This is a genomic window from Streptomyces sp. NPDC057271, assembly GCF_042668715.1.
In the GTDB taxonomy this organism is placed as follows: domain Bacteria; phylum Actinomycetota; class Actinomycetes; order Streptomycetales; family Streptomycetaceae; genus Streptomyces.
Genome location: NZ_JBHUYJ010000005.1, coordinates 1 through 55,277, shown reverse-complemented (window position 1 = coordinate 55,277; position 55,277 = coordinate 1). Strand labels below are relative to the sequence as shown.

The window sequence follows — 55,277 nt, the reverse complement described above, 5'->3', positions numbered from 1 at the left end:
CAGCGCCGCGGCACCCATCGAACCGTCGAAGTACGTGCCGAAGCGGTCACGCAGCTCGCGGTAGAGGAGCTCGTCGCCCTCCAGGTCCTGGACCTTGAGGTTCTTGAAGCGGTTCCAGACCTCGTCGAGACGGTCGATCTCGCGCTGCGCGCGGTCGCGCAGCTGCTTCATCTCACGCTCGGCGCCCTCGCGCACCTTGCGGCGCACGTCGGCCTTGGCACCCTCGGCCTCGAGCTCGGCCAGGTCGGTCTCGAGCTTCTTGGCGCGGGCCTCCAGGTCGGAGTCGCGACGGTTCTCGATCTGCTGACGCTCGACGGAGACGTGCGCCTCCAGCGAGGGCAGGTCACGCGTACGACGCTCGTCGTCCACGAACGTGATCATGTACGCGGCGAAGTAGATGACCTTCTCGAGGTCCTTCGGCGCGAGGTCCAGCAGGTATCCGAGGCGCGACGGGACGCCCTTGAAGTACCAGATGTGGGTGACGGGCGCGGCGAGTTCGATGTGGCCCATCCGCTCACGGCGCACCTTGGCGCGGGTGACCTCGACGCCACACCGCTCACAGATGATGCCCTTGAAGCGGACACGCTTGTACTTGCCGCAGTAGCACTCCCAGTCCCGGGTAGGACCGAAGATCTTCTCGCAGAAGAGTCCGTCCTTCTCGGGCTTCAGGGTGCGGTAGTTGATGGTCTCGGGCTTCTTGACCTCGCCGTGGCTCCACTGACGGATGTCGTCAGCGGTGGCCAGACCGATCCGGAGCTCATCGAAGAAGTTGACGTCGAGCACTATGCGTCAATCCCTCTCAGGGTTGTAAGTCTTGGGGTCTGAAACGGGGGTCCTGGGGCCGGCCGGGGACTCAGTGGACTGCACCGAGTCCCCGTACCGGACTCCCGTCAGACCTCTTCGACGCTGCTCGGCTCGCGCCGGGACAGGTCGATACCGAGCTCCTCCGCTGCGCGGAAGACGTCCTCGTCGGTGTCGCGCATCTCGATGGACATGCCGTCCGAGGACAGCACCTCCACGTTGAGGCACAGGGACTGCATCTCCTTGATGAGCACCTTGAAGGACTCGGGGATGCCGGGCTCAGGGATGTTCTCGCCCTTGACGATGGCCTCGTAGACCTTCACGCGGCCGGTCACGTCGTCGGACTTGATCGTCAGCAGCTCCTGGAGGGCGTACGCGGCGCCATAAGCCTCCAGCGCCCACACCTCCATCTCACCGAAGCGCTGGCCACCGAACTGGGCCTTACCACCCAGCGGCTGCTGGGTGATCATCGAGTACGGACCGGTCGACCGGGCGTGCAGCTTGTCGTCGACCAGGTGGTGGAGCTTGAGGATGTACATGTACCCGACCGAGATCGGGTCCGGGAACGGCTCGCCGGAGCGGCCGTCGAACAGACGCGCCTTGCCGGAGGGGAGCACCATGCGCTCGCCGTCGCGGTTCGGGATCGTGTGCTGGAGCAGACCCGCGAGCTCGTCCTCACGCGCACCGTCGAAGACGGGGGTGGCGACGTTGGTGCCCGGGGCGACCTGGTCGGCGCCGATGGCCTGCAGGCGCTTCGCCCAGTCGTCCGCGAGACCGGAGACGTCCCAGCCGCGGCTGGCGAGCCAGCCGAGGTGGATCTCCAGGACCTGTCCCGGGTTCATTCGGGACGGGACACCCAGCGGGTTGAGGATGATGTCGACCGGGGTGCCGTCCTCGAGGAAGGGCATGTCCTCGATCGGAAGGATCTTGGAGATGACACCCTTGTTGCCGTGACGGCCGGCGAGCTTGTCACCGTCGGTGATCTTGCGCTTCTGGGCGACGTAGACGCGGACCAGCTGGTTCACGCCCGGGGGAAGCTCGTCGCCCTCCTCGCGGTCGAAGACGCGGACGCCGATGACCTTGCCGGTCTCGCCGTGCGGCACCTTCAGCGAGGTGTCACGGACCTCACGCGCCTTCTCACCGAAGATCGCGCGGAGCAGACGCTCCTCCGGGGTCAGCTCGGTCTCACCCTTGGGCGTGACCTTGCCGACGAGGATGTCGCCGGCGACGACCTCGGCACCGATACGGATGATGCCGCGCTCGTCGAGGTCGGCGAGGACCTCCTCGGAGACGTTCGGGATGTCCCGGGTGATCTCCTCCGGGCCGAGCTTGGTGTCACGGGCGTCGACCTCGTGCTCCTCGATGTGGATCGAGGAGAGGACGTCGTCCTGCACGAGGCGCTGCGACAGGATGATCGCGTCCTCGTAGTTGTGACCCTCCCACGGCATGAACGCCACGAGCAGGTTCTTGCCGAGCGCCATCTCACCGTTCTCGGTGGCCGGACCGTCGGCGAGGACCTGGCCCTCGATGACCCGGTCGCCCTCGGAGACGACGACCTTCTGGTTGACCGAGGTGCCCTGGTTCGAGCGGGAGAACTTGGCCATCCGGTACGTGGTGTACGTGCCGTCGTCGTTGGCGACGGTGATGTAGTCGGCCGAGACCTCCTGGACGACACCGTCCTTGTCGGCCTTCGGCACGTCACCGGCGTCGGTGGCGCAGCGGTACTCCATGCCGGTACCGACGAGCGGGGCCTCGGACTTAATCAGCGGCACCGCCTGACGCATCATGTTCGCGCCCATGAGGGCACGGTTGGCGTCGTCGTGCTCGAGGAAGGGGATCATGGCCGTCGCGACCGACACCATCTGGCGCGGCGAGACGTCCATGTAGTCGACCTCGGTCGGCGGGACGTAGTCGACCTCGCCACCACGGCGGCGGACCAGAACGCGCGGCTCGGTGAAGCGGAGCTCGTCGTTCAGGGTCGCGTTCGCCTGGGCGATGACGTAGCGGTCCTCTTCGTCGGCCGTGATGTAGTCGACCTCGTCGGTGACCTGGCCGTCGACGACCTTGCGGTACGGCGTCTCGATGAAGCCGAACGCGTTGACGCGGCCGTACGAGGCGAGCGAACCGATCAGACCGATGTTCGGGCCTTCGGGGGTCTCGATCGGGCACATGCGTCCGTAGTGGGACGGGTGCACGTCTCGGACCTCGAAGCCGGCCCGCTCACGGGACAGACCACCGGGACCCAGCGCCGAGAGACGACGCTTGTGCGTCAGACCCGACAGCGGGTTGTTCTGGTCCATGAACTGCGACAGCTGGCTGGTGCCGAAGAACTCCTTGATGGAGGCGACGACCGGCCGGATGTTGATCAGGGTCTGCGGCGTGATCGCCTCGACGTCCTGGGTGGTCATGCGCTCACGCACGACGCGCTCCATACGAGCCAGACCCGTACGGACCTGGTTCTGGATGAGCTCGCCGACGTTCCGCAGACGACGGTTGCCGAAGTGGTCGATGTCGTCGGTCTCGACGACGATCTCCCGGCCCGACTCGCCGATCGTCTCGGTCTCGCCCGCGTGGAGCTTCACCAGGTACTTGATCGTGGCGATGATGTCGTCGGTGGTCAGGACACCGGCGTCCAGCGGCTCGTCCGCGCCGAGCTTCTTGTTCACCTTGTAGCGGCCGACCTTCGCGAGGTCGTAGCGCTTCGGGTTGAAGTAGAGGTTCTCGAGCAGCGTCTGAGCGGCCTCGCGGGTCGGCGGCTCGCCCGGACGGAGCTTGCGGTAGATGTCGAGCAGCGCGTCGTCCTGGCCCTGGGTGTGGTCCTTCTCCAGGGTGGCGCGCATGGACTCGTACTCGCCGAACTCCTGCAGGATCTGCTCGGTGGTCCAGCCGAGCGCCTTCAGGAGGACGGTGACGGACTGCTTGCGCTTGCGGTCGATGCGGACACCGACCATGTCACGCTTGTCGATCTCCATCTCCAGCCAGGCACCCCGGGACGGGATGATCTTGGCGGAGAAGATGTCCTTGTCGGACGTCTTGTCGATCGAGGAGTCGAAGTAGACGCCCGGCGAACGGACCAGCTGCGAGACCACGACACGCTCGGTGCCGTTGATGACGAAGGTGCCCTTGTTCGTCATGAGCGGGAAGTCGCCCATGAAGACCGTCTGGGACTTGATCTCGCCGGTCTCGTTGTTGGTGAACTCGGCCGTGACGAAGAGCGGGGCGCCGTACGTGAAGTCACGGTCCTTGCACTCGTCGATCGAGTTCTTCGGGGGCTCGAAGCGGTGGTCGCGGAAGGTCAGCGACATCGACCCGGAGAAGTCCTCGATCGGAGAGATCTCCTCGAAGATCTCCTCCAGACCCGACTTCCTGGGGACGTCCTGTCCCGACTCGAGAGCTGCCTCGACGCGAGCCTTCCAGGCGGCGTTTCCGAGCAGCCAGTCAAAGCTCTCGGTCTGCAGCGCGAGGAGGTTCGGAACCTCGAGGGGCTCCTTGATCTTTGCAAAGGAGATGCGCAGCGGGGCGGTGCTGGCGCCGTTGTTCGTATTGGTCGAGGCGTTGCGCGAGGCGGCCAAGAGGGGGTCCTTCCGAGGGCTCGGACTCACTACGCGCGTACCGGTCCCCAGCGACGCAGAGGGACAGACATTTCCCGATATGGCCAAAAGCCCAGCTCAGGTCAGGTCTGCCGACAATGCTCTCGCGAGGGTATGCCCCGGGTGACGGGCAGGGGGCAGCTAACAGGCAGCGCAAAGGGTCAGTGTAGCCACTTGGCCCACTGATGTCCAGGGCGAGTAATTCGCAACCCTCGTTGTTCTCAACTCCGCGGTACCTCGCGCCGTGCGGCGCACCTCGATACTGCCCGTTCCGCCGTCGATCCATGCCTCGGATACGGATCGTTGTGACGACGCGTCCTGAGAATTGCGCGCTGCGTGCGGTTCGTCAAGGCCCCCCGGCCAGCGGGGCGCACGGCGAAGATCACCATACTCCGCTCCCCCGGGCTCGCACGACCCCCGCCACGCCCGTCCCGGGGTACGCCGAAGGGCGACCACCCGGATGGGTGATCGCCCTTGGCGAGGCGCCTGAGAGGCGCCAGAACGAGTCAGGAGACTCGCAGGGTCTTACTTGACCGTGACGGAGGCGCCGGCGGCCTTGAGGGACTCGGCAGCCTTCTCCGCGGCCTCCTTGGCGACCTTCTCGAGGACCGGCTTCGGGGTGCCGTCGACGAGGTCCTTGGCCTCCTTCAGGCCCAGGGAGGTGAGCTCACGCACGACCTTGATGACCTGGATCTTCTTGTCGCCCGCACCCTCGAGGATGACGTCGAACTCGTCCTGCTCCTCGGCGACCTCGGCGGCGGGGCCACCCTGCGCCGGGCCGGCGACGGCGACGGCCGCGGCGGCGGTGACGTCGAACTTCTCCTCGAAGGCCTTCACGAACTCGGAGAGCTCGATGAGGGTCATCTCCTCGAACTGCGCGAGCAGGTCGTCCTGGGACAGCTTCGCCATGATGGCGTCCTTCCACTAATTCGGCAGGTGCCGGATGTACATGTAGGCGGGCGTACGTTCGGCCCGCTGCGACCGTCGCCCTAGTGGACGGCGATCATTGCGCGAGCCGAGTTACTCGGCACCGCCCTGCTCGGCGAGCTTGACGCGAAGCGCCTCCGCGGTGCGGACGAACTTCGACGGCAGCGCCTGCAGGAGCGAGGCAGTCTGGGACTGCTTGCCCTTGAACGCGCCGGCCAGCTTGCTGAGCAGAACCTCGCGGGACTCGAGGTCCGCAAGCTTCTTGAACTCGTCGGCGGTCAGCGCCTTGCCATCAAGGACACCGCCCTTGATGACGAGGTTCGGGTTGTCCTTGGCGAAGTCACGCAGAGCCTTCGCCGACTCCACCGGGTCACCGGTGACGAAGGCGGCCGCGGTCGAACCAGCGAGCTGGTCGTCGAGCGACGCGATCCCGGCCTGGTTGGCCGCAATCTTGGTCAGCGTGTTCTTCACCACGGCGTACTGGGCGTTCTCACCGAGCGAACGACGCAGCGTCTTGAGCTGCGCCACGGTGAGCCCCGTGTACGAGGTCAGCACGACGGCGTTCGAGCTGCGGAACTTGTCCTCCAGCTCGGCTACCGCGGCAGCCTTGTCGGGCCTTGCCATAGAGCGTCGGCCTCCTTCCGGGTGATGAGGACCGCTCAGAAGGGGCTGAACAAAGAGAAACGCCCCGGCGCAGGCGCACGGGGCTCAGCTCGACCGGATCAAGATCCGGGAACTCTTCCACGATCACCTGCGCGGGCCGTTCGCGTCTCAGCGAACCTTCGGCCACCGGATCTCTTACGAGAGCACGGCAACGACCAGCGGTCTTTGGCTTCTGTGGAAGAGTACGCGACGCCTGCCGCGAGGAGCAAATCCGCCCGTACGGCTCAGCTCTCGCCGAGCCCGGCGGGGGCCCGGCGGTCGCCTCACGGGGGCGTCCGGGGCCTTCCGAGTCCCCTGGCGGCCCCTGAGAGCCCGCGCCACCGGCCGGGGGCGGTCGTACGAGAAAGCCGGCCCCTCAGCCGCTCCGAGGAGGGCTGAGGGGCCGGCTGACCACTCAGTGAGCCGTGTGGGCTCAGACCGCGGCCGGGTCCTCCTCGACGAGGAGGTTGCGGGTGCGGTTGGAGTCCAGCGGGATGCCGGGGCCCATCGTCGTCGTCAGGGTCGCCTTCTTGATGTAGCGGCCCTTGGCGGCGGACGGCTTCAGACGGAGGATCTCCTCCAGAGCCGCGGCGTAGTTCTCGACCAGCTTCGTCTCGTCGAAGGAGACCTTGCCGATGATGAAGTGCAGGTTCGAGTGCTTGTCGACGCGGAACTCGATCTTGCCGCCCTTGATGTCGTTGACAGCCTTGGCGACATCGGGGGTGACGGTGCCGGTCTTCGGGTTCGGCATGAGACCACGCGGGCCGAGGACGCGGCCGAGGCGGCCGACCTTGCCCATGAGGTCCGGGGTGGCCACAACGGCGTCGAACTCGTTCAGGCGGTTGCCCTTGGAGATCTCGTCGATGAGCTCGTCGGAGCCGACGATGTCGGCGCCCGCGGCGATCGCGGCCTCGGCACGGTCACCGGTCGCGAAGACCAGGACCCGGGCGGTCTTACCGGTGCCGTGCGGGAGGTTCACGGTGCCACGGACCATCTGGTCGGCCTTGCGCGGGTCGACGCCCAGGCGGAAGGCGACCTCGACGGTGCCGTCGAACTTGGTGGCGGCGGTGTCCTTGGCCAGACGGACGGCCTCGAGGGGGGCGTAGTTGCGCTCCCGGTCGATCTTGGCGTCCGCGGCGCGGAGTGCCTTGCTGCGCTTCACTGCTTCTCCTGTTTGTTCAGGTGTGGAGTCGTGGTGCGGGCCGGCGCTGGCCCTACCACTGAGGTCACAAGGGGGCTGATCAGCCCTCGACCGTGATGCCCATGGAACGGGCGGTGCCGGCGATGATCTTCGACGCGGCGTCCAGGTCGTTGGCGTTCAGGTCGGGGAGCTTGACCGTGGCGATCTCGCGGACCTGGGCGGCCGTGAGCTTCGCGACCTTGGTCTTGTGCGGCTCGCCGGAGCCCTTGTCCACACCCGCGGCCTTGAGGATCAGCTTGGCGGCCGGCGGAGTCTTGGTGATGAAGGTGAAGGTACGGTCCTCGTAGACCGTGATCTCCACCGGCACGACCATGCCACGCTGCGACTCGGTCGCGGCGTTGTAGGCCTTGCAGAACTCCATGATGTTGACGCCGTGCTGGCCCAGCGCGGGACCGACCGGCGGGGCCGGGTTGGCCGCACCAGCGTTGATCTGGAGCTTGATAAGCCCCGTGACCTTCTTCTTCTTGGGAGGCATTGCTCTCTCCGGGTCCTAGTGAGAGTGTTCAGCCGCCGATCCGGTCATCCGGATGGAGGCATACCGCACAACGATAACGGGTATAGACGTGCGGCTAAAAACCGAGCAGGTCAGAGCGGCTACGAGAGCCACTCTGACCTGGTCGGAAACCTGTGAGGGTCAGTTCTTCTGGATCTGGTCGAAGCTGAGCTCGACCGGGGTCTCGCGACCGAAGATCTCGACGAGGCCCTTGACCTTCTTCGAGTCGGCGTTGATCTCGTTGATCGTGGCCTGGAGGGTGGCGAAGGGGCCGTCGGTGACGGTGACCGAGTCGCCGACCTCGAAGTCCAGGACCTGGACCTCGACCTTGCGGGCCGGAGCCGGCTTGCCCTCGGCCTCGGCGGCCTCGCGGGCGGCCTTCTCCTCGGCCTCCGGGGCGAGCATCTTGACGATCTCGTCCAGGGTCAGCGGGTACGGGTCGTAGGCGTTGCCCACGAAGCCGGTGACGCCGGGGGTGTTGCGGACGACGCCCCAGGACTCGTTCGTCAGATCCATGCGGACGAGCACGTAGCCGGGCAGCTTGTTCTGCCGGACGTTCTTGCGCTCGCCGTTCTTGATCTGGACGATCTCTTCCTCGGGCACCTCGGCCTGGTAGATGAACTCCTCGACGTTCAGCGAGACGGCACGCTGCTCGAGGTTGGCCTTCACGCGCTTCTCGTAGCCCGCGTAGGTGTGGATCACGTACCACTCGCCGGGCAGGCCGCGCAGCTCGTCGCGGAGGGCCTGGATCGGGTCGACGGGAGCGGCGGGCTCCTCCTCGGCCTCCTCGGCCTCTTCCAGCCCGGCCTCGGCCTCGACGTCGGCGTCGTCAGCGGACTCGTCCTCGACGTCGGACTCGTCCTCGACGTCGGCGGCGTCCTCGACGTCGGTGTCCGACTCCTCGGAGTCGTCCTCGACGGAGAGGGCGGCCTCTTCGGCAGCCTCGCCCGCAGCGGCGTCAGCAGCCTCAGCCTGGTCCTCGTCGGCCGCCTCGAGGATGTCGAGCTCGTCCTCGGAAACAGACTCGTTCAGGTTCGGGTCAGACACGGTGGCTGCTTCTTCCTGGATACAGATGGGGTGGAACAAGAAGTCAGCCGAAGACGTACTTGACTGCTTCCTGGAAGCCATAGTCAATCACGGTCACGAGACCGATCATGATGACAACGAAGACAATCACTACCGTGGTGTACGTCGTCAGCTGGCTGCGAGTGGGCCAGACGACCTTGCGAAGCTCCGCCACGATCTGGCGGTAGAAGAGCGCGAGACGGCCCAGGGGGCCCTTCTTGCCGCGCTTGCCGCCCTTGCGGGCCTTCTTCTTCGAGTCCGGAGCCTCGTCCTCGGCATCAGGCATGTCGATGGAGCCCACGGCGTCCGTCACGCTTCTCACCTGATCCCGGGTCATGGCAGTGCCGTGCCGGGTGGATCCGCACGGCGGTGCATCGAAGTACGTACATGCGCACACATCCTGGCGGTGTGTGTAGCAGGGCCGGAGGGACTTGAACCCCCAACCGCCGGTTTTGGAGACCGGTGCTCTACCAATTGAGCTACGACCCTTTGTGGCTTCCCCAACCTACCGCATCGTGAGACGTGGTCGGTGAGGGCCAACGAGCAGTGAGTGTACGTGTTCATGAGCGCCGCGTCGAACAGAAAGCACGTCGGAGCCCTCACGGGCCGTCGTACGACCGAGAATGACCGGTCCTGTCCGCACCCTGAAACCTGTGTGCCGGACGGAAACGCGGTCTGGGAGCATGGCCGTATGAGCGCTGCTACCCCTCCGACCGAGCGCCGGGTCTCCGCCCGCGTCGGTGCGATCTCCGAGTCCGCCACCCTCGCCGTCGACGCCAAGGCCAAGGCCCTCAAGGCCGCCGGGCGCCCTGTGATCGGGTTCGGCGCGGGTGAGCCCGACTTCCCGACGCCTGACTACATCGTCGAAGCCGCCGTCGAGGCGTGCAAGAACCCGAAGTACCACCGCTACACGCCGGCCGGCGGTCTGCCCGAGCTGAAGGCCGCCATCGCCGCGAAGACCCTGCGCGACTCCGGCTACGAGGTCGACGCCTCCCAGGTCCTGGTGACCAACGGCGGCAAGCAGGCGATCTACGAGGCGTTCGCCGCGATCCTCGACCCGGGCGACGAGGTCATCGTCCCGGCCCCGTACTGGACGACGTACCCGGAGTCGATCCGGCTCGCGGGTGGTGTCCCGGTCGAGGTCGTCGCCGACGAGACCACCGGCTACCGCGTCTCGGTGGAGCAGCTCGAGGCGGCGCGCACGGAGAAGACCAAGGTCGTCCTCTTCGTCTCCCCGTCGAACCCCACCGGCGCCGTCTACAGCGAGGCCGAGACCGAGGCGATCGGCCGCTGGGCCGTCGAGCACGGCCTGTGGGTGCTGACGGACGAGATCTACGAGCACCTGGTGTACGGCGACGCGTCCGCCGTCTCCCTGCCGTCGGTCATGCCCGAGCTGCGCGACAAGTGCATCGTCGTCAACGGTGTCGCCAAGACGTACGCGATGACCGGCTGGCGCGTGGGGTGGATCATCGGGCCGAAGGACGTCGTGAAGGCCGCGACGAACCTGCAGTCGCACGCCACGTCCAACGTGAGCAACGTGGCACAGGTGGCCGCGCTCGCCGCCGTCTCGGGCAACCTGGACGCCGTCGCCGAGATGGGCCGCGCCTTCGACCGGCGCCGCCAGACCATCGTGCGGATGCTCAACGAGATCGAGGGCGTCCTCTGCCCGACCCCCGAGGGCGCGTTCTACGTGTACCCGTCGGTGAAGGGGCTGCTCGGCAAGGAGATCCGCGGCAAGCGCCCGCAGGACTCGGTCGAGCTGGCCGCGCTGATCCTGGACGAGGCCGAGGTCGCGGTCGTCCCGGGCGAGGCCTTCGGCACCCCCGGCTACCTGCGGCTCTCGTACGCGCTGGGGGACGAGGACCTGGTGGAGGGCGTGTCCCGGATCCAGAAGCTGCTGGCGGAGGCGCGCGACTAGTCCCGCGCTCCCGTACGGGCCCCTGGTTCTCCGGAACCGGGGGCCCGTTTTTACGTTCTAGCAAGGTCCCGATCGGGGAAAGGGGCTGTGTTCGGCCATTCGGGTGCGGCAGGATCCTTCAATGCTGGCCTCTTCAGGGGGACGCCCCTCGCACCCCCCATACGTTTCCGAGCACCTCTCCGAGCACCTCTCCGAGCATCCTGCCGGTCAGGCCTTCCGCGACATCAGCCTGCTGCCGAAGGCGCATCTGCATCTGCACTTCACCGGCTCGATGCGGCCCACCACGCTCATCGAGCTGGCGGACAAGTACGGCGTCCATCTCCCGGAGGCGCTGAGCAGCGGCACACCCCCCAAGCTGCGGGCCACCGACGAGCGCGGCTGGTTCCGTTTCCAGCGGCTGTACGACATCGCCCGCTCCTGTCTGCGGGAGCCCGAGGACATCCACCGCCTGGTGCGCGAGGCGGCCCAGGAGGACGTACGGGACGGCTCGGGGTGGCTGGAGATCCAGGTCGACCCGACCTCGTACGCCCCGCTGCTCGGCGGGCTGATCCCGGCGATGGAGATCATCCTCGACGCGGTCGACTCGGCCGTGCGCGAGACGGGGCTCGGGATGCGGGTCCTGGTGGCGGCGAACCGGATGAAGCACCCGCTGGAGGCCCGTACGCTCGCCCGGCTCGCGGTGCGGTACGCGGACCGGGGCGTGGTCGGCTTCGGGCTCTCCAACGACGAGCGCCGTGGCATGGCCCGCGACTTCGACCGGGCCTTCGCCATCGCCCGCGAGGGCGGTCTGCTCGCGGCCCCGCACGGCGGTGAGCTGACGGGCCCCTCGTCGGTACGGGACTGCCTGGACGACCTCCGGGCGGCGCGGATCGGCCACGGGGTGCGGGCGGCGGAGGACTCCCGGGTGCTGCGCAAGCTCGCCGAGAAGGGCGTGACCTGCGAGGTCTGCCCGGCGTCCAACGTGGCGCTGGGGGTCTACGAGAAGCACGAGGACGTTCCGCTGCGCGCGCTCTTCGAGGCCGGCGTCCCGATGGCCCTGGGCGCGGACGACCCGCTGCTCTTCGGGTCGCGCCTTGCGGCCCAGTACGAGATCGCCCGCCGGTACCACGCCTTCACGGACGTGGAGTTGGCCGAGCTGGCCCGCCAGTCGATCCGCGGCTCGGCGGCTCCCGAAGACGTCCGGCAGAAGCTTCTCTCGGGCGTCGACGACTGGCTGACGGCTCCGACGGCGGGCTAGGGCCTCTCGATCGCGATGCCCGCCATGAGGGTGCGGGCGACGGAGGCCGCGAAGGTGTCGACATCCTGCGGGGGGCGGCCGTCGGCGGTCATCTCCCAGGCGAAGGCGCGCTGGGCACAGGCGCCCAGGAGCAGTGAGGCGGCGGCGAGCGGGTCGGCGGCGGGGCCGACGCGGCCGTGCTGCTGTTCGGCGCGGAGGTAGGCGGCGACGCCCTCGATCGGCCGGTGCGGGCCGACGCCGAGTTCGCGCAGGATGTCGTCGTGGCGTCGCTTGAGGCTCGGCTCGGCGTAGAGCGAGGCGACGATCGGGAAGGTCTGCTCGTAGAAGAGCGCGGCCTGCCGGGCGATCTCGGTGAGGTTCTCCTCGACGCCGCGGCCGCCGGGGTCGGTGACGAGGGTGCCGAGAAGTCCCCCGAGCTGGGGCAGTCGTTCGTTGAGGACGGTCACGAACAGGTCTTCCTTGCTCGGGAAGTACTTGTAGAGCGCCGCCTCCGAGCAGCCCGCCTCCTTGGCGATCTCCTTCGTCGTGGTCCGGGCCAGGCCCGCGGTGCGCATGAGGCGGTGGGCCGCGTCGATGATCCGGACGCGGGTCGGCTTCTGTTCCATGCACGCTCCGAACGCACTTGACGGGTGAGTGAGTACCCACCCACCCTAGGGGTGAGTGAACACTCACCCACCCCTCTTCAGGAAGGCGTGCCATGAAGCTCACCGTCTTTGGAGCCACCGGCGGAGTCGGCCGGGAGATCGTCCGCCAGGGCCTGGCCGACGGCCACGACGTGACGGCCGTCGTACGGGACCCGGCGCGGTTCACCGTCACGGGCGAGCGCCTGGAGGTCTACCGTGCGGACCTGGCGGACCCCGAAGCGCTGCGCGGAGCGGTGGCCGGCAAGGACGCGGTCCTCTCCGGCCTGGGTGCCCGCACCCGCGCGGACGCCGGCGTCGCCGCGAAGCTCACGCGCTCGGTCCTCGCCGCCATGGACTCCGCGGGCGTCCGGCGTCTCGTCGTGGTCAGCGCCGCCCCGCTGGGCCCCGTACCGGACGGCCAGTCGATCATCGAGAAGGCCGTGCTCCCGATCATCAACACCCTCTACAAGGACATCTACGCGGATCTGCGCGTGATGGAGGGCGAGCTGGCGGCGAGCGCCACGGAGTGGACGTCCGTACGCCCGCCCAAGCTCACGAACAAGCCCGTCACCGGCCGCTACCGCACGGTCGTCGGCGGTACTCCTCCCCGGGGCCGCACCCTCGCCCGCGCGGACGTCGCGCACGCCATGCTGGCGGCGCTGACCGACCGGGCCACGGTCAGGCAGGCCGTGGGGGTGGCGTACTGAAGGACGACGGGCACGCGGCGGCGCCTTGCCCCCAGCCGTCGCCCCGGGCCTCCACCGGGCGGCACGTGGTCGTCCTCGGGGTCTCCGCGGCACCGGCGGGCCACTCCGGCACCGCCGCCCACCCGCTTCCCGGGAGCCTGTCACCCACGCGACGACCCGGGGCCCCCGGAGGGTTCCACGGACTTGGTCAGACGCTGACGCCCACGGTGACGGGCTCGTTGACGAGCGTGATCCCGAAGGCGTCCCGTACACCGGCGACGACCTCGCGGGCGAGCGCCAGGAGGTCCTCGGTGGTGGCCTCGCCGCGGTTGGTGAGGGCGAGGGTGTGCTTGGTGGAGATACGGGCGGGGCCGGCGCCGTAGCCCTTGGTGAAACCGGCCTTGTCGATGAGCCAGGCGGCCGAGGTCTTGACGTCGCCGTCCGCGCCCGCGGGGAAGGCCGGCGGGGTCACGTCGGAGCCGAGCCGCTCGGCGACGCGGGCCAGGAAGGTCTCGTACTCGGCCGTCGTGAGGATCGGGTTGGTGAAGAAGGAGCCCGCCGACCAGGTGTCGTGGTCGTCGGGGTCCAGGACCATGCCCTTCCCGGCGCGCAGCTTCAGGACCGTCTCCCGGGCCCGCGCGAGCGGGACACGGTCGCCGGCCTCGACGCCGAGGGCACGGGCGGTCTCCGCGTACTTGATCGGCGCGGAGAGCCCCGCCGCGTCCTCCAGCTCGAAGCGGACGCGCAGCACGACGTAGCGGTCCGGGGCGGCCTTGAAGCGGCTGTGGCGGTAGGAGAAGTCGCAGTCGGCGTTGGCGAGGGTGACGGTCTCGTCGGCCCGGCGGTCGTAGGCGACGACCTCGGTGATGGTGGCGGAGACCTCCTGGCCGTACGCGCCGACGTTCTGGATCGGGGTCGCTCCGGCCGATCCGGGGATCCCGGCGAGGCACTCGATCCCGGCGAGCCCGGCCTCGACGGTCCGCGCGACGGCGTCGGTCCAGACCTCACCGGCGGCGAGCTCCAGCGTGGCACCGTCGAGCGCGAAGCCCTTGGTCGCGATGCGCAGGGCGGTCCCGTCGAACCCCTTGTCGCCGATGACCAGGTTGGACCCGCCACCGACGACGAGCAGCGGCGTCCCGGCGGCGTCCGCCTCACGGACGACGGCGATCACCTCGTCATCGGTGGTGGCCGTGACGAGCCGGGCCGCGGGCCCGCCGAGCCGGAAGGTGGTCAGGGGGGCGAGGGGAGCGTCGTGGAGTTCCTGCACGCGCTCAAGAGTACGGGCTCGCCCCGCCCCGACCACCTGACGGGCCGGACCCCCGGCCGGGGGGCGGTACACGCCCGGCAGGGGGCGGTGCGGCCCGTCAGGGGGCGATGCCCGCCCGTCAGGGGGCGATGCGGCAGGGGCGCGCCGGCCGGGCGGTCGCTCTCCGCGGCCACCCGCCCCCGGAACCGGCGGGTTACGCGAGCCTGACGACGGCCCGGGACACGCCCAGGACCTTCTGCCCGGCCGACTTCGCGAGCAGGTCCACCCGGACCAGCCCGTCGTCCAGCTTCGCCGCGACCTTGGCGCCGACCTCGATCACCGCGCCCTCGTCGTCGTTCGGCACGACCACCGGCTTGGTGAACCGCACGCCGTACTCGACGACGGCCGCCGGGTCGCCGACCCAGTCGGTCACGACCCGGATCGCCTCGGCCATGGTGAACATGCCGTGCGCGATGACGTCCGGCAGGCCGACCTCGCGGGCGAACTTCTCGTTCCAGTGGATCGGGTTGAAGTCCCCGGAGGCGCCCGCGTACTGCACCAGCGTGGCGCGCGTCACGGGGAAGGACTGCGCCGGCAGCTCGGTGCCGACCTCGACCTCGTCGTAAGCGATCTTCGCTGCCATGGCTCAGGCCTCCTCGGGCGCGCGCGAGACGAGCTTGGTCCAGGCGGTCACGACGTGCTCGCCGGTCTCGTCGTGGACCTCACCGCGGATGTCCAGGATGTCGTTGCCGGCCATCGTCCTGATCGCCTCGATGGTCGAGACGACCGAGAGCCGGTCCCCCGCCCGCACCGGTCGGGTGTACGCGAACCTCTGGTCGCCGTGCACGACACGGTCGTAGTCCAGGCCCAGCTGCGGGTCCTCGACGACCTGCCCGGCCGCCTTGAACGTGATCGCGAACACGAAAGTCGGCGGAGCGATCACATCGGGGTGACCGAGCGCCTTCGCCGCTTCCTGATCGACATAGGCGGGATTCGCGTCGCCGATCGCCTCGGCGAACTCGCGGATCTTTTCGCGTCCGACCTCGTAGGGCGCGGTGGGCGGATAGGTCCGGCCCACGAAGGACTGGTCGAGCGCCATGGACTCGATACCTCCTGGATTTGTTGCCGACAAACGACACGAGGCCGCCCCCTGGCGGGGACGGCCTCGTGTACGAGCCTGATTAACGCGTCTCGCGGTGTGCAGTGTGCGAGTTGCAGCGGGGGCAGTGCTTCTTCATCTCAAGACGGTCCGGGTTGTTACGCCGGTTCTTCTTGGTGATGTAGTTCCGCTCCTTGCACTCCACGCAGGCCAGCGTGATCTTCGGGCGGACGTCGGTGGCAGCCACGTGAGTGCTCCTTGACGGACGGATGGACGGATGAACGCATAGAAGAGTAGCCGATCGAAGGACCGACCCCACAATCGGCTACCGTGTGTAGCGGTGACCGGACTTGAACCGGTGACACAGCGATTATGAGCCGCTTGCTCTACCGACTGAGCTACACCGCTTTGATGATCCGGATCCCGTCCGAAGACGGGTTCCTTCTCACCAGAGCCCCAATACGGAATCGAACCGTAGACCTTCTCCTTACCATGGAGACGCTCTACCGACTGAGCTATTGGGGCGAGCGATGAAGACATTACACGGTCCTCCGCCGATCGCCCAAATCCGTTTCGTGGCCCCCGCCGGCGGGCACGCGCGCGGACCCGTCACCCCCACCCCGTGAGCCACTCGCACGCCACACGTACGCCACTCGTGGCCTCATCAGTACGACTATTGCGCTCCTCCTCGAAGGGCGGCCGGACCGCCCCTAGGCTCGGCCCCACGCTGCGTGATCTTGATCTTGAGCTTGAACTTGAGGAGCCTTGAGGAGCCCGATGTCAGCCGACAGCAAGCAGCCCCAGCCGCCCGACGACCGGTCCGCTGCCACCGCCGACTCCACCTCGCTCCTGCTCTCCAACGCCCGCCTCACCGACGGCCGGACGGTGGACGTCCGGCTCGTCGGGGGCCGGATCGAGGCCGTCGGAACGGCGGGCAGCCTCACGGCCGTCGGCGCCCGCGTCGATCTGGCCGGCTATCTGCTGCTCCCCGCGCCCGCCGAGCCGCACGCCCACGCGGACACCGCCCTCAGCGCCGACACCCCGGGCCCCGTCTCGTACACCCCCGAGGAGGTGCAGCGGCGGGCCACCGAGGCCGCGCTGCTCCAGCTCGGCCACGGCTCCACCGCACAGCGCGCGCACGTCCGGATCGGCGACGTCCACGGGCTCGGCCCCCTCGAAGCCGTGCTCCAGGCCCGGCGCTCGCTGCGCGGCCTGGTGGACCTGACGACGGTCGCGGTGCCCCGGCTGCTGACCGGCTCGGCGGGCGCGGACGGGCTCGCGATGCTGCGGGACGCGGTGAAGATGGGCGCGAGCGTGGTGGGGGGCTGCCCGGACCTCGACCCCGACCCGACCGGGTACGTGGAGGCGGTCCTCGAAGTGGCGGCCGAGCAGGGCTGCCCGGTGGACCTGCACACGGACGCGGACGACCCGGCGCGGCTCGCCCGGTTCGCCGCCATGGCGGGCGGGCTGCGGCCGGGGGTGGCGATCGGCCCGTGCGCGGGGCTGTCCCGGATCCCCTCGGACGCGGCGCGGCGGGCCGCGGACCAGTTGGCGGCCGCCGGCGTGACGGTGGTCTGCCTGCCGCAGGGCGGCTGCGAGGCGACGGAGCGGCGCGGGGCGGCACCGGTCCGGCTGTTGCGGGCAGCGGGGGTGCGGCTCGCGGCCGGCAGCGGGGCGCTTCGGGACGTCTCCAACCCGGTGGGACGCGGGGACCCGCTCGAGGCCGCATATCTGCTGGCCTCGCTCGGCGGGCTGTCGGCGGAGGACGCGTACGGGGCGGTGAGCGCGGCGGCGCGTACGGCGATGGGGCTGACCGAGGTACGGGTCGAGGCCGGTTTCCCCGCCGAACTGCTCGCCGTGCGCGGCGAACGCCTCTCGGGCGTGCTGTCCCTCGCGTACAGCCGGATCGTCGTGCACCGGGGGCGGGTGGTGGCGCGGACGAGCGCGGTCCGCGAGTACTGCGACTCCGCGGCGGCGCTCGATCTGCCGCGCCAGGCCCGGCCGGAACGCCCGGAGCCGGGAAGCCCTCCGGCCGGTCCCGTCGTACGGTCGTGAGTATGCGCATTGTCATCGCTGGAGGACACGGTCAGATCGCCCTGCGCCTGGAGCGCCTGCTCTCGGCGGCGGGGCACGAGCCGGCGGGGCTCATCCGCAGGCCCGAGCAGGCCGACGACCTGCGCGCGGCGGGTGCGGAACCGATCGTCCTGGACCTGGAGTCGGCGACGGTGGAGATGGTCGCCGCGGCGCTGCAGGGCGCCGACGCGGCGGTCTTCGCGGCCGGTGCGGGCCCGGGCAGCGGCGTGGACCGCAAGGACTCGGTGGATCGCGCGGCGGCGGTCCTCCTCGCGGACGCGGCGGAACGGGCGGGCGTGCGCCGGTTCGTCGTCGTCTCCTCGATGGGCGCGGACTCCGCCCACCAGGGCGACGAGGTCTTCGACGCCTACCTGCGCGCCAAGGGCGCGGCTGACGACGCCGTACGCGCCCGTACGGGCCTGGACTGGACGATCCTGCGCCCCGGCATGCTCACCAACGACGCGGGCACGGGCCTGGTCCGCCTGGAGGCCTCGACGGGCCGCGGCCCGATCCCCCGCGACGACGTCGCGGCGGTCCTGGCCGAGCTCCTGGACACCCCGGGCACGGCGGGCCTGACCCTGCAACTGATCAGCGGCTCGACGCCGGTGACGGTGGCGGTGAAGGCGGTGGCGGGCGAGTAGCCCCCGCCCGGCTAACGCACCACGCGGTGGCGGAGGTAGACGACTCTCGACCCGAAGGTGCGGGTCTCGACGAGTTCGAGATCCACCCGGCGCCCGCCCCGGGAGAAGAACGGGATGCCACCGCCGAGCAACACCGGGTAGACCATGGCCCGGTACTCGTCGATCAGCCCCGCCGCGGCCGCCTCGGCGGCGAGGGTCGCGCCGCCGATCGCGATGTCGCCCTCCCCCGGTTCGGCCCGCAGCCGCTCGATCTCCTCCGGCACGCTGCCGGAAGCCAGACGGGCGTTGCCCTGCACCTCCGAGAGCGTGGTGGAGAACACCACCTTGGGGAGCGGCTTCCAGAGCGAGGTCCACTCGCGCATGGAGTCGTCGAGCGAGGGATCCTGGTCGGCGGTCTCCCAGTACAGCATCGTCTCGTACAGCCGTCGGCCCAGCAGATGGACGCCCACGTCCCGAATCTCGTCGATCCAGAAGCGGAAGACCTCCTCCTCGGGCACGGTCCAGTCGAAGCGGCCGTCGGGCCCGACGATGTAGCCGTCGAGCGAGACGCTCATCGAGTAGGTCACGCTGCGCATCAGAAGCCCTCCTCGGCACCGGGTTTCGACAGGTATGACCGCCGGACGCCGAGGAACTCATCGCACCTCGGCCAAGCGGCTGAACCAGCGGCGTACGGCGAGAGGGCCCGGGCCTGTCTCACTTACACAGCAGAACGGCCCCTGATCAACGTTTCCGCTGATCAGGGGCCGTTCTTATCGCGTGGCGGCGCCAGGATTCGAACCTGGGTAGGCTAAGCCGACGGATTTACAGACTTCTGGCGTTCGCGCCGCCGCAGCGGCGCTGACCTGCGCTTTACCCGCTCCCGGGTAGCCCTTCCGCCGTAACCGTCCACACAGAGTCCAGAGACTCGCCTGATCCACGGCAGCGCGCGGACGGTTCGCGCGCGTCTGAACCTCCGCACCGTCCGCTCTGACGAACCGGCATACGCGCCCCTACGGCCGGACCAATCCGGCATGATTCGCCCAAGGCATCGTCGTGAGCAAGTGACTGAAGCGAGGCGCAGGTTGGAGATCCAGTTGAAGCGCAAGTGGACCCTTGACGCCCCCCTCGGGGCGGGTGGGTTCGGGCGCGTCTTCGAGGCTCGTGGGCCTGAAGGCACGGCGGCGGTAGTGAAGCTCATTCCCAAGAGGCCTGGAGCCGACCGGGAGATGCTGTTCTCTGGCGAAGGCATCCGCAACGTCGTTCCGATTATCGACAGCGGCGATCACGGCGACGACTGGGTCATCGTCATGCCCCGAGCAGAGAAGTCTCTGCGCGATCACTTGACCGCTGCTGGTGGAATCCTCACACCGGCCGAAACCATGAGTATCGTTCGGGATATCACGATCGCGCTTTCTGACCTTGATGGCGACGTCGTCCATCGGGATATCAAGCCCGAAAACACCTTGCTCCTAGACGGGGTCTGGTGCCTGTCTGACTTCGGACTCGCGAGATACGCCGACGCAGCCACGGCAACTCACACTTGGAAGCTCAGCGGGACCAACGCATACGTAGCTCCGGAAAGGTGGAGGCTGCAGCGCGCGACAATCGCATCAGATGTCTACTCCGTCGGCGTACTGGCATACGAACTGCTGACAGGGACGATCCCCTTCCAAGGGCCCGATTTCAACGATCAGCACTTGCATTCGGATCCGCCACCCCTGACTGGAATTCCACCACACCTTGCAGCACTGGTAGAGGACTGCCTGTTCAAGGCCCCCGAGGCACGTCCGACCCCAAGCAACCTGCTGGCACGACTAGAGCGCTTCATGACCGCGCCCCAGGCGTCCGGCCTGGCGGCTCTCGCCGAAGCAAATCGCGAAGAGACTTCAAGGCGAGCATCAGAGGCGCGGAAAGCATCGCAGTTCCAGACAGAGCAAGAGCGTCGGGGAGAGCTTTTCACTTCCGCCAAGAAGTCACTGGAACGTATCGCAAGTAACTTTCTTGATTCCCTGAGCTCGGTAGCCTCTGCCGGGACTATCAAACTCGGCCGCGAGGGCGGATGGATTTTCACCCTCGGGCAGGCGCAGCTTGGTTTTTCCGCTGCCAACGAGGCTCAAATCGAGGTATGGAAGGGCGAGCACACCGTACCCTTCGACGTAATCGCTTACGGCACAATCTCACTGCGATTCCCGGCCAACTATTACGGATATCAAGGGCGAAGCCACGCTATCTGGTTCTGCGATGCCCAAACAAAAGGGACCTACCAGTGGTTCGAGACCGCGTTCATGACGCATCCCATGTTGTCGGCCAAGAGGTTGACCGTGGAGCCTTTCGCGCTAGCTCCCGACAGCAAAGCGAGGGCTGCTCTAAATCCAGGGATGGACGTCCACCAGGTCGCTTGGCGATTCACGCCCATCGATTCCTCTGACATGGACGCTCTCATTACAAGATGGGCTGAGTGGCTGGCGGCAGCCGCAATGAGCCAGCTGACTCAGCCAAGCACCATGCCTGAGCATCGCCCAGAAGGTAGCTGGCGAAGCAGCGGCTACTAGGCACTTCAGGCTCGCGGCCAAGCAGCGCGATGCGCCATGCCGGATGCCCGGCGCATGGGCGCTGGATGCCTAGGTCATTGAGGTCCGCTGCTGGCCCGCAGGGTGCCTCGACCGAGCCATCAGGGCCTCGGTTCCCCGAGTGCCCGCGCGACGACGCCCATGTCGAGAACAATCGCGTCCGCGCCGGCCTGGTCGAGAGTCGCCTCCTTCGCCGGTTTGTTGGCGAAACCGATACTCGCCGCCGCCGCTGCTCGGGCCGCCTCGATGTCGGACACGGAGTCTCCGATGAGGACGGTCCGCTCCGGCGTGGAGCCGAGGAGCGCGGCGGCTTCGAGCAGGGGATGCGGCGAAGGCTTCATGAGATCCGGCCTCAGGACGGGGCGGCCGACCACCTCGTCAACGACGCCAAGCAGGCCGTTGGACGAGAGGTAGGCGCGCACGCACTCAGACGAGTTGTTGCTTACGACCGCCACGCGCCTTCCCGACTCGCACGCGGCCTTCATGGCTTCGACGGCGCCCTCGGTGGGTAGCCCGGCGACAGCAACAGCCCTCACCTCCGCCGCAGTGAGCGCGGCCTCGACAGCCGCAAGGACGCTCTTCCCGGCCTTGGCCGAAAGCTGGTGGACTTCCATCGGATCGTCCGTGGTGCGCGCCTGGCGCTCAAGCTCCGGGGCGAGTTCGGCGAGGAGGTCCGAGAGCTCTCGGGCGACTCCCGGGGCCGGGACCCCCCGGAAGACGTGGCAGATGGGACCGTCGAAGTCGAACAACACGGCATCGCATCGTTCGAGCAGGCCCGACAGAGGGTCAGAGCGCATCTGGGGTGCGGTCCCTTCCGATCGTCTCCCACACGCTGTCGAACCACATCTGAGCCTGCTCTACCTGCTGCGCCCCGCTAGACGAGTCGCCCTCGTTGACGGAGTGGTGGAACAGGATCGTGTCCTTGCCCACGAGGTCGTAGATCTCGATGGCTTCGCCTTGAGCAACCACCTTGTTCGGCCGGATGGGGTAGTAGCCGAAGAACGCGTCTTCCTTGTTGATCACGTAGAGCTTGAAGAACTGCGTGCCGCTGTGGACCCGGACGCTGACGCTGCTCTCCTGGACAAGGCCCAGGTGTTCAAGCTCGCTTATCGAGTCCGAGATGCTGCGGGTGTAGCTGGCCATGATGTCGTGCATTCGCGCTCGTAGACGCGGGTCATCGGCGCAGTCCTCTTGACGTACTGGCGCTGCCTGAGGGACCGCCATGTCGGGTACGAGGATCCTGATTCGGATGCTCGTGGGGGTAAGTCGTCCGACTCGAATCTTGTCGAGCGGCTCTTGCAGAGCCCCGTGAAGGGTCTCGCTGGAGAACCCAGCGAAGTCGATCGTCACCTGCCGACTGGCGAATGCCTGCTCGACGTATGGCCGGAGGCCCGCCGGCCGCTCGGTCCGATTCCGGACGAAGACTCCACTGCCCTTGCGTGAGACGACGAGCCCTTCGTCTTCCAAGTCGCGGATCGCGCGCTGAATCGTGGCCCGGGCGAATCCGTAGTGCTCCGTCAGCTTCGCGTGCGACGGCAGCTTCTCTCCGGGCCCCAGCTTCCTGGTGCGGATTGCCGCGCCCAGACTGCGGGCCACCTGCTCGTACGGCGGTCGATCGTCGTCCGGGTCCAGAGGCTCAAGCACGAAGTTCATGCCTCGATGCTACGGCCAACCTGACTATCTGGACAGCATGGATAGCCAAGTGTTGACGTGACTAGCCAAGCTGGCTACGTTGTTCTCGTGCCCACCGGGCTAGCCAAGTAAGTCAGGCTGAACGGGTGAGCTGTGTCCTCATCGACGCAGGTCAGGGCACGTGCCGCCCAGAGGAGCCCGTGAAACGGCATCGAAGGAAGCGGTCGCTTCTTGAGAACTGAACAGCGTGATGAGGGTTCGCCGCCTGTCCTTGGCACAACAAGGCGGCCGGCGCGGCAAAGGTCCGCGCGACACAACCCCACCGCAGCTTCACGCTGCGGCCGGTTGCCTCCTTCGCCCGTCCGGCCCCTCACGGGTCCCGTACGGGTGGGGTTGAGGGGAGCCGGTAGCTACTGGCCCCACGCCGCGGAGCGGCTGCCTCTCACCACGGACCGAGGCCGCTTCCGCTGTCCCTTCGAAACCACCAGGAGTGATCAGTCATGCGTATGTACATCGGCGGCCAAGAGGCCGTGAGCAGTACCGATTTCGTGGAATTGGCCCTCGGTACCCCGTTGGAGTTGTGGCTCGGGGTGGAGGGCGAGAGCGAGGAGGAGCGCGCGGCCCGGTTGGACGCGGCGCGCGACATCCTCGCGGACAACCCGAGCCTGCCGGACGACGTGTCCCGGGTCGCCGCCGAGGCGATCGAGGCGTACGCGCCGGAGTTGTTCAACGTCGTCCCGCTGGCCCGGCCGGCCTCCCGCCGCCCCCGTTCCCGGAAGGGAGCGGCGGCGTGACCGCCCTGGCCGAGGAGCGCCCGGGGGTTCCGCCGCTGACCCGTCCGGAGATGGGCCTCGCGGGGGCCGGTGCGCTCGCCGCTGCCGGTGTCGGTGCGCTGGGGCTGATCTCCTCCTTCGACGCGGTGTCCGCCGCGGCTGCTCGGTGGGGGTTTGGTGAGCCGTGGATGCTGCCCGTCGGTATTGACGTGGCGATTCCGGTGTTCACCGTGGCCAACCTCCTGCTGATCCGGATGGACATGGCGCTCGCCTGGGTCAGGTTCGTGCCCTGGGTTCTCACCCTGGTGACCTGTGGTCTGAACGTGGCCGCCGGGCAGGGAGTGTGGGCGAAGGTCGCGCACGGCACGATGCCGCTGCTGTGGGTGGTGTTTTCCGAGATCGGCGCGCACATCTATGCCGTACGGATCGGAGCCGCGACCGGCCGGCGGATGGACAAGATCCGTGCCTCCCGCTGGTTGCTCGCGTTCCCGTCGACGTTCTCGTTGTGGCGGCGGATGACGCTGTGGGAGATCACCTCCTACGCCGACGCTCTCGCCCGTGAGAAGGAGCGGCAGCTTGCTCGCGCGGACCTGCGCGAGCAGTACGGGTGGCGGTGGCGGTCGAAGACTCCACGGCGTGCGCGTGTCCTGCTCCGCCTCGGCGACCTCGCCCCCGAGGGGACCGAACCGGACTCCGAGCCGGTGGCCGCAGAGGAAGCGGCCCCGGTGCCGCCCGTGGCGCCGCAGGAGCCGGGGGAGCGGGCGCCGCGCAAGCGTCCGGCCCGCTCGAAGGCGAAGGCATCGAAGGCTCCGCGTACGGCTGCTGAGTTGCTGGCCGAGGCCCGCGAGGCCACCGCTGCATGGGCAGATGGCGCGATCAATGCCGAGGCGATTCGTGCCGCGCTGCGCTGCTCGGCAGCGAACTCCCGCACTGTGCGGGACGCGCTGCTCGCCGAGCGGGCCGACACCCAGCCGCTCCGCTCCGTCGAATCCACCGCAACGGCCGAGGAGGTCGCCGCGTGAACACCCTCTTAACCGTCCTCGCTGCGGCCGGGCCGCTGGCCGCCGGATGGTCCAGCCACGTTCTGTGGCTCCGGCGTCGGCTGCACACGGCTCGCCGTGACCCGCTCACCGGGCTGCGGACCCGGGAGGGCTTCACCCGCCGCGCCACCGCGCTCCTGCGTGATGAGCGGGCGGTGGTGATCCTCGCGGACGTCGACCGCTTCAAGCAGATCAACGACCGCCACGGCCACGCGGCGGGAGACGCCCTGCTGAAGGCCAGCGCCGAGCGCCTCGCCCACTACGTCGGCCGCAACGGTGTCGCCGGACGTCTCGGGGGCGACGAGTTCGCCGCCGTCGTCATCGACACCCACGGCACGATCGCGGACCTCCTCGCCGTCCTGCACGGCGTACTGGCCCGCCCCGCCGACACCAGCAACCCGCACGTGGCCACGACGGTGTCGCTCGGCTGGGTCCGCGCCGCCGACCACCCGGGCGAGGACCTTTCCGCACTCCTGGGTCGGGCTGATGAGGCGATGTACGCGGCCAAGCAAGCGCGGGCTGGGGTGCGGCGGGCGGGGCTGGGGCGGTTGTTCGCCACGGTGGCCGGCCGCCGCTCCGGACGCCGAGGCGCCCGCACCCATGCTCCCGCGATCGTGGCGGCTGCCTGATGTCCCCGACGTTCGGCAAATGCTTCGACCCGACCGGCGCGAAGTACGGGATACCGACCTACCCCTGGCGCTACGCCCCCGACGGCTACGCCACCCGCCGACAGCTCCGCGCCCTCGGCCTCCGCCCCGGCGGACAACCAGTCGCTGCCCAAGTCATGCGCCGCAGCCGCGGCCGCAAGACCGGCGCCCTCGTCGGCCACCTCTACCGCATCGACCTCGCCAAGCCCGTCCGGCCTATGACCTCCCGCAAGTGGGGCGCGCTCGCCCTGGCGATGCTCGCCCGCCGCACCTGCCCGCAGTGCCACACCGACGCCGGATACGTCATCCCGACATCCCTCGGGGCCTGCGTCCCCTGCGCCTATCCCGACGAACAGCACGCCGCCTGAACACGAGGCGCGAACCTCGGGCCAGAACTATCCAAAAGTGGTGATAGTTACGGCCCTTGAAGCGCCTCACGATTGAGCACGGGCCCGGTCGCCCACCTTCCACAGCACGCGTCCGGGCCCGCCGTTCCCTCCCGAGAGAAGGAAGCTTCAGTGAAGCACCCCGACGAAGAGAACGAGTTCTTCAACCGACTCGAAGCCGACATGGCCACCGACTGGACGGCCGACGACGACACCGACGACGGGGCCGACGTGGTCGACCTCGACAAGGCCCGCACCGCCCGCAACGAGTCGGCCAACCCCACCCCCGACGCGTCGGCCGACTCCGCCCCGGAAGCGTCGGGTGGTGAGTCGGGCGACCCGTCGGCCCGCCGGTTGGTCGACGGTCCGGGCGTTGCCGGGCCTGGATACCTGGGCCGACTGATCGGCGCGAAGCGGCGGGCGATCGTCCCGGCGTGGCTGCGCTCGACGGCCGAACTCAAGACCGCCGCCACGTGGGTGGCCTCGCACTACGCCCACCTCGCCGGGTACCACGCGCTGCGCTCCCCGGTCTACGCCGGGCGCCTCGCGCTCCAGGCGCCGCGCGGGGCAGCGAAGTTCGTCGGCGGCACGCTGCGGTGGGTCGCCGACCGTGAGGGCGAGCCCGTCCGACTCGCCGCTGTTCGGCGTGAGGACGCGGGGGAGTACCTGAAGCTGTCGCGGCAGCGCGACGGCCGGGTCCGACTCCGCACCCTGATCGCCACCCTCGCCACCCTGATCGGCATGGGCGCCGCGCTCGCCCTCTACGTGCTCGCCCCGGGCTGGCTGCAGGCCGTCTCGGTCGGCGCGCTGCTGCTCGCGCTCGGGTCGGCCGGCGGCCACGCCGATGCCCCGGTCGTGAATCGGGCTGTGGAGGTCACCCAGGCGCCCAAGCTCACGTCGGACATCGTGCTGCGGGCGCTGGGTGCGCTGGGGATTCCGGCGATCAACCAGGCGCAGGGCAAGGGCCGGGACGGGTTCACGTTCACCGCTCCGATCACCCGTGACGGGCCGGGCTGGCGTGCGGAGGGTGACCTCCCGTACGGCGTGACCGTCACCGATGTGATCGAGCGTCGCGACAAGCTCGCCTCCGGCCTGCGCCGCCCGCTCGGCTGCGTGTGGCCCGAGGCGGTCCCGGAGGAGCACACCGGGCGCCTGGTCTTGTGGGTCGGGGATCAGGACATGTCGACGGCGAAGAAGCCCGCGTGGCCGCTGCTCAAGGGCGGGGGCACGGACCTGTTCAAGCCGGTCGCGTTCGGCACCGACCAGCGCGGGCGGTGGGTGGAGGTGACGCTCATGTACATCGCGGCCGTCATCGGCGCGATCCCCCGCATGGGCAAGACGTTCCTCCTGCGCCTGCTCCTGCTGATCGCTGCCCTGGACCCGCGGGCGGAGCTGCACACCTACGACCTGAAGGGCACCGGCGACCTCGACCCGGTCGGCGAGCGGGTCTCGCACCGCCACCGGGCCGGGGACGACGACGAGGACATCGAGTACGCCCTCGCCGACCTGCGCGAACTGCGCGAAGAGCTGCGCCGGCGGGCGAAGATGATCCGTTCCCTGCCCCGGGACATCTGCCCGGAGTCGAAGGTCACCAGCGAGCTGGCGAACATGAAGAACCTGGGTCTGCACCCGATCGTCATCGGAGCGGATGAGTGCCAGGTGTGGTTCGAGCACCCCAAGTACGGCGCGGAGCTGACGGAGATCTGCACCGACCTGGTCAAGCGCGGCCCCGCTACCGGGATCGTGCTGCTGCTGGCGACCCAGCGCCCGGACGCCAAGGCGCTGCCGACCGGCATCAGCGCGAACGCCTCGGCCCGGTTCTGCCTGAAGGTCATGGGCCAGCTGGAGAACGACATGGTCCTCGGTACTTCGTCCTACAAGCGGGGTGTGCGGGCCACGATGTTCTCCTGGAAGGACAAGGGCATCCACTACTTCGTCGGCGAAGGAGCGGACGCCCGGATCGTCTCCTCCGTCTACGTCGACGCCCCCACGGCCGAGACCATCGGTCTGCGGGCCCGCAAGCTCCGCGAACAGGCCGGCACCCTCTCCGGCCACGCGCTGGGCGAGTCGTTCGAGGACAGCATGGCCAGCGCGTATGACCTGCTGCGCGACATCCTCGCCGTCGTCCCCGCCGAAGAGCCCAAGGTGTGGAACGAGACCGTCGTCGACCGGCTCGCCGAGCTGCGGCCCGACGTCTACGGCGCCTGGGCCCAGATGAAGCCCGAGGAGAAGACCGCCCAGCTCACCAACGCCCTGAAGCCCCACGGCATCACCACTGGCCAGGTGGGCCGCCGGGTGGAGGGCAAGCCCGTCAACAAGAAGGGCTTCGAGCGCTCCCACATCACGGCAGCCATCACGGAACGTGATGGAAAGCGGGACGCGGGCTGACCGTCCGGGGCCGCTAACGATAGCGGGCACCCTCGCTAACGTGAGCGGCCCCGATAGCGGCCCATCTCCACCTTGATCAGGCCGTTAGTGGATAGCGGCCTACCTGCGGAAACCCCTGAAACCCGCCAGAGAGGCCCCTGATGACCCTCTTCCTCGCCGCTAGCGCCTGCCTGCTCGCCGTCACGCTCGGTTATGGCGCTCTGTGTGCGGCCTCGCCGTTCGGCCAGTGCCGCAAGTGCAACGGACTCGGCTTCGCCCTCACGACAGACCGCAAGGGCAAGCCCAAGCGCGGCAAGCACTGCCGCCGCTGCAACGGCCACGGCATCCGCATACGCGCCGGCCGACACCTGTTCAACATCGCCGCCCGCATCCACCGCGACGGCACCCGCTGAGCCGGAACGCACAGCGGCCGACGGTGCCCGTCATCAGACGTACCCCGCTCCCATGGCGGAGCTAGGCGGGCGCAACCGTCGGCCAAACCCGCGAGCTTGCCAGCACCCGAGGGCGCCCGCAGCTTAGCCAGCCACCCCGGACCACCGCCAAGGAGATTCCTGCAATGGCCGTCACCGTCTCCCTCGTCCTGCTCTTCGGACTCGTCCTGTTCTTCCTCCTGCGTTCCAAGACCCTCGGCTACGGCTCCGCGTTCGTCGCTGCGATGTTCGGGTTCTTCCTTGCCTCCACCGGCGCCTCCGGACCCATCAACGAACTCGCCACCGCCGTCATCAACGCCGTCAGCGATCTGTAGGGAGCCCGCGATGAACGAACCGCTCCTCCACCGCCACTGGCTCGCCCACGTCACCCCGAAAGCTGCCCCCGCGGTCGCCACCTCGACGGTGCTGATCCTCGGCCGGATCTGGAACGCCAACGGCGCCGAACACTCCGTCGGTAACGCCGCGCTCATGGTCGTGCTCGCCGCCGGAGCCGCCACCGCCGGCGGCTTCGCGTCCGCCGGGCGCAGGGGCGACAGCGTCATCGCCGGGACCGCGTTCGCCACCTCAGGCGGGCTCGCCCTCGCCGGAGTCGGCGGATACGCCGACGGGCTCTCGCTCCCGCTGCTGCTGTGGGCTCTCGCCACGGCGGTCGCCTACGGGCTTGCCGCCCGCTACTGGCGCACCGACCGCCGCGACACCACCGCGTACGAGCGGCACACCATCGAGCGGCGCGAGGACCACGCCCACGTCGAGCGGGTCGAAGCCCTGCGCGCTGGGGCTCAGATCGAGGTCGCCCGCTCCGGTGCGGCCTACGCCGAGCAGCTCGCCACCGCGCTCATCACGCGCGCGGCACTGCCCGGCTTCGACCCTGCCCAACTCACCAAGGCCGGACTCCCGGAACTCCCCACCCTCGACACCACCAAGGAGCACTAACCCATGTTCGAGATCCGCATCATCTGCGACCCCACCGACACCGAACGCGTCACGGCAAAGCTGACGGAGACCTTCACCACCGGAGCCGTCCGCAAGCACCCCACCCGCGACGGCAAGCGGACGCGCCTCTACGTCACCGCCGAACACCAGGAGAACGCCCACGGCTGGCCGACGCCGGAACAGGCGTACGCGCTCGCCCCGAGCATCGTCAGCGAGATCGGCTGGACCGCCCGCGCCGCCGCCGAGAAGCCGTTCGGCGAGACGCTCGGCCGCGAGTTCTGGCTCCGCAAGGCCGCCCTCCTGGACCGCATCGCCCTCGACGACGCGACGGCCAGCGTCTACACGGACGCCCCCGAACTCGCCCTCAATGCCGCCCGCAAGCTCCTCAACGTCGACCGCGACGGAGACGGCAACTACGGCGGCACCCCGTACTGGCCCGACCACCCCAAGGCCATCGCCAACCCCCGCGGCTACGTCCGCCAGGAGTACGCCCTCTGGACCAAGCACCAGTAGGTACGCCCGAGGCGGTCGCCTCTCACCACAAGACCGCGACCGCCTCGGCTCTCCGTCCCTTCGACAGAAACAGGAGAACCCCCAGCATGACCCATTCGATCCCCATCCGGCGAGACGCCCTCGCACCATTGCTGGGCACCGCCCTGGAGCTGGCCAGTATGGGTGTGCCGGTGCTGCCGCTGCGGGCCGGGAAGGGCCCGTTCGGTAATTGCCGCGCCTGTGTCGGCAACACGTGCGGCGGGCGGCCGAGCATGAAGGTCGCCGGTCCGTGCATGTGCCGGCGCCCGTGCCACGCCTGGGCAGCCGCCACGACCGATCCGAGCATCCTCACGTCGTCCGCATGGGCGGGAGCCTGGCACCACGCGGGGAGCCTCGGGTACCACCCGGGCGGCGCCGGCGTCACCGTCGTCGACCTGGACGACGTCGACGCCATCGCCTGGGCCCGCAAGAGCCTGCCGCCGACGCGGACGGTGGCCACGACGCGAGGTGAGCACTGGATCTACCGGGGCGCGATGCAGTCCGCCAACGGTGTGCGGCCGGGCGTGGACGTCAAGTCGTCCATGTCCTATGCCCGCTGGCTCGGCCCCGGGACGGGGACCCTGGCCCTGCTCCCGACGGTCGTTCGCGCTCTGGTCGTGAGGGCTCCCGCACCCGTGCGGCCGGTCCGATGCGCGGTCTCGATGCCCGCGCTCGCCGGGGGCGGGGCGTGCCCGCACCGCTCGCCCGCGTATCTGGAGCGCGGTATCGCTATGGCCGAGCAGCGCATCACGGGCGCGAGCAGCGCGATCCACGCCACCGTGTACCGAACGTTCCTCGCGGTGCTCTCCGCCCACGGCCGGTGCGGCTGCCTCACCGAGGCGCACATCGCGCGCCTGTTCACCGCCGCGCAGGGCAAGGGGGAATCGCCCCGGCACTGCACGGACGCATGGACCAACGCCCGTACAACGCTGGGACTGTGACCGTGGCCGACGAAGAGAAGACTCCAGCCCGCGAGATCATCACCGACTACGCACAGGAGCACTTCCGGTACTTCCGCACCGCCGACGGCACCGTCTACGCCCAGCGGAACGGCCACCCCGTGGCCCGCCCTATCCGCTCGCAGGGGACCACGGGCAGCCACCGCCAGGAACTCATCGTCGGCCTCTTCGCCGACGGATACGGCGTGTTCAACGGAACCGCGCTCAAGGAGGCGTTGGACTTGATCGAAGCACTCGCGATGACCGAAGCGGTGCAGCCCGTGCACATCCGGGTCGCGCCCGGGGTCGACGGGGCTACGTGGCTCGACCTCGGGCGCAACGACGGCAAGTCCGTCCGCATCCACCCCACCGGCTGGGACATCCTCACCCCCGACCCGCGCGAGGTCTGCTGGCGGCGCACCCAGCTCACCGGGGAACTCCCCCTGCCAGCCAAGGACACCGACGGCAAGGGGCTCGACCTCTTGCTCCGTCTGTGCAACTTCGCCAGCGCGCAGACGGAGAGCCTGGTCCTCGCCTGGTTGGTCGGCTGCCTCGGACCGACCGTTCCCGTCCCAGCCCCGTTCCTCACGGGCCCCCAGGGCGCGGGCAAGTCCACCGGAGCGCGGATGCTCCTGCGGATCGTCGAGGGCATGAGCAGCGACCTGCGCCGCGCGCCGAAGGACGAGGAGAACCTGATCGCGGCCGTGGCCGCTGGATGGGTCACGGCCCTGGACAACCTCTCCCACCTAACACCGGACATGTCTGACGCCATGTGCTGCATCGTCACCGGGGCCGAGAACGTCAAGCGCGCCCTGTTCACCGACGGCGACGTGGTCCGTTCCCGCTACCGCCGTCCCCTGCTGCTGACCGGCATCGACGTCGGCGTCATCCGCCCCGACCTCGCCGAACGGCTTCTCCCGCTCCGACTGGAGCGTCCGAAAGTGCGGCGCACCGAGGCGGAACTCTGGGCGGAGTTCGAGGAGATCCTGCCGGTCATTCTCGGGTCGCTGCTCGACCTCACCGTGAAGGTGCGGGCCGCACAGGGCGAGATCCCGACCGACCTGCGCATGGCCGACTTCGCGCACCTGTGCGCGCAGCTCGACGCGGCCACCAGCCTTGGGGCGCTCGACTCCTACCGGTCGAGCTTGGACGACCTGAACGACGACGTCATCGAGGGCGACCTGCTCGCGCAGACCGTGCTTAAGCACGCCGCCAGCATCGAGCCCGGCACGGAAGTGCGGATGGCGTCGGCCGAGTGGCTGCACTGCCTCACCCAGCTCTACACCGGCGAGGACTTCCGCCCCCTGCCCAAGGGCTGGCCCACCACCGGCAAGGTCCTGTCCGACCGCCTCAAGCGGCTGCAGCCGACCCTCGCCGCACGCGGCGTCCTCGTCGACTGGGGCCGCACCAAGACCGCCCGCTACATCGAAGTGGCCCGGCCCCCGGTTGCCTCGCCCGATGAGCAGGAGTCGGTGTTCTAACCCGCGCCACGGCGCTGGCCGCCCACAAGCAAGAGGAGCACCCCGGGGCAAGCACGCGGGTGCTCCTCTTGTTGTTCCGGCGGCAGCGCCGCCGCTGCGAGGGACGTGCCGCGCAGCGGCTCCTTCTTCACCTTCCAAGGCGCGCACCACAACAGACACCCGCCCTCTCTTTTCCTAAGAGAGGGAACGCTGCGTCACCTGCGTCACCACAGCCCTGCAAACGGCCCGTGATCAGCGGCAACACGGGTGACGCAGGACGCCGGACGCTGCGTCATCCCGCGTCACCTGCGTCACCAGTGACAAAGGCCTGCGTCACCGGTGACGCAGGCAGAAGCCCTCTGCGTCACCGAAACCCGCAGGTCAGACGCTCGGATGACACAGATGACGCGATGACGCAGAAATCCGCGCCTCGGACAGATGTCGCCGCCGAGGCGCCCCGCACCCGCGCTCGACCCGCGACTCCGCGCGCTGCCACTTCCGACCTTCACCCCGAGGAGGGGACCGATGGCCCGCACCGCCCGCCGCCGTCAGCCCACCGATGAACTGCTCCCCCTGACCGACGTCCTCGACGAGATCGGCATCACCCGCGCCACCTGGTACCGCTGGCGCAACCGCGGCTACGGCCCTCAGGTCGTACGCCTGCCCAACGGGCACCTGCGCGTCCGTCGCAGTGTCCTCGACAACTTCCTCAACGAGCTGGAGGCCGCGTGACCGAGTGGAGCTACACCGTACGAATCTGGAGCATCCGCAGGCGGCCCCACCGCAAGCCGTTCCAGCTCCGTTGGCAGGTGGGCACTCGGCCGCACTCCGAGTCCTTCCTGACTTCCGGGCTCGCCGAAAGTCGCAGGGCGCAGTTCATCACAGCGACCCGCTCGGGCGAGCCGTGGGACGTCGACAGCGGACTCCCGAAGTCGATGGTCCAGAAGGCGAAGGACATCTCCTGGTACCAGCACGCCAGGAACTACGTGGAGATGAAGTGGGACCATTCCCCCGCCTCCACCCGCCGGAATCTCGCCGAGGCCATGGCCACGGTGACGCTCGCTCTGGTGAAGGACACGAAGGGTATGGCCGACCACAAGGCCGTCCGGCGCGCGCTCTACACCTGGGGCTTCAACGTGAACCGCTGGAAGGAGGAGCCGCCGGCCGACGTCGCCGAGCTGCTCGCGTGGATCAAGCGGAAGTCCGTGCCCACGTCCTCGGTCGCGGATCGGATGCTCGTCCGCAAGGCCCTGGACGCGTGCGCCCGGCGGCTGGACGGCAAGACGTCGTCCGGGGCCGTCATCGCCCGGAAGCGCGCCATCTTCCATCAGGCGCTCGGCTTCGCCGTGGACGCCGAACTGCTCGCCGAGAACCCTCTCCCCGCCGTCCGCTGGAAAGCCCCGGAGAAGGTGGAGGAGGAGGTGGACCCGGAAGCCGTTCCGGCGCCGGAGCAGGCCGCGACGCTCTTCGCGGGTGTACGGAAGCAGGGCGCCCGCGGGCGCCACCTCGAAGCGTTCTTCGGGTGCATCTACTACTCGGCCGCTCGGCCCGGTGAGCTGGTCGGGTTACGGCTCCAGGACTGCGACCTCCCGCGCCGAGGGTGGGGGCTGCTCCGGCTCCGGGAGAGCCGGGCCCGCTCCGGGTCCTCCTGGACGGACACGGGCGAGGCACACGACCGGCGGGGGCTTAAGCACCGGACCCGGAAGACGGTCCGGCTCGTGCCCATCCCGCCCGAGCTGGTGTCCATGCTCCGCTGGCACGTCACCGCGTACGGCACCCACGCTGACGGCCGGCTCTTCCGTACGGCCCGGGGCGGCATGGTGCAGGAGAGCGGGTACGGGGAGGTATGGGCGCGGGCCCGAGGGGACGTGCTCACCCCCGCCGAGCAGGAGACGAGGCTCGCCAAGCGGCCTTATGACCTTCGTCACGCAGCCGTCTCAACCTGGCTCAGCTCCGGGGTGGAGCCCCGGCTCGTCGCCCAGCGCGCCGGCCACAGCACGGCCGTCCTCTTCCGGGTGTACGCGAAGTTCCTGAAGGGGGGCGACGAGGCGGCCAACGCCAAGATCTCAGCTCGGCTGAACCAGCGCTGAGAGGGTCGGCCACCGGCTCCGGCCCACGATCGGCCGTCCTCGCAGGTCACCCCCGGGAATCTCGTCCACGTGTCGTCCACACACGCTGGTAGAGAGCGGGATTCAGTGAGACAGAGCGAGACACTCGCGCCTGTCACACTTACACAGCAGAACAGCCCCTGATCAACGTTTCCGCTGATCAGGGGCCGTTCTTATCGCGTGGCGGCGCCAGGATTCGAACCTGGGTAGGCTAAGCCGACGGATTTACAGTCCGCTCCCATTGGCCACTCGGGCACACCGCCATGGGATGTCGCTGCTCGGAGCCGCTTTTCGGCGGTGCTCCGTGGCAACGACGTAAACGATACCCGATCCTCAGGGGTGCTTCGCCACCGGATTGATCAGCGGTTCGGACGCGATCCGATGACTAGGCTTGGCGCCGTACGCCACGCAACCGCATCGCATCGCATCGCATTCGAGCAAGGAGCCACACGTCATGGCCGACTCCAGTTTCGACATCGTCTCCAAGGTCGAGCGGCAGGAGGTCGACAACGCCCTCAACCAGGCCGCGAAGGAGATCTCGCAGCGCTACGACTTCAAGGGCACCGACGCCTCGATCTCCTGGTCGGGCGAGAAGATCCTCATGCAGGCGAACGGCGAGGAGCGCGTGAAGGCGATCCTCGACATCTTCGAGACCAAGCTGATCAAGCGCGGGATCTCGCTCAAGTCGCTGGACGCGGGTGAGCCGCAGCTCTCCGGCAAGGAGTACAAGATCTTCGCCACGATCGAGGAGGGCATCTCCCAGGAGAACGCCAAGAAGGTCGCGAAGGCCATCCGGGACGAGGGCCCCAAGGGCGTCAAGGCGCAGGTCCAGGGCGACGAGCTGCGGGTCAGCTCCAAGAGCCGGGACGACCTGCAGGCCGTGCAGGCGCTGCTCAAGGGCAAGGACTTCGACTTCGCGATCCAGTTCGTGAACTACCGGTAGTCCACACCAGCTGCGTGTCCGAAAACCGCCAGCCCTCGGGTGGGCGAGCCTCGCACACTGGACGAGAAGTGAGCGCGAGGAGAGGAACCGCCATGACCGTGTACGCGTACGTCGACGGGCCCCTGGGCCGGATGCTGCTCGTCGGGCGGGGCGGCGGGGACGGCGGGCGGACCGTGCTGGTCTCGCTGTCGCTGCCCGGGCAGAAGGGCGGTGCCGCCGTCGAGGACGACTGGCGGCACGCGCCCGAGGCCTTCCAGGAGGTCGCCGGGCAGCTCGACGAGTACTTCGCGGGCCGGCGGGAGCGGTTCGACGTCCCGTTCGCGCAGAGCGGTACGGAGTTCCAGCGGCGTGTCTGGAGCGCCCTGGAGCAGATCCCGTACGGCGCCACCGTCTCGTACGGGGACATCGCCCGGACGGTCGGGTCCTCCGGGACCGGGGTGCGGGCCGTCGGCACCGCGATCGGGCGCAACCCGCTGCTCGTGGTGCGGCCCTGTCACCGCGTCATCGGCGCGGACGGCAGTCTGCGCGGGTACGCGGCCGGCCTGGAGCGTAAGGAGCGGCTGCTCGGCCTGGAGCGGGCCGCGTGATGGACGCGCTCTTTCCGCGCGAGCGGGCGGAGATCGCCCCCGGCGCCGTGCACGTACCCGGGTGGCTCTCCCCGGACCGGCAGCGGGAGTTGGTGGCCGCCTGCCGTGAGTGGGGGCGCGGACCCGTCCCGTACCGGCACACCGTGCTGCCGGGAGGCGGGGTGATGTCGGTGCGCTCGCTCTGTCTGGGGCGGCGCTGGGTCCCGTACCGCTATCTCGACGCGGTCGGCGTCGAACTTCCGGACTGGTTGGGTGATCTGGGGCGTCGAGCGGTCACCGAGGCCTATGGGGCCGACGGCGGCTTCGCGCCCGACACGGCTCTCGTGAACTTCTACGACGCGGGCGCCGGCGCGAAGATGGGACTGCACCAGGACAAGGAGGAGCGGTCCGGTGCGCCGGTGGTGTCGCTGAGCCTCGGCGACCGTTGCGTGTTCCGGTTCGGGAACACCGAAACCCGGGGGAGGCCCTACACGGACGTGGAGTTGGCGTCCGGGGATCTCTTCGTCTTCGGCGGGCCCTCGCGCTTGGCGTTCCACGGCGTGCCCAAGGTCCTTCCCGGCACGGCCGATCCGGACCTCGGGCTCACCGGGCGGCTCAACATCACGCTGCGCGAGACCGGGCTCTAGGACGCGTTACGCACTCCACCCGCGGACCTCCGCCCGCGTCCACCCGCGGGCCTCCACCCGCAGGCTCAGCGCGAGCGCGAGTGGCCGAAGAGGATCCGGTACGCGATCAGCAGCACCAGCGCGCCGCCGATGGCCGAGAGCCAGGTGGCCGTGTCGTAGAAGCCGGTGGTGATCGGGCGGTCGAGGAACGTGGACGAGAGCCAGCCGCCGACGAAGGCGCCGGCGATGCCGATGACGGTCGTGCCGATGAGCCCGCCCGGGTCGCGGCCCGGGAGCAGGACCTTGGCTATGACGCCCGCGAGGAGGCCCAGGACGATCCAGCTGATGACGTTCATGCCGGAAAGGACGCCGGGGCGCCGGGCGCGGTTGCGGGGCCCCGTAGTGTGCGGTGCATGACACAGGGACTGCGCCGCAACCTCGGGGTGTTCGACGCCGTCGTCATCGGGCTGGGCTCGATGGTCGGCGCCGGGATCTTCGTCGCTCTCGGCCCGGCGGCCGAGGCGGCCGGAGCCGCACTGCTTCCGGCCCTCGGGGTCGCCGCGATCGTCGCGTACTGCAATGCCATGGCCTCGGCCCGGCTCGCCGCCCTGTACCCCGCCTCCGGCGGCACCTATGTGTACGGTCGCGAACGCCTCGGGCCCTTCTGGGGGTACCTGGCGGGCTGGGCGTTCGTCGTCGGCAAGACGGCCTCGTGCGCGGCGATGGCGCTGACGGCCGGGGCGTACCTGTGGCCCGAGCAGGCGCACGCGGTGGCGGTCGCAGCCGTGGTGGCGCTGACGGCCGTGAACTACGGCGGTGTGCAGAAGTCCGCCCTGCTGACCCGGGCGATCGTGGCGCTGGTCCTGGCCGTCCTGGCGGCCGTGGTCGTCGCCTCGCTGAGTTCGGGAGCGGCCGGCTTCGGACGGCTCGCGCTCGACGGCGAGGTGACGGCGAGTGGGGTCCTCCAGGCGGCGGGGCTGCTCTTCTTCGCCTTCGCGGGGTACGCGCGGATCGCCACGCTCGGCGAGGAGGTACGCGATCCGGCCCGGACCATCCCCCGCGCCGTGCCCCTCGCCCTCGGCATCGCGCTGGTCGTCTACGCGGCGGTGGCGGTGAGCGTCCTCGCCGTCCTCGGGCCGGAGGCTCTCGCGGCCTCCCCCGCCCCGCTGGCCGACGCGGCCCGGGCGGCCGGCTCCGACTGGCTGGTCCCCGTGGTCACGGTCGGCGCGGCCGTCGCGGCCCTGGGCTCGCTGCTCTCGCTGATCCTCGGCGTCTCCCGTACGACCCTGGCGATGGCACGGGACCGTCATCTGCCGTCGGGGCTGGCCGCCGTACATCCCCGCTTCCAGGTCCCGCACCGGGCCGAGCTCGCGGTGGGCGCGGTGGTGGCCGTGGTGGCGGCCACGGTGGACGTGCGGGGCGCGATCGGCTTCTCCTCCTTCGGCGTCCTGGTCTACTACGGCATCGCCAACGCCTCCGCCTGGACGCTGGGGCGCTCCCGGGGCCGCTCGAACCAGGTGCTCGCGGCGCTCGGCCTGGCCGGCTGCGGGGCGCTGGCGTTCGCGCTGCCCCCCGCCTCCGTCCTGGCGGGGATCGGCGTCCTCGCGGTCGGGACGGTCGCGTACGCGGTCAGCCGGGGGCGGCACACCGGTACGTGAGGATGCCGGCCGTCCGTGGCGCCTGTCGTCTCCTCACCAGAGCCGGCCGGGACCGAACGCGATCCACGCCCCGAGCCAGAGCAGGCACCCCCCGGCGGTCAGGAGCAGCGCCACCTTGCGGACCACCGTGGCGAGCGGGGCCTCGTGGGCGGCCCGGTCGGGCCGGCGCGGGTCGTAGACGACGGTGAGGGCGGGTGCCGTACCGGAACGTCCGGCGTACGGGCGCGGGATGCCGGCGGAGTCGTTGAAGTAGTACCGCGGACGCGCGTCGCCGACCTGAACCCGCTCGGCGTCCGTGGTGACGCCGTGGCGGGCGGGACGGGTCCGGCGGAGTACCTCCTCGACGGCGAGGAGGCAGAGGGACAGGCCGACGAAGAGCGGGAACAGCCCGGTGGTCACGCCCGGGTCGCGCTCACCGGGGGTGTCGTCGGCTCCGACGGCGTAGCCGGCGTAGGCGAGGGCGATGGCCGCGACGACCGCGATCCGGTACCAGCGCGCGCGGTGGACGGCGGGTCGGGAGACCAGGGCGCTGCCGGCCGGATCGCGCCGCTCGGGCAGGGCGTTGTGGAGCGTGGCGGCGAAGGCGGCGGACGCGGCCTCGGTGACGCCTTCGACGCGATGGACCTCACCGTCGGTGAGCACGATCTCCAGTCCGGTCCCGGGTGGTTGTGCGACGCGGGCCTCCGCGACGGCCGCGAGCGGGACGACGGTGATCCCGTCGGTCCGCGAGCCGGTCCGGGCGGGGGCGCCCGAGAGGGTGAGTGCGCCGGTGCCGAGCGTCAGGGACACGTGGCGGCCTTCGAGTCTCTGTATCGAACCCATTCGCATGATCATGACGGGCCGGGCCGCCCCCGCCACGGCCGCCCCCGGTCACCGCGTGGTGGGGGCACGGGAAACCGGACGACGTCGTAGGGGGACCGGACCGTGGGCTCCGCGGCCGCCGACTCGTCACGCTCGGCGGCGACCGGACGCCGCAGGGCGCGTCCTTCGGGCGGTCGGCGCTGCCTTCGCAGCACGCCCTGGCTAGGCCCTGTCGTCAAAGTGGCGCCGGTAGGGCCCGCGGCGTCCGGTGCGGTGCATCGCGAGGCGGAGGGGCGCCCGACCACTGGACGTACTCGGGCGCTCCGACAACGCGGCGAGGTGCGGTGCCGGGCGTCGCGGGCCAGGCGAGACTTCGACGACAGGGCCTAGCGGACCGTGTATCCGTACGCCTCTTCCGTGCGGACGATCTCCTTGCCCAGCGGCAGCAGCGAGACCGGGATCAGCTTGAAGTTCGCGATGCCCAGCGGGATGCCGATGATCGTGATGCAGAGGACGATGCCGGTGGTGATGTGGCCGAGCGCGAGCCACCAGCCCGCGAGGACCAGCCACAGCACGTTGCCCACGCAGGACGGGGCGCCCGCGTCGTGGCGGTCCACGACGGTGTAGCCGAAGGGCCAGAGGGCATAGATCCCGATCCGGAACGCGGCGAGTCCGAAGGGGATGCCGATGATCGTGATGCACAGCAGGACGCCGGCCAGCATGTAGCCGAGGAACATCCAGAAGCCGCACAGGATCAGCCAGATGACGTTCAGGAGTGTCTTCACGGGCGGTGACCTGCCATCTGTTCGAGTCGGGCGATGCGTTCCGCCATCGGCGGGTGCGTCGAGAACATCTTCGAAACGCCTTTCCCCCCTCCGAAGGGGTTGGCGATCATCATGTGGCTCGCGGTCTCGATCCGCGGCTCGGGCGGCAGCGGGAGCTGCTTCGTACCGGCGTCGAGCTTGCGCAACGCGCTCGCCAGGGCGAGCGGGTCGCCCGTGAGCTGGGCGCCCGAGGCGTCCGCCTGGAACTCACGGGAGCGGCTGATGGAGAGCTGGATGACGGAGGCGGCGACCGGACCGAGGATCATGATCAGAAGCATGCCGAGCAGGCCCGGCCCGTCGTCGTCGCTGGAGCGCCCGACCGGGATCAGCCAGGCGAAGTTGACCAGGAACATGACCACGGAGGCGAGCGCGCCGGCGACCGATGAGATCAGGATGTCGCGGTTGTAGACGTGGCTCAACTCGTGGCCGATGACCCCGCGCAGCTCGCGCTCGTCGAGGATCGCGAGGATGCCCTCGGTACAGCAGACGGCCGCGTTCCGCGGGTTCCGGCCGGTGGCGAAGGCGTTGGGCGCCTGGGTGGGCGAGATGTAGAGCCGGGGCATCGGCTGGCGTGCCTGGGTGGAGAGTTCGCGCACCATCCGGTAGAGCTCGGGGGCCTCGAACTCGCTCACCGGGCGGGCGCGCATGGCCCGCAGGGCCAGCTTGTCGCTGTTCCAGTAGGCGTACGCGTTGGTGCCGAGCGCCACGACGAGCGCGACGATCAGGCCTGTCCGTCCGAAGAAGCTGCCGATGACGATGATGAGGGCCGAGAGCCCGCCGAGGAGTACGGCGGTCCTCAGCCCGTTGTGCCGGCGGTGCACGGTACGCCCTCCAAGTGGTGCGGCAGGGGAACCCTTTGCTCGGTGGTGGTCCTCCCTCAGACTTCGTCCGGGGGGAGGGTCTCCATGTCCAGTGGACCCTCCCGTACTGGTCAACGCCAGGCGGGAGGCACGGGTTCCCCTGCCCTCACAGGGGGCGATGTGAGCCGTACGGGTGATCCGGCGACGGTCAGCGGGCGGCCGGGAGGCCGGCCTGCACGAGCGCGCCGGCCGCGGGCTCGATCTCGCTGGTGCAGTGCGCGCAGCGGGTGGCGATGGCCGGGATCGCGGAGAAGCAGCGGGGGCAGTCGCGCTTCTCCGCCTTCGCGTCGGCCTCCTCCTTGATGAACCTCGCCTGGACCTTCGCCATGGGGAGGACGATGAGGAAGTAGAGCACGGCGGCGGTGATCACGAACGCTATGGTGGCCGCGATCGCCAGGCCGTAGGGGAAGATCGTCTTGCCGACGGTGAACTTCGCCTCGCTGAAGTCACCGACCGAGCCGGTGGCGAGACCGATGAGCGGGGTGATGAACGCCTTGCTGAAGCCGGTCACGACGGCGGTGAACGCCGATCCGACGGCCAGACCGATGGCCATCGAGACGATGTTGCCGCGAAGTATGAAGTCCTTGAAACCGTTCAGCACGGGTGAAGCTCCTTGGTGCGTTTCTCTGTGTGCGGGGGGACCGCGGGGTCAGAAGAGCGTGGTGGCCGCGAAGCGCAGCGCGAACTGCGGGTAGCCCGACAGCACGACGCCGACGACGGCCGCCAGGACGATCGCCAGGGTGATCGCGGCGGGCACGCGCGTGGGGGGTCGCTCGCCCGCCGGCTCCTCCACGGATTCTCCCAGGGGCTCGCGGAAGAGCAGCCCGGTCCACCGCAGGTAGTAGTAGAGGCCGATGACGACGTTGACGCCCATGACCACGGCGAGCCAGCCGAGGCCGGCGTCGACCGCCGCCGAGAAGACGGTGACCTTGGCGAAGAGGCCGATGACGCCCGGCGGGAGCCCGGCCAGGTTGAGCAGGAAGAAGCCCATGGTGAGCGCGAGCAGCGGACTGGCCGCGTACAGACCGCGGTAGTCGGCGATCCGGTTCTTCGGGTGCGTGCGCGCGACCAGGGCGGCGACCGCGAAGGCGCCGAGGTTCACGACGGCGTACATCAGGGCGTACGCGACGGTGGCGCCGATCTGGTCGTCGCTGGAGTAGGCGGCGGCGGCGATCGGGACCAGGAGGTAGCCGGCCTGGGCGACGGAGGACCAGGCGAGCAGCCGGACCGCGCTCCAGGCGCGCGTGGAGACCTGCCGCAGGGCGCCCACGTTGCCGACCGTCATGGTCAGCGCGGCGAGCACCGCCAGCGCCGGGCCCCAGATGTCCGCGTACGAGGGGAAGGCGACGACCGTGACCAGGATGAGGCCGGTGAAGCCGACGGCCTTGCCGACGACCGAGAGGTAGCCGGCGACGGGCAGCGGGGCGCCGACGTAGGTCTCGGGAACCCAGAAGTGGAAGGGGACGGCGGCCGTCTTGAAGGCGAAGCCGACAAGCGTGAGGGCCACGCCCGCCTGGGCGAGGGTCTGCAGCTGGCCGGGGACGTCGTCGAGGCGCTGGGCGACCTCGGTGAGGTGGAGGGTGCCGGTCGCCCCGTACACGAAGCTGACGCCGAGCAGGGTGACGGCGGTCGCGGTGACCGAGGAGAGGAAGAACTTCAGCGCCGCCTCGCTGGACCGCCGGTCGCCGCGGCGCAGGCCCACGAGCGCGAAGGCGGGCAGCGAGGCCACCTCGAGGGCGACGACGAGGGTCGCCAGGTCGCGGGAGGCGGGCAGCAGGGCCGCGCCGGCGGCCGAGGAGAGCAGCAGGAACCAGTACTCCCCCGGCGGGAGCTTGTCGCGCGTGTCGGCGAGGGAGAGCAGGGCGGTGAGGAGCGCGCCGCCGAGCACCAGGAACTGGATGACCAGCGTGAAGCGGTCGGCGGTGTAGCTGCACGCGGCGGTCGCGGCCGGTTCGGTGGTGAGACAGAAGGTCGAGCGGTCGCCGGCGCGCAGCGGGACGAGCAGCGCCATCGCGGCGGCGAGACCGCCGATCGCGGTCCAGCCCAGGAGCTGCTTGTGCCGGTCGGGTACGAAGAGGTCCGCGACCAGCACGGCCAGGGCGACCAGGGCGGTGAGGGTGGGCGGCGCGATCGCGAGCCAGTCGACGGACTGGACGAGGGTCGTGGGGGTCACGAGTTTCCTCCCGCGAGGAGCTGCTGCACGGCCGGGTCGGTGAGGCCGAGGAGAACCGCGGGCCACAGTCCGGCGAGGACGGTGAGGGCGACGAGCGGGGTCCACGCGGCGAACTCGTACCCCTGGACGTCGGCGATCGTGCCCTCCCCGCTCGGGCGGGGGCCGCCCATGCAGACCCGGCGGACGACGACGAGGAGGTACGCGGCCGTGAGGAGGGTGCCGAAGGCGCCGATCGCCATGAAGGTGAGGAACGCGGGGCGGCTGAGGCCGGCGGCCGGTTCGAAGGCGGCGAACAGGGCCAGCATCTCGCCCCAGAAGCCGGCCAGGCCGGGCAGTCCGAGGGAGGCGACGGCGGCGAAGGCGAGCAGTCCGCCCAGGCGCGGGGCGCGGCCGTAGAGGGCCGCGCCGGTGGCGCCGGCGAGGGTGTCGAGGTCGGCGGTGCCGTACCGGTCCTTCAAGGCGCCGACGAGGAAGAACAGCAGGCCGGTGATGAGGCCGTGGGCGATGTTGGCGAAGAGCGCGCCGTTGACGCCGGTGGGGGTCATCGTCGCGATGCCGAGGAGCACGAAGCCCATGTGGCCGACGGAGGAGTAGGCGATCAGGCGCTTGAGGTCGCCGTTGGTGCCGGGGCGCGTGAGGGCGAGGCAGGCGAGGGATCCGTAGATGATGCCGACGACGGCGAAGGCGGCGAGGTAGGGGGCGAACGTCCGCATGCCGTCGGGGGTGATCGGCAGGAGGATCCGGACGAACCCGTACGTGCCCATCTTCAGCAGGACGCCGGCGAGGAGGACCGAGCCGACCGTGGGGGCGGCGGTGTGGGCGTCCGGGAGCCAGCTGTGCAGGGGCCACATCGGGGTCTTCACCGCGAGCCCGATCCCGATCGCGAGAACGGCGATGACCTGCACGGACATGGTCAGTCCGCGGCCGTTGTCGGTGGCGAGTGCCACCATGTCGAACGTGCCCGCCTTCAGTCCCACGAGGAGCAGGCCGAGCAGCATGACGACGGATCCGAGCAGCGTGTAGAGGATGAACTTCCAGGCGGCGGCCTGCCTTCCGGCGCCGCCCCAGCGGGCGATGAGGAAGTACATCGGGATGAGGACCATCTCGAAGGCCAGGAAGAACAGGATCAGGTCGAGGACGGCGAAGGTCGCGAGGGTGCCGGACTCGAGGACGAGGAGGAGCGCCACGAAGCCCTTGGGGGACGGGCCGGTGGCCCGCGGCGTCAGCCGCTGATGTTGCTGCTTGAAGTAGCTGTAGAGCGCGCAGAGGAAGGTCAGGAGCGCGGTCATGACCAGGAGGGGGAGGGAGATGCCGTCGACACCGAGGTGGAGGCGCACGTCGAGTGCGGGGATCCACGTGATGTCCGTGCTCGCCTGGATCCTCGACGGGTTGTCGTGGTCGAAGCCCAGCGTGAGGACGATCGCGGCGGCGAGGACGACGCCGGTGACGACCACGCCGTGGCGCAGCACGGCCTGGTCCGGAGACTTCCCCTTCAGTCCGGGCGGGGCAGGGAAGAGAGCGGCGGCGGCGCCGACGAGCGGGCCGGCGACGATCAACGCGAGAAGGAACTGCATCACGGATTCGCTGATATCGATCACGTCTCACGCTCCCGCGACGGCGACGAGTACGGCGGCGATCGCCAGGACGACGGAGCCGGCGAGCAGGGCGCTCAGATAGGTCTGCACGTTGCCGGTCTGGGCGCGGCGGACGAGCCAGCCGAGCCATCGGGTGCCGGTGCCCGCGCCGCGCACGTACGTGTCGACGACCTCGCGGTCCAGGAAGCGGACCAGGGAGGCCGCGGCGAGGACCGGGCGGACGAACACGGCGCTGTAGAGGGCGTCGACGTGGAAGCCGGCGGCCGCGGGGCGGTGCAGGGGGCCGAGCAGGGCGCGGCCGGGATCGGCCGGGTCCTCGGCGGGGTGCGGCAGGTGCAGGGCCTCCGCCTCGACCTGGCCGGCCTCGGCGTCGGGGTGGGCGACATGCGGGGCGACGGCTGGCGTGCCGACGGGGGCCTTCATGGCGAGGGTGCGCCAGACCGCGTAGGTGACGACGGCACCGACGAGGGCGATGCCCGTGCCGAGGACGGCGGTGGTGACGGTCGGGGTGAGGGCGTTGCCGTCGAACCAGTCGTCGAGGTAGGTGACGCTCAGACCGAAGCCGAGGGAGGGGATGGCGAGCACCCACAGGACGGTCGTCATGGCGAGTGGCTGGCGCCCGTGATACGGAGCCTCGGCGCCGCGGCCCCGGAACGCGAGCAGCCAGAGCCGGGTCGCGTAGGCGGCGGTGAGGAGGGCGGTGAGCAGGCCGGCGACGAGGACGGTCCAGCCGGCCGCGGCGGGCGCGACGGTCCGGTCGCCGAGGGCGGTGTGCTCGGCGGCCACGAGGACGGCTTCCTTGGAGAAGAAGCCGGCGAACGGCGGCAGGGCGGCAAGCGCGAGGAGGGCGACGGTCATCGTCCAGTACGCGTCGGGGACACGCTTCGTCAGGCCGCTCATCCGGGACATGGCGGAGAGCGAGTTCGTGCCGGCGGCGTGGATGATCGCGCCGGCGGCGAGGAAGAGGAGCGCCTTGAACGCGCCGTGGGACATGAGGTGGAAGACGGCCGCGCCGCGGTCGCCGACGGCCAGGGCACCGGCCATGTAGCCGAGCTGGCCGATCGTCGAGTAGGCGAGGACGCGCTTGATGTCGTCCTGGGCGAGCGCGGCGAGCCCCGAGCCGACCATCGTGACGGCGGCCATCACCGCGAGCACGGTCAGCGCGGCCGCGGACGAGGCGAAGACGGGCAGCAGGCGGGCCACGAAGTAGATGCCGGCGGCGACCATCGTCGCCGCGTGGATGAGCGCGGAGACGGGGGTGGGACCGGCCATCGCGTCGGGGAGCCAGGTGTGCAGCGGGAACTGCGCCGACTTGCCCGCCACACCGGCGAGCAGCAGCAGCGCGATGAGGGTGGGGTGGTCGAGCCCGCCGGCCGCGACGGCGCCGAGGATCCCGTCGATCCGGAACGTGCCCGCGTCCGTGGCGAGCGCGAAGAGCCCGATCAGGAAGGGGACGTCGCCGAGCTTGGTGACGAGGAAGGCCTTGAGGGAGGCGGCCCGCGCCTCGGGGGTCTCCCAGTAGTGACCGACGAGGAAGTACGAGCAGATGCCCATGATCTCCCAGCCGACCAGGAGCACCATCAGGTCGCCGGAGTAGACGACGAGCAGCATCGCGGAGGTGAAGAGGGAGACGAGCGCCGCGTACGAGGGGTAGCGCGGGTCGTCGCGCAGATAGCCGGTCGAGTAGATCTGCACGCAGGTGGCGACGACCCCGACGACCACGGCGACGAGGGCGGCGAAGCCGTCGATGTACAGCGCCAGGTCGATGGGGACCGAGCCGGTGGGGGTGAGCTGGGTGGAGGCCTCGATCGTCGGTCCGCCGCCCTGCCGGACGGCGACCACGGCTGCCAGGGCGGCGGCGGCGAGCGTCGGCAGCACGGCGAGGGGGCGGACGAAGCCGGGGGCCTTCCTGCCCAGGAGCAGGCCGGCGACGGAGCCGAGGAAGGGAAGGAGGGGGACGAGGACGGCGAGGGTCGTGGTGGTCACGCGGTGGCCTCGGCCTTCTCGTCGGTCCCGGCGGTCCGGGGCTCGGCGTCGTCGGTCCCTGCGCCGTCGGTCCCTGTTCCGTGGGGCTCGGCGTTGTCACGCAGCCGGTCGACGTCCGAGGTGCCGCGGTTGCGGTAGACCATCAGGACGATCGCGAGACCGATGCCGATCTCGGCGGCGGCGATGGCGATGGTGAAGAGGGTGAGCGCCTGGCCGGCGTGCAGGGTGTCGCGGAGCCAGACGTCAAAGGCGACCAGGTTGAGGTTGACGGCGTTGAGCATCAGCTCGACGGACATCAGGACCAGGATCGCGTTGCGGCGGGCGAGGACGCCGTACAGGCCCACACAGAAGAGCAGGGCGGCGAGGACGGCGGGGTAGGCGAGATGCATCAGTCCCGGGCCTCCTTGGCGTTCTTGCGGGACAGGACGATCGCGCCGACCAGGGCGGCGAGCAGCAGGACAGAGAGCGCCTCGAAGGGCAGCACCCAGTGCCGGAAGAGGATCTCGCCGGACACCTCGGTGGAGCCCTGTGCCGGGCCGTCGAGCTCGATCCAGGTCGTACGGAACGCGTCGACGACCACCCAGACGAGCGCCGCGGCCGCGGCGAGCGCGACCGCGAGGGCGACCGGGCGGTTGCCCGAGTCGGCGTCCGGGGAGCGGCCGATGGGGGCCTTGGTGAGCATGAGCCCGAAGAGGAGGAGGACGACGACGGATCCGACGTAGATCAGCACCTGGACCCAGGCGATGAACTCCGCGGTGAGCAGGAGGTACTCGACGGCGAGCCCGCCGAGGGCCACGACCAGCCAGAGCGCGGCGTGCACGAGCTGGCGGGTGGTGACGGTCACGACGGCGGCGCCGAGGGTCACCAGACCGACGAGGAGGAAGGCGATCTCGACACCGGAGGGCGAGAGGAAGCCGGGCGTGGAGGCGGCGAGCGGGGCGGCGACGAGGTTCACTGCTGGTCCCCCTCGGCCTGGGCCCGGGCTTCGGCCTGGGCCTGGGCGGCGGCTGCCGCGGTGGCGGCCTTCTCCACGGCCTTGCGCGCCGCGGCGACCTCCTTCGGCTCCTCGGCCCTCGGGTCGAGCGCGGGCGGTTCGGGGACCGTCCACATCCACTCGCGGAGCTTGTCGCGCTCGTGGGTGAGTTCGTGGATGTCCGTCTCCGCGTACTCGAACTCGGGGGACCAGAACAGCGCGTCGAAGGGGCAGACCTCGATACAGATACCGCAGTACATGCAGAGGGCGAAGTCGATGGCGAAGCGGTCGAGGACGTTGCGGCTGCGCTCGCGGCCGCCGGGGGTGGCGGCGGGCACGGTCTCCTTGTGGGAGTCGATGTAGATGCACCAGTCGGGGCACTCGCGGGCGCAGAGCATGCAGACGGTGCAGTTCTCCTCGAAGAGCCCGATGACACCGCGGGTGCGGGGCGGGAGTTCGGGCTGCTTGTCCGGGTACTGCGCGGTGACGGTCTTCTTCGTCATCGTGCGGAGTGTGACGGCGAGGCCCTTGGCCAGGCCGGAACCGGGAAACGAACGGGGCCGACCGGAGGGCGTCGTCGAGGTGTGGTGGTCGGGCGACGGGCGGGTCATTACTGGATCGCCACCTTCACGATGCCGGTGAGCGCGATCTGCGCGAGGGCGAGCGGGACGAGGGTGGTCCAGGCGAGTTTCTGGAGCTGGTCCTCGCGGAGCCGGGGGTAGCTGACGCGGAGCCAGATGATGACGAAGGCCAGGATCGCGGTCTTGAGCAGGGTCCAGACCCAGCCGAGGCCGTCGGCGCCGAAGGGGCCGTGCCAGCCGCCGAGGAAGAGGACGGTGGTGAGCCCGCAGAGGACGACGATGCCGGCGTACTCGGCGAGCAGGAAGAGCGCGAAGCGGAGACCGGTGTACTCGGTGTACGCGCCGAAGATGATCTCGGAGTCGGCGACGGGCATGTCGAACGGCGGGCGCTGGAGTTCGGCGAGGCCGGCGACGAAGAAGACGATCGCGCCGACGATCTGCCAGGGCAGCCACCACCACTCGAAGGCGTTGAGGATGCCGGGGAGGGAGACGGTGCCGGCGGCCATCGCGACGGAGGCGGCCGCGAGGAGCATCGGGAGCTCGTAGGCGAGCAGCTGCGCGGCGGTGCGGAGGCCTCCAAGCAGGGAGAACTTGTTGGCGGATGCCCAGCCGGCCATGAGGCTGCCGAGGACGCCGACGCCCATGACGGCGAGGACGAAGAAGATGCCGGCGTCGACGACCTGGCCGACGGCGCCTTCGCTCGGGCCGATGGGGATGGCGACGAGGACGAGGAGGTATGGGAGGAGGGCGACGGCGGGGGCGAGCTGGAAGACGCGGCGGTCGGCGTTTGCCGGGACCACGTCCTCCTTCTGCGCGAACTTGACCCCGTCGGCGACGAGCTGGGCCCACCCGTGGAACCCACCGGCGTACATGGGCCCGAGGCGGCCCTGCATATGGGCCATGACCTTGTGCTCGGTCTGCCCGATGACGAGGGGCAGCACGAGGAACACGGCGAAGACGACGAGCAGCCGCAGGGCGACGTCGAGTGCGTCGTTCACGCGGATTCGCCTCCGTCGGGGGTGGTGGGATGGTCGGTGCGTCCGGATTCCGCCGCGGGCGCAGGCCCGGCCTCGGGCGCGGGACCGGCTTCAGGCGCGGGACCGGCCTCGGGCGCGGGACCGGCCTCGGGCGCGGGACCGCCTTCGGGCGCGGGACCGGCCTCGGGCGCGGGACCGCCTTCGGGCGCGGGACCGGCCTCGGGCGCGGGACCGGCCTCGGGCGCGGGACCGGCCTCGGGCGCGGGACCGGCCTCGGGCGCGGGACCGGCCTCGGGCGCGGGACCGCCTTCGGGCGCGGGACCGGCCTCGGGCGCGGGACCGGACGCCAGCCCAGGTCCGGCCTCGGGCGCAGGCCCGGCCTCGGGCGCAGGCCCGGCCTCGGGCGCGGGTCCGGCTTCAGGCGCGGGACCGCCTTCGGGCGCGGGACCGGCCTCGGGGGTCTTGGTGGTTCCGGGGTCGAAGGCCGGGCGGGCGTGGTGCCAGGGGGCGTCCGAGCTTCGGGGGCGCGACGGCGTGGCGGGCGGAGCCGCCTGGCTTGCCGAGCCCTCGGACGCGCTGCGGGTGCGCCTCGGCGGGCGTGCCGGGGCCTCCGCGGCTTCCGGCTGGGTCGCCGAGCCCTCCGCCGCCGTACGGGTACGGCGCGCGGGGCGGTCGGCCGCGGCCGCGCCTCGGGCGGGGCGGGCCGGGGCGGGCGGGAGCTGGCCCTTCATCGGGCCCCAGTCGTTGGGGTCGGGGACGCCCGGCGGCAGCATCTGACGGCGCTTCGGGCCGCCGTGCTCCGACTCGCCCGGCTCCTTCGCTCCCGGCCAGGCCTTCACGACCCGGGCCGCGAGGACGAAGTCCTTCCGCAGCGGGTGGCCCTCGAAGTTCTCCGGCAGGAGCAGCGGGACGAGGTTCGGGTGGTCCGTGAACTCGACGCCGAACATCTCGTGCGTCTCGCGCTCGTGCCACTCGGCGCCCGCGTAGACCGGAACCGCCGTCGCCAGCACCGGGGACTCGTGGCTCACCGTCGTCCGCACCAGCAGGCGACGCACCGCGCCGCCCTCCAGCGCCACCACGTGCGCGCACACCCGGAAGCCGGCGCCCGGCTCGTCCACCGCGCTCAGCCAGTCGAAGTACGTGCAGCCCAGTTCGTCCCGCGCGGTCTCCAGCGCGGCGATCCACGAGCCGACCGGCACGTCCACCGTCAGCAGGTCGTACGCCCGCTCCGCCGTCGCCTCCTCGCCGAAGACCTCGGTCACGGCCTCCGGGAGGGAGTCGTACGCGTTCGTGTTCACTTCTCCTCACCGCCCGGCTTCGGCGGCGTCACCAGACCGCTCGTCAGCTGCCCGACGGACGGGCCCGAGTAGCGCGTCGCCAGCGACTCGCGCGCGATCTTCTCCTGGAGCTTGAGGATTCCCTGCAGCAGCGCCTCGGGGCGCGGCGGGCAGCCCGGCACGTAGACGTCGACGGGGATGATCTGGTCGACGCCCTTCGTCACCGAGTACGAGTCCCAGTACGGCCCGCCGCAGTTCGAGCAGGCGCCGAAGGAGATGACGTACTTGGGCTCCGGCATCTGCTCGTACAGCCGCTTCACCGCCGGTGCCATCTTGTCCGTCACCGTGCCGGAGACGATCATCAGGTCGGCCTGGCGCGGCCCGGGCGCGAAGGGGATCACTCCGAGCCGGATGAAGTCGTGGCGGGCCATCGACGCGGCGATGAACTCGATCGCGCAGCAGGCGAGGCCGAAGTTGAAGACCCAGAGGCTGTAGCGGCGGCCCCAGTTCAGGACCACCTTCATCGGCTCGGGCGCCAGCCGCGCGAGGGGGCCGAGCTTGGGCGCCGGAAGCGGGGTCGGAGCCTGCGGAGGGGTCGGGGTCACGTCCATGTCAGGACGCCCTTCTTGTACGCGTAGAGCAGTCCCACGGCCAGGAAGCCGAGGAAGATGAACATCTCGACCAGCGTCGTCCCGCCGTAGCCGGGCGCGGCGAACACCGTCGCCCACGGGAAGAGGAAGATCGAGTCGACGGCGAAGATCACGTAGAGGAAGGCGTACACGTAGTAGCGGACCTGGGTGTGCGCCCAGCCCTCCCCCACCGGATCCACACCGCACTCGTATGTCAGCAGCTTCTCCGGCGTCGGTACGACAGGCCTCAGCAGCCGGCCCGCGCCGAACGCGACGGCCACGAAGAGCACGCCGACGACGGCGAGCAGGCCGACGACGGAGTACGACTGGAAGTAGTCCGCCGCGAGTCCGTGTCCCGCCCGTACGGTCGGATCCGGCACGTCCACCCCTCGCTCCCTGCCCGTTTCGGCGATCGTCTGTACGCACCGGAGTCTAGGCCCTGCTAAAGACGCCGTAAGCGGTCGTGTCACAGAGTGAGCGGTGGGGATATCCCTACTCTCCTTCACCGACGTACCCCATGGCGTGCCGAGCCCCCCGACCGGCACGCTTGCCCCATGAGCGTCGACACCGAGACCCCGCTGCCGCCCGCGCGCTTCGCCTACGGCCGGCACACCTGGAAGGAGATCTCCTTCCTCCTCACCAATCTGCTCGCCGCCGTGGTCGGGTTCGTGTACGTGGTGGTGGCGGTCGCCGTCGGCGTGGGCCTGGCCGTCACCGTGATCGGCCTGCCGCTCCTGGCCCTCGGCCTCGCCGGGGCGCGCGGCCTGGGGCGGGGCGAGCGGGCGAGGGCCCGCGCGCTGCTCGGTGTACGGGTGGACGAGCCCAGCCCGCTTCCCCGCCGGCACGGCTTCTTCCCCTGGCTGTGGACGGCGCTGACGGACCCGGTGGGCTGGCGGACGATGCTGTACGGCTTCATCCGGCTGCCCTGGGGCATCGTCACCTTCGTCGTCACCCTCGTCTCGCTGATCGTGCTCTGGCCCCTGCTGCCGTTCGTGGCCCGCGGTCTCGCGGCCGCCGACCGGGCCATGGTCCGCGGTCTCCTGTCGCCCTCGGACGAGCTGGAGCGGCGGATCGCCGAGCTGGAGTCGGACCGGGGCGTGGTCGTGGACACCGCCGCCGCCGATCTGCGCCGGATCGAGCGCGATCTGCACGACGGCGCGCAGGCCCGGCTCGTCGCCCTGGCGATGGGGCTCGGTCTGGCGAAGGAGAAGCTCCTGGAGGACCCGGAGGCGGCGGCCGCGATGGTCGACGAGGCGCACGGCGAGGTGAAGCTCGCGCTCCAGGAGCTGCGCGATCTCGCCCGGGGCATCCATCCGGCGGTCCTGACCGACCGCGGCCTGGACGCCGCGCTCTCGTCGATCGCCGCGCGCTGCACGGTTCCGGTGAAGGTGACGGTCGACCTGACCGAGCGGCCGGCCGAGGCGATCGAGGGCATCGCGTACTTCACCGTGTCCGAGCTGCTCCAGAACGTGTCCAAGCACGCCCGTGCGCGTTCCGCCTCCGTGGAGGTGTGGCGGCGCGAGGACCGGCTGCTGCTCCAGGTAAGGGACGACGGGCAGGGCGGCGCCCGGCTGAACGGCGGCACGGGGATGGCGGGGCTCGCGGAGCGTCTGGGGGCGGTCGACGGTCTGTTCGTCCTCGACTCGCCGGAGGGCGGCCCGACGACGGTCACGGCGGAACTGCCGTGGCGCGCGCGCCCGATCCCCGCGTAGCCCGGACGGACCGCCGTCACCCAACCCGGACGGACCGCCGAAACCCCAGGCGACTCGCACCGCGGGCCGCCGAAGCCCCCGGGCTCGCAGACCGCCGCCGCATCCCGACGGGCCGCCGTCGCCACGGCCCCGTATGCCTCCCGCACCCGCCCGCCGCGCTCTCCGCGCCGCCCGCCACCTCCCCTCAAGGTAGGGAAATCCCCCCTCTGCAGACGCCCACCTCCCTCATGGTCCGGCGCGCGTCCGCGCGGAAACCTTGAGCCGTACTCCTCCACGCCCCACTCCTCTCCTTCCCCGAGCAGAACGGACAACAGCGATGGCCTCCCACCGCCTCCCCGCCGCGATCCGCGCGCCGTTCGAGGCCCGCACCTGGCGCGAGTTCGGCTATCTGGTGCTCGGGCTGCCGCTGAGCTGCGTCTACTTCGCCCTCTCCATCGCCCTGGTCTCGGCCGGCGCCGGGCTCCTCGTCACCTTCCTCGGCATCCCCGTCCTCGCGGGCGCCCTCGCCCTGTGCCGTGGCTTCGGCGCGGTGGAGCGGGCCCGGGCGCGCGGGCTGCTCGGTCTGGAGGTCGCGCCGCCGGAGCCAGCCAGGGGCCGTACCGGCGGGGCGATGTCGTGGATGGGGGCGACGCTGAAGAGCGGCGCGTCCTGGCGCCACCTCCTCTACGCGCTCCTGCACATGCCGTGGGCGATCTTCGCCTTCACGGTCTCGGTGGCCTTCTGGACGTACGGCTGGGCCCTCTTCACCTACCCGCTGTGGCAGTGGGTCTTCCCGATGTACGCCGGCCAGGACGGCCTCCAGCTCTACGGCGACCGGACGCACGCCTTCTACCTGGACTCCCCCTTCGAGATCGCCTTCACCAGCGTCATCGGTCTGCTCCTCGTGCTCGCCGGGCCGTGGATCATCCGGTCGCTGGCCGCGGTGGACCGGCTGATGGTCTCCGGGCTGCTCGGCCCCTCGCGGCTCGCCACACGCGTCACGGAGCTGGAGTCGGACCGGGGCGTGGTCGTGGACACCGCCGCCGCCGATCTGCGCCGGATCGAGCGCGACCTGCACGACGGCGCGCAGGCCCGGCTCGTCGCCCTCGCCATGGATCTGGGCCTGGCGAAGGAGAAGATGGCGGAGGATCCCGAGGCGGCGGCGCGCATGGTCGACGAGGCGCACGGCGAGGTGAAGACGGCGCTGCAGGAGCTGCGCGATCTGGCCCGGGGCATCCACCCGGCCGTCCTGACCGACCGTGGTCTGGACGCGGCGCTGTCGGCGGTCGCCGCGCGGTGCACCGTGCCGGTCTCCGTCGAGGTGGACCTCCCTGCCCGGCCGGTGCCGGCGATCGAGGGCATCGCGTACTTCACCGTGTCCGAGCTGCTCCAGAACGTGTCCAAGCACTCCGGGGCCCGGCGGGCATGGGTGGAGGTGTGGCGGTCGGGCGACCGGCTGCTGCTCCAGGTGCGGGACGACGGGCGCGGTGGTGCGGACACGGCCGCGGGCCGGGGGCTGGCCGGGCTCACGGAGCGGCTGGACGCGGTCGACGGGATCCTGGCCGTGGACTCGCCCGCGGGCGGTCCGACGACGATCACTGCGGAGCTCCCCTGGCGCGCGTAGTCCCCGCCCCTCGGCCCGGCTCATCCCGGCCCAGCCCATCCCGGCCGGTGCCGCCCCCGCCCGGCTCATCCCGGCCATGCGGCCCCGGCCCGGGTCACCCCGGGCCCACTCGTCTCGGACTGGGCGCCGTCGCCCGGGGCGGCATCTCAAGCCCCGCACAAAGATCACCCCGCACAGGACCGCTCCATGACACGCCCCTGACACATCTGAACCCGACCCTGCCCCGCCGCGTCCCTCTTACTGCGATGCTGGGGACGCATCGAACACCGGAACATGGGGGCTTCAGAGTCGTGGAAGACGTGGCGGACAGGGTGCGCGTGGTCATCGCCGAGGATTCGGTGCTGCTCCGAGAGGGCCTGACCCGGCTGCTGACCGACCGGGGGCACGAGGTCGTCGCCGGGGTGGGCGACGGAGAGGCCCTGGTCAAGACCGTCGCCGGTCTCGCGGGCGAGGGCGAGCTGCCCGATGTGGTCGTGGCCGACGTCCGGATGCCCCCGACCCACACGGACGAGGGTGTACGGGCGGCGGTGCGGCTGCGCAAGGAGTACCCCGGGGTGGGGGTCCTGGTCCTTTCCCAGTACGTGGAGGAGCAGTACGCCACCGAACTCCTGGCCGGATCCAGCCGGGGCGTGGGCTATCTCCTCAAGGACCGGGTCGCCGAGGTCCGCGAGTTCGTGGACGCCGTGGTCCGGGTGGCCCGGGGCGGTACGGCGCTGGACCCGGAGGTCGTGCAGCAGCTGCTCGGCCGGAGCCGTAAGCAGGACGTCCTGGCGAACCTGACCCCGCGCGAGCGCGAGGTCCTGGGCCTGATGGCCGAGGGGCGGACGAACTCCGCGATCGCGAAACAGCTGGTCGTGAGCGACGGCGCCGTGGAGAAGCACATCAGCAACATCTTCCTGAAGCTGGCCCTGTCCCCGAGTGAAGGCGATCATCGTCGGGTACTCGCGGTGTTGACCTATCTGAATTCCTGATCACCTGACAACCTGTCAGATATCGGGGTCGGGACCTAGGACCGAAGAACGAGCGGAACGCGACTTTCCGGAAAGCTCTGGGGGGCGACAGAACGTGACGATTCATGGCAAACGGGCATCTCAAAACGAGTTCCATGATGCGAGAAGTCCCGAGGAGGGCCACCTCACCGTCGTAGGGTGGGCCACGGGGCCGGCCGGTTCGCCGACCGCCCCGCGAGCCTTCTCCCGCCTGTGGCGGAGAGACCCTTGCCGCGAGGGAGGTCCAGTTCAGTGACCAGCCAGGTCAGTAGCGAGGCCGGCGAGGCCCTGGTCGGGGAGCAGCGCAGCGCCGCCCCGACGACGCCCCGCCACGGCGACGAGAAGGAAGTGCGCCGGCTCGATCGGGTGATCATCCGGTTCGCGGGTGATTCCGGTGACGGTATGCAGCTCACGGGTGACCGGTTCACGTCGGAGACGGCGTCGTT

The 55,277-nt window shown here is 70.2% G+C and carries 58 protein-coding genes and 4 tRNA genes (1 of these 62 running past the window's edge); 27 read left to right on the top strand and 35 right to left on the bottom strand.

The genetic code is table 11. The features are described from left to right. The 9 genes from ACFUJR_RS03830 to ACFUJR_RS03790 all read right to left on the bottom strand — a co-directional run. On the bottom strand, positions 1-783 hold the start of the coding sequence (locus tag ACFUJR_RS03830; protein ID WP_383179446.1) for a DNA-directed RNA polymerase subunit beta'. The gene continues 3,132 nt to the left of window position 1, outside the view; the window shows 783 of its 3,915 coding nt (coding positions 1-783); its start codon is at positions 781-783; its stop codon lies off the left edge, out of view. Between the two features lie 107 nt (positions 784-890). Then, positions 891-4,373 carry a DNA-directed RNA polymerase subunit beta gene (gene rpoB, locus ACFUJR_RS03825; RefSeq protein WP_383179443.1) on the bottom strand — a complete coding sequence of 1,161 codons (3,483 nt, stop codon included), beginning with the start codon at positions 4,371-4,373 and terminating at the stop codon, positions 891-893. Between the two features lie 543 nt (positions 4,374-4,916). Further along, entirely contained in the window at positions 4,917-5,300 is a 384-nt protein-coding gene (rplL, locus tag ACFUJR_RS03820) for a 50S ribosomal protein L7/L12 (RefSeq protein WP_383179440.1), read from the bottom strand. A 111-nt stretch (positions 5,301-5,411) separates the two neighbouring features. After that, positions 5,412-5,942, bottom strand: a complete 531-nt coding sequence (rplJ, locus tag ACFUJR_RS03815) for a 50S ribosomal protein L10 (RefSeq protein WP_362362192.1) — start codon at positions 5,940-5,942, stop codon at positions 5,412-5,414. Positions 5,943-6,393: 451 nt separating this feature from the next. Beyond that, complete coding sequence (gene rplA / locus ACFUJR_RS03810; protein WP_331912610.1) at positions 6,394-7,122, bottom strand: 50S ribosomal protein L1; 729 nt, start codon at positions 7,120-7,122, stop codon at positions 6,394-6,396. A gap of 79 nt (positions 7,123-7,201) precedes the next feature. Continuing rightward, positions 7,202-7,636: a 50S ribosomal protein L11 gene (gene rplK, locus ACFUJR_RS03805; protein WP_015035536.1), complete on the bottom strand. Its 435-nt coding sequence runs from the start codon at positions 7,634-7,636 to the stop codon at positions 7,202-7,204. Positions 7,637-7,795: 159 nt separating this feature from the next. Beyond that, positions 7,796-8,701: a transcription termination/antitermination protein NusG gene (nusG, locus tag ACFUJR_RS03800; protein WP_383168457.1), complete on the bottom strand. Its 906-nt coding sequence runs from the start codon at positions 8,699-8,701 to the stop codon at positions 7,796-7,798. 43 nt (positions 8,702-8,744) lie between these two features. Further along, positions 8,745-9,032: a preprotein translocase subunit SecE gene (gene secE, locus ACFUJR_RS03795; protein WP_137993978.1), complete on the bottom strand. Its 288-nt coding sequence runs from the start codon at positions 9,030-9,032 to the stop codon at positions 8,745-8,747. A gap of 103 nt (positions 9,033-9,135) precedes the next feature. After that, positions 9,136-9,208: transfer RNA gene (locus tag ACFUJR_RS03790), tRNA-Trp, on the bottom strand. Positions 9,209-9,410: 202 nt separating this feature from the next. Between ACFUJR_RS03790 and ACFUJR_RS03785 the strand changes: the two genes are divergently transcribed. After that, positions 9,411-10,637, top strand: coding sequence for a pyridoxal phosphate-dependent aminotransferase (locus tag ACFUJR_RS03785; RefSeq protein ID WP_383168453.1), 1,227 nt, complete (start codon positions 9,411-9,413; stop codon positions 10,635-10,637). A gap of 121 nt (positions 10,638-10,758) precedes the next feature. Next, the gene (locus ACFUJR_RS03780; protein WP_383168450.1) at positions 10,759-11,874 is read left to right on the top strand and encodes an adenosine deaminase; all 1,116 of its coding nucleotides are present in this window, start codon (positions 10,759-10,761) and stop codon (positions 11,872-11,874) included. Here the strand turns inward: ACFUJR_RS03780 and ACFUJR_RS03775 are convergent. Continuing rightward, complete coding sequence (locus ACFUJR_RS03775) at positions 11,871-12,479, bottom strand: TetR/AcrR family transcriptional regulator (RefSeq protein WP_383168447.1); 609 nt, start codon at positions 12,477-12,479, stop codon at positions 11,871-11,873. The two genes, ACFUJR_RS03780 and ACFUJR_RS03775, sit on opposite strands and share 4 nt — an antisense overlap. A gap of 92 nt (positions 12,480-12,571) precedes the next feature. Between ACFUJR_RS03775 and ACFUJR_RS03770 the strand changes: the two genes are divergently transcribed. After that, the gene (locus tag ACFUJR_RS03770; RefSeq protein WP_383168445.1) at positions 12,572-13,204 is read left to right on the top strand and encodes an NAD(P)-dependent oxidoreductase; all 633 of its coding nucleotides are present in this window, start codon (positions 12,572-12,574) and stop codon (positions 13,202-13,204) included. Positions 13,205-13,391: 187 nt separating this feature from the next. On the opposite strand, the gene ACFUJR_RS03765 is transcribed toward ACFUJR_RS03770, so the two are convergent. The 6 genes from ACFUJR_RS03765 to ACFUJR_RS03740 form a co-directional block, all read right to left on the bottom strand. After that, complete coding sequence (locus ACFUJR_RS03765) at positions 13,392-14,486, bottom strand: UDP-N-acetylmuramate dehydrogenase (RefSeq protein ID WP_383168474.1); 1,095 nt, start codon at positions 14,484-14,486, stop codon at positions 13,392-13,394. A 157-nt stretch (positions 14,487-14,643) separates the two neighbouring features. Next, the gene (locus tag ACFUJR_RS03760; RefSeq protein WP_383168442.1) at positions 14,644-15,072 is read right to left on the bottom strand and encodes a MaoC family dehydratase; all 429 of its coding nucleotides are present in this window, start codon (positions 15,070-15,072) and stop codon (positions 14,644-14,646) included. Between the two features lie 3 nt (positions 15,073-15,075). Continuing rightward, a complete protein-coding gene (locus ACFUJR_RS03755) occupies positions 15,076-15,528 on the bottom strand; it encodes a MaoC family dehydratase N-terminal domain-containing protein (protein WP_383168439.1) in 453 nt (150 codons plus the stop codon). An 82-nt stretch (positions 15,529-15,610) separates the two neighbouring features. Continuing rightward, positions 15,611-15,775, bottom strand: a complete 165-nt coding sequence (rpmG, locus tag ACFUJR_RS03750; protein WP_003956487.1) for a 50S ribosomal protein L33 — start codon at positions 15,773-15,775, stop codon at positions 15,611-15,613. Positions 15,776-15,863: 88 nt separating this feature from the next. Further along, a tRNA-Met gene (locus ACFUJR_RS03745) sits at positions 15,864-15,936 on the bottom strand. 44 nt (positions 15,937-15,980) lie between these two features. After that, a tRNA-Thr gene (locus tag ACFUJR_RS03740) sits at positions 15,981-16,053 on the bottom strand. 252 nt (positions 16,054-16,305) lie between these two features. Here ACFUJR_RS03740 and ACFUJR_RS03735 point away from each other — a divergent pair. Next, complete coding sequence (locus ACFUJR_RS03735) at positions 16,306-17,583, top strand: amidohydrolase family protein (RefSeq protein WP_383168436.1); 1,278 nt, start codon at positions 16,306-16,308, stop codon at positions 17,581-17,583. A 2-nt stretch (positions 17,584-17,585) separates the two neighbouring features. Continuing rightward, positions 17,586-18,242: an NAD(P)H-binding protein gene (locus ACFUJR_RS03730; protein ID WP_383168433.1), complete on the top strand. Its 657-nt coding sequence runs from the start codon at positions 17,586-17,588 to the stop codon at positions 18,240-18,242. An 11-nt stretch (positions 18,243-18,253) separates the two neighbouring features. Here the strand turns inward: ACFUJR_RS03730 and ACFUJR_RS03725 are convergent, their stop codons facing one another. Next, entirely contained in the window at positions 18,254-18,817 is a 564-nt protein-coding gene (locus ACFUJR_RS03725) for a dihydrofolate reductase family protein (RefSeq protein ID WP_383168430.1), read from the bottom strand. Positions 18,818-19,252: 435 nt separating this feature from the next. Between ACFUJR_RS03725 and ACFUJR_RS03720 the strand changes: the two genes are divergently transcribed. Continuing rightward, on the top strand, positions 19,253-20,773 hold the full coding sequence (locus ACFUJR_RS03720; protein WP_383168428.1) for a serine/threonine-protein kinase: 1,521 nt from the start codon (positions 19,253-19,255) through the stop codon (positions 20,771-20,773). 119 nt (positions 20,774-20,892) lie between these two features. Here ACFUJR_RS03720 and ACFUJR_RS03715 read toward each other — a convergent pair whose 3' ends face one another. Together ACFUJR_RS03715 and ACFUJR_RS03710 are read right to left on the bottom strand one after the other, a co-directional pair. Then, entirely contained in the window at positions 20,893-21,543 is a 651-nt protein-coding gene (locus ACFUJR_RS03715) for an HAD family hydrolase (protein WP_383168425.1), read from the bottom strand. 34 nt (positions 21,544-21,577) lie between these two features. After that, a complete protein-coding gene (locus ACFUJR_RS03710; protein ID WP_383168422.1) occupies positions 21,578-22,444 on the bottom strand; it encodes a GntR family transcriptional regulator in 867 nt (288 codons plus the stop codon). 479 nt (positions 22,445-22,923) lie between these two features. On the opposite strand from ACFUJR_RS03710, the gene ACFUJR_RS03705 reads away from it, so the two are divergent. The 13 genes from ACFUJR_RS03705 (at position 22,924) to ACFUJR_RS03645 (ending at position 34,040) form a co-directional block, all read left to right on the top strand. Further along, positions 22,924-23,217 carry a hypothetical protein gene (locus ACFUJR_RS03705; protein ID WP_383168419.1) on the top strand — a complete coding sequence of 98 codons (294 nt, stop codon included), beginning with the start codon at positions 22,924-22,926 and terminating at the stop codon, positions 23,215-23,217. 50 nt (positions 23,218-23,267) lie between these two features. Beyond that, positions 23,268-24,218, top strand: coding sequence for a DUF2637 domain-containing protein (locus ACFUJR_RS03700; protein WP_383168471.1), 951 nt, complete (start codon positions 23,268-23,270; stop codon positions 24,216-24,218). Next, on the top strand, positions 24,215-24,865 hold the full coding sequence (locus ACFUJR_RS03695; protein ID WP_383168416.1) for a GGDEF domain-containing protein: 651 nt from the start codon (positions 24,215-24,217) through the stop codon (positions 24,863-24,865). The genes ACFUJR_RS03700 and ACFUJR_RS03695 overlap by 4 nt, the downstream gene beginning before the upstream one ends. Continuing rightward, positions 24,865-25,251, top strand: a complete 387-nt coding sequence (locus ACFUJR_RS03690; protein WP_383168413.1) for an RRQRL motif-containing zinc-binding protein — start codon at positions 24,865-24,867, stop codon at positions 25,249-25,251. The genes ACFUJR_RS03695 and ACFUJR_RS03690 overlap by 1 nt, the downstream gene beginning before the upstream one ends. Before the next feature lie 150 nt (positions 25,252-25,401). Next, complete coding sequence (locus ACFUJR_RS03685; RefSeq protein WP_383168410.1) at positions 25,402-27,657, top strand: cell division protein FtsK; 2,256 nt, start codon at positions 25,402-25,404, stop codon at positions 27,655-27,657. A 140-nt stretch (positions 27,658-27,797) separates the two neighbouring features. Continuing rightward, positions 27,798-28,049, top strand: coding sequence for a hypothetical protein (locus ACFUJR_RS03680; protein ID WP_383168407.1), 252 nt, complete (start codon positions 27,798-27,800; stop codon positions 28,047-28,049). 164 nt (positions 28,050-28,213) lie between these two features. Then, positions 28,214-28,402 (top strand): hypothetical protein, encoded by a 189-nt coding sequence (locus ACFUJR_RS03675; RefSeq protein ID WP_383168404.1) that lies wholly within the window; start codon positions 28,214-28,216, stop codon positions 28,400-28,402. A 10-nt stretch (positions 28,403-28,412) separates the two neighbouring features. Beyond that, on the top strand, positions 28,413-29,021 hold the full coding sequence (locus tag ACFUJR_RS03670) for a hypothetical protein (protein WP_383168401.1): 609 nt from the start codon (positions 28,413-28,415) through the stop codon (positions 29,019-29,021). A 3-nt stretch (positions 29,022-29,024) separates the two neighbouring features. Then, a complete protein-coding gene (locus tag ACFUJR_RS03665) occupies positions 29,025-29,534 on the top strand; it encodes a hypothetical protein (RefSeq protein WP_383168398.1) in 510 nt (169 codons plus the stop codon). An 86-nt stretch (positions 29,535-29,620) separates the two neighbouring features. Next, positions 29,621-30,493 carry a bifunctional DNA primase/polymerase gene (locus ACFUJR_RS03660; protein WP_383168395.1) on the top strand — a complete coding sequence of 291 codons (873 nt, stop codon included), beginning with the start codon at positions 29,621-29,623 and terminating at the stop codon, positions 30,491-30,493. Then, a complete protein-coding gene (locus ACFUJR_RS03655; RefSeq protein ID WP_383168392.1) occupies positions 30,460-31,971 on the top strand; it encodes an ATP-binding protein in 1,512 nt (503 codons plus the stop codon). The genes ACFUJR_RS03660 and ACFUJR_RS03655 overlap by 34 nt, the downstream gene beginning before the upstream one ends. A gap of 504 nt (positions 31,972-32,475) precedes the next feature. Then, positions 32,476-32,682: a helix-turn-helix transcriptional regulator gene (locus ACFUJR_RS03650; RefSeq protein WP_383168390.1), complete on the top strand. Its 207-nt coding sequence runs from the start codon at positions 32,476-32,478 to the stop codon at positions 32,680-32,682. Next, the gene (locus tag ACFUJR_RS03645) at positions 32,679-34,040 is read left to right on the top strand and encodes a tyrosine-type recombinase/integrase (RefSeq protein ID WP_383168387.1); all 1,362 of its coding nucleotides are present in this window, start codon (positions 32,679-32,681) and stop codon (positions 34,038-34,040) included. The genes ACFUJR_RS03650 and ACFUJR_RS03645 overlap by 4 nt, the downstream gene beginning before the upstream one ends. A 199-nt stretch (positions 34,041-34,239) precedes the next feature. Here ACFUJR_RS03645 and ACFUJR_RS03640 read toward each other — a convergent pair. Then, positions 34,240-34,321, bottom strand: a tRNA-Tyr gene (locus ACFUJR_RS03640). Positions 34,322-34,512: 191 nt separating this feature from the next. Here ACFUJR_RS03640 and ACFUJR_RS03635 point away from each other — a divergent pair. From ACFUJR_RS03635 to ACFUJR_RS03625, 3 genes are all read left to right on the top strand, one after another. Next, the gene (locus ACFUJR_RS03635; RefSeq protein ID WP_147980723.1) at positions 34,513-35,001 is read left to right on the top strand and encodes a YajQ family cyclic di-GMP-binding protein; all 489 of its coding nucleotides are present in this window, start codon (positions 34,513-34,515) and stop codon (positions 34,999-35,001) included. 92 nt (positions 35,002-35,093) lie between these two features. Beyond that, complete coding sequence (locus ACFUJR_RS03630) at positions 35,094-35,588, top strand: methylated-DNA--[protein]-cysteine S-methyltransferase (RefSeq protein WP_383168383.1); 495 nt, start codon at positions 35,094-35,096, stop codon at positions 35,586-35,588. Next, entirely contained in the window at positions 35,588-36,214 is a 627-nt protein-coding gene (locus ACFUJR_RS03625; protein WP_383168380.1) for an alpha-ketoglutarate-dependent dioxygenase AlkB family protein, read from the top strand. The genes ACFUJR_RS03630 and ACFUJR_RS03625 overlap by 1 nt, the downstream gene beginning before the upstream one ends. Positions 36,215-36,279: 65 nt before the next feature. Here the strand turns inward: ACFUJR_RS03625 and ACFUJR_RS03620 are convergent, their stop codons facing one another. After that, on the bottom strand, positions 36,280-36,549 hold the full coding sequence (locus ACFUJR_RS03620; RefSeq protein ID WP_383168377.1) for a GlsB/YeaQ/YmgE family stress response membrane protein: 270 nt from the start codon (positions 36,547-36,549) through the stop codon (positions 36,280-36,282). Between the two features lie 57 nt (positions 36,550-36,606). On the opposite strand from ACFUJR_RS03620, the gene ACFUJR_RS03615 reads away from it, so the two are divergent. Continuing rightward, complete coding sequence (locus ACFUJR_RS03615; RefSeq protein WP_383168374.1) at positions 36,607-37,851, top strand: APC family permease; 1,245 nt, start codon at positions 36,607-36,609, stop codon at positions 37,849-37,851. 33 nt (positions 37,852-37,884) lie between these two features. Here ACFUJR_RS03615 and ACFUJR_RS03610 read toward each other — a convergent pair whose 3' ends face one another. From ACFUJR_RS03610 to ACFUJR_RS03545, 14 genes are all read right to left on the bottom strand, one after another. After that, a complete protein-coding gene (locus tag ACFUJR_RS03610) occupies positions 37,885-38,673 on the bottom strand; it encodes a hypothetical protein (RefSeq protein ID WP_383168372.1) in 789 nt (262 codons plus the stop codon). A gap of 365 nt (positions 38,674-39,038) precedes the next feature. Next, entirely contained in the window at positions 39,039-39,437 is a 399-nt protein-coding gene (locus ACFUJR_RS03605) for a YccF domain-containing protein (protein ID WP_383168369.1), read from the bottom strand. After that, the gene (htpX, locus tag ACFUJR_RS03600; protein ID WP_383168366.1) at positions 39,434-40,297 is read right to left on the bottom strand and encodes a zinc metalloprotease HtpX; all 864 of its coding nucleotides are present in this window, start codon (positions 40,295-40,297) and stop codon (positions 39,434-39,436) included. The genes ACFUJR_RS03605 and htpX overlap by 4 nt, the downstream gene beginning before the upstream one ends. Before the next feature lie 187 nt (positions 40,298-40,484). Then, on the bottom strand, positions 40,485-40,937 hold the full coding sequence (gene mscL / locus ACFUJR_RS03595) for a large conductance mechanosensitive channel protein MscL (RefSeq protein WP_383168363.1): 453 nt from the start codon (positions 40,935-40,937) through the stop codon (positions 40,485-40,487). A 48-nt stretch (positions 40,938-40,985) separates the two neighbouring features. Beyond that, positions 40,986-42,509, bottom strand: a complete 1,524-nt coding sequence (locus ACFUJR_RS03590) for an NADH-quinone oxidoreductase subunit N (protein WP_383168360.1) — start codon at positions 42,507-42,509, stop codon at positions 40,986-40,988. Further along, positions 42,506-44,083 carry a NuoM family protein gene (locus ACFUJR_RS03585; protein WP_383168467.1) on the bottom strand — a complete coding sequence of 526 codons (1,578 nt, stop codon included), beginning with the start codon at positions 44,081-44,083 and terminating at the stop codon, positions 42,506-42,508. Before ACFUJR_RS03585 ends, ACFUJR_RS03590 begins: the two co-directional genes overlap by 4 nt. 27 nt (positions 44,084-44,110) lie before the next feature. After that, positions 44,111-46,090, bottom strand: a complete 1,980-nt coding sequence (locus ACFUJR_RS03580) for an NADH-quinone oxidoreductase subunit L (RefSeq protein WP_383168357.1) — start codon at positions 46,088-46,090, stop codon at positions 44,111-44,113. Continuing rightward, positions 46,087-46,479: an NADH-quinone oxidoreductase subunit NuoK gene (gene nuoK, locus ACFUJR_RS03575; RefSeq protein WP_383168355.1), complete on the bottom strand. Its 393-nt coding sequence runs from the start codon at positions 46,477-46,479 to the stop codon at positions 46,087-46,089. The genes ACFUJR_RS03580 and nuoK overlap by 4 nt, the downstream gene beginning before the upstream one ends. Next, on the bottom strand, positions 46,479-47,045 hold the full coding sequence (locus ACFUJR_RS03570) for an NADH-quinone oxidoreductase subunit J (protein WP_383168353.1): 567 nt from the start codon (positions 47,043-47,045) through the stop codon (positions 46,479-46,481). Before ACFUJR_RS03570 ends, nuoK begins: the two co-directional genes overlap by 1 nt. Beyond that, the gene (locus ACFUJR_RS03565; RefSeq protein ID WP_383168350.1) at positions 47,042-47,566 is read right to left on the bottom strand and encodes a 4Fe-4S binding protein; all 525 of its coding nucleotides are present in this window, start codon (positions 47,564-47,566) and stop codon (positions 47,042-47,044) included. Before ACFUJR_RS03565 ends, ACFUJR_RS03570 begins: the two co-directional genes overlap by 4 nt. A gap of 107 nt (positions 47,567-47,673) precedes the next feature. Then, positions 47,674-48,642, bottom strand: coding sequence for an NADH-quinone oxidoreductase subunit H (locus tag ACFUJR_RS03560; protein ID WP_383168348.1), 969 nt, complete (start codon positions 48,640-48,642; stop codon positions 47,674-47,676). Continuing rightward, positions 48,639-49,919, bottom strand: a complete 1,281-nt coding sequence (locus tag ACFUJR_RS03555; protein WP_383168345.1) for an NADH-quinone oxidoreductase subunit C — start codon at positions 49,917-49,919, stop codon at positions 48,639-48,641. The genes ACFUJR_RS03560 and ACFUJR_RS03555 overlap by 4 nt, the downstream gene beginning before the upstream one ends. Next, positions 49,916-50,509 carry an NADH-quinone oxidoreductase subunit B gene (locus tag ACFUJR_RS03550; protein WP_383168341.1) on the bottom strand — a complete coding sequence of 198 codons (594 nt, stop codon included), beginning with the start codon at positions 50,507-50,509 and terminating at the stop codon, positions 49,916-49,918. Before ACFUJR_RS03550 ends, ACFUJR_RS03555 begins: the two co-directional genes overlap by 4 nt. Then, complete coding sequence (locus ACFUJR_RS03545) at positions 50,500-50,907, bottom strand: NADH-quinone oxidoreductase subunit A (protein WP_352188433.1); 408 nt, start codon at positions 50,905-50,907, stop codon at positions 50,500-50,502. Before ACFUJR_RS03545 ends, ACFUJR_RS03550 begins: the two co-directional genes overlap by 10 nt. Positions 50,908-51,081: 174 nt before the next feature. On the opposite strand from ACFUJR_RS03545, the gene ACFUJR_RS03540 reads away from it, so the two are divergent. The 4 genes from ACFUJR_RS03540 to ACFUJR_RS03525 all read left to right on the top strand — a co-directional run. Beyond that, the gene (locus tag ACFUJR_RS03540) at positions 51,082-52,239 is read left to right on the top strand and encodes a sensor histidine kinase (RefSeq protein WP_383168339.1); all 1,158 of its coding nucleotides are present in this window, start codon (positions 51,082-51,084) and stop codon (positions 52,237-52,239) included. A 316-nt stretch (positions 52,240-52,555) separates the two neighbouring features. Continuing rightward, positions 52,556-53,842, top strand: a complete 1,287-nt coding sequence (locus ACFUJR_RS03535) for a sensor histidine kinase (protein WP_383168336.1) — start codon at positions 52,556-52,558, stop codon at positions 53,840-53,842. Between the two features lie 311 nt (positions 53,843-54,153). Next, a complete protein-coding gene (locus tag ACFUJR_RS03530; protein WP_383168463.1) occupies positions 54,154-54,813 on the top strand; it encodes a LuxR C-terminal-related transcriptional regulator in 660 nt (219 codons plus the stop codon). A gap of 270 nt (positions 54,814-55,083) precedes the next feature. Continuing rightward, the coding region (locus ACFUJR_RS03525; protein ID WP_383168333.1) for a hypothetical protein at positions 55,084-55,277 on the top strand (194 nt) is incomplete at its 3' end.

Excerpts from the sequence above, each read along its gene's own strand:
- rplL (WP_383179440.1), bottom strand. The coding sequence starts at position 5,300 with ATGGCGAAGCTGTCCCAGGACGACCTGCTCGCGCAGTTCGAGGAGATG.
- rplJ (WP_362362192.1), bottom strand. The coding sequence starts at position 5,942 with ATGGCAAGGCCCGACAAGGCTGCCGCGGTAGCCGAGCTGGAGGACAAG.
- rplK (WP_015035536.1), bottom strand. The coding sequence starts at position 7,636 with ATGCCTCCCAAGAAGAAGAAGGTCACGGGGCTTATCAAGCTCCAGATC.
- ACFUJR_RS03785 (WP_383168453.1), top strand. The coding sequence starts at position 9,411 with ATGAGCGCTGCTACCCCTCCGACCGAGCGCCGGGTCTCCGCCCGCGTC.
- ACFUJR_RS03780 (WP_383168450.1), top strand. The coding sequence starts at position 10,759 with ATGCTGGCCTCTTCAGGGGGACGCCCCTCGCACCCCCCATACGTTTCC.
- ACFUJR_RS03775 (WP_383168447.1), bottom strand. The coding sequence starts at position 12,479 with ATGGAACAGAAGCCGACCCGCGTCCGGATCATCGACGCGGCCCACCGC.
- ACFUJR_RS03770 (WP_383168445.1), top strand. The coding sequence starts at position 12,572 with ATGAAGCTCACCGTCTTTGGAGCCACCGGCGGAGTCGGCCGGGAGATC.
- ACFUJR_RS03760 (WP_383168442.1), bottom strand. The coding sequence starts at position 15,072 with ATGGCAGCGAAGATCGCTTACGACGAGGTCGAGGTCGGCACCGAGCTG.
- ACFUJR_RS03755 (WP_383168439.1), bottom strand. The coding sequence starts at position 15,528 with ATGGCGCTCGACCAGTCCTTCGTGGGCCGGACCTATCCGCCCACCGCG.
- ACFUJR_RS03735 (WP_383168436.1), top strand. The coding sequence starts at position 16,306 with ATGTCAGCCGACAGCAAGCAGCCCCAGCCGCCCGACGACCGGTCCGCT.
- ACFUJR_RS03730 (WP_383168433.1), top strand. The coding sequence starts at position 17,586 with ATGCGCATTGTCATCGCTGGAGGACACGGTCAGATCGCCCTGCGCCTG.
- ACFUJR_RS03725 (WP_383168430.1), bottom strand. The coding sequence starts at position 18,817 with ATGCGCAGCGTGACCTACTCGATGAGCGTCTCGCTCGACGGCTACATC.
- ACFUJR_RS03720 (WP_383168428.1), top strand. The coding sequence starts at position 19,253 with ATGATTCGCCCAAGGCATCGTCGTGAGCAAGTGACTGAAGCGAGGCGC.
- ACFUJR_RS03710 (WP_383168422.1), bottom strand. The coding sequence starts at position 22,444 with ATGAACTTCGTGCTTGAGCCTCTGGACCCGGACGACGATCGACCGCCG.
- ACFUJR_RS03705 (WP_383168419.1), top strand. The coding sequence starts at position 22,924 with ATGCGTATGTACATCGGCGGCCAAGAGGCCGTGAGCAGTACCGATTTC.
- ACFUJR_RS03700 (WP_383168471.1), top strand. The coding sequence starts at position 23,268 with ATGGGCCTCGCGGGGGCCGGTGCGCTCGCCGCTGCCGGTGTCGGTGCG.
- ACFUJR_RS03690 (WP_383168413.1), top strand. The coding sequence starts at position 24,865 with ATGTCCCCGACGTTCGGCAAATGCTTCGACCCGACCGGCGCGAAGTAC.
- ACFUJR_RS03680 (WP_383168407.1), top strand. The coding sequence starts at position 27,798 with ATGACCCTCTTCCTCGCCGCTAGCGCCTGCCTGCTCGCCGTCACGCTC.
- ACFUJR_RS03675 (WP_383168404.1), top strand. The coding sequence starts at position 28,214 with ATGGCCGTCACCGTCTCCCTCGTCCTGCTCTTCGGACTCGTCCTGTTC.
- ACFUJR_RS03670 (WP_383168401.1), top strand. The coding sequence starts at position 28,413 with ATGAACGAACCGCTCCTCCACCGCCACTGGCTCGCCCACGTCACCCCG.
- ACFUJR_RS03665 (WP_383168398.1), top strand. The coding sequence starts at position 29,025 with ATGTTCGAGATCCGCATCATCTGCGACCCCACCGACACCGAACGCGTC.
- ACFUJR_RS03660 (WP_383168395.1), top strand. The coding sequence starts at position 29,621 with ATGACCCATTCGATCCCCATCCGGCGAGACGCCCTCGCACCATTGCTG.
- ACFUJR_RS03655 (WP_383168392.1), top strand. The coding sequence starts at position 30,460 with ATGGACCAACGCCCGTACAACGCTGGGACTGTGACCGTGGCCGACGAA.
- ACFUJR_RS03650 (WP_383168390.1), top strand. The coding sequence starts at position 32,476 with ATGGCCCGCACCGCCCGCCGCCGTCAGCCCACCGATGAACTGCTCCCC.
- ACFUJR_RS03635 (WP_147980723.1), top strand. The coding sequence starts at position 34,513 with ATGGCCGACTCCAGTTTCGACATCGTCTCCAAGGTCGAGCGGCAGGAG.
- ACFUJR_RS03630 (WP_383168383.1), top strand. The coding sequence starts at position 35,094 with ATGACCGTGTACGCGTACGTCGACGGGCCCCTGGGCCGGATGCTGCTC.
- ACFUJR_RS03625 (WP_383168380.1), top strand. The coding sequence starts at position 35,588 with ATGGACGCGCTCTTTCCGCGCGAGCGGGCGGAGATCGCCCCCGGCGCC.
- ACFUJR_RS03620 (WP_383168377.1), bottom strand. The coding sequence starts at position 36,549 with ATGAACGTCATCAGCTGGATCGTCCTGGGCCTCCTCGCGGGCGTCATA.
- ACFUJR_RS03615 (WP_383168374.1), top strand. The coding sequence starts at position 36,607 with ATGACACAGGGACTGCGCCGCAACCTCGGGGTGTTCGACGCCGTCGTC.
- ACFUJR_RS03610 (WP_383168372.1), bottom strand. The coding sequence starts at position 38,673 with ATGGGTTCGATACAGAGACTCGAAGGCCGCCACGTGTCCCTGACGCTC.
- ACFUJR_RS03585 (WP_383168467.1), bottom strand. The coding sequence starts at position 44,083 with ATGCAGTTCCTTCTCGCGTTGATCGTCGCCGGCCCGCTCGTCGGCGCC.
- nuoK (WP_383168355.1), bottom strand. The coding sequence starts at position 46,479 with ATGCATCTCGCCTACCCCGCCGTCCTCGCCGCCCTGCTCTTCTGTGTG.
- ACFUJR_RS03565 (WP_383168350.1), bottom strand. The coding sequence starts at position 47,566 with ATGACGAAGAAGACCGTCACCGCGCAGTACCCGGACAAGCAGCCCGAA.
- ACFUJR_RS03550 (WP_383168341.1), bottom strand. The coding sequence starts at position 50,509 with ATGGACGTGACCCCGACCCCTCCGCAGGCTCCGACCCCGCTTCCGGCG.
- ACFUJR_RS03540 (WP_383168339.1), top strand. The coding sequence starts at position 51,082 with ATGAGCGTCGACACCGAGACCCCGCTGCCGCCCGCGCGCTTCGCCTAC.
- ACFUJR_RS03535 (WP_383168336.1), top strand. The coding sequence starts at position 52,556 with ATGGCCTCCCACCGCCTCCCCGCCGCGATCCGCGCGCCGTTCGAGGCC.